At 65.1% G+C, this 54,902-nt stretch carries 53 protein-coding genes (2 of these 53 cut by a window edge); 10 read left to right on the top strand and 43 right to left on the bottom strand.

Features of this window, described 5'->3' with window-relative positions:
• From FAS41_RS30785 to FAS41_RS01585, 10 genes are all read right to left on the bottom strand, one after another.
• Nucleotides 1-39 carry the start of a hypothetical protein gene (locus FAS41_RS30785; RefSeq protein ID WP_171049418.1) on the bottom strand. It extends 255 nt beyond the left edge of the window, so the window shows 39 of its 294 coding nt (coding positions 1-39); its start codon is at nucleotides 37-39; the stop codon falls past the left edge of the window.
• Between the two features lie 32 nt (nucleotides 40-71).
• Entirely contained in the window at nucleotides 72-1,568 is a 1,497-nt protein-coding gene (scpC, locus tag FAS41_RS01625) for a succinyl-CoA:acetate CoA-transferase ScpC (protein ID WP_138519958.1), read from the bottom strand.
• A 186-nt stretch (nucleotides 1,569-1,754) separates the two neighbouring features.
• Entirely contained in the window at nucleotides 1,755-3,191 is a 1,437-nt protein-coding gene (locus FAS41_RS01620) for an NAD(P)(+) transhydrogenase (Re/Si-specific) subunit beta (RefSeq protein ID WP_088420512.1), read from the bottom strand.
• Nucleotide 3,192: 1 nt separating this feature from the next.
• Nucleotides 3,193-3,507, bottom strand: coding sequence for an NAD(P) transhydrogenase subunit alpha part 2 (locus FAS41_RS01615; RefSeq protein ID WP_015474896.1), 315 nt, complete (start codon nucleotides 3,505-3,507; stop codon nucleotides 3,193-3,195).
• A 61-nt stretch (nucleotides 3,508-3,568) separates the two neighbouring features.
• Complete coding sequence (locus FAS41_RS01610; protein ID WP_138519957.1) at nucleotides 3,569-4,687, bottom strand: Re/Si-specific NAD(P)(+) transhydrogenase subunit alpha; 1,119 nt, start codon at nucleotides 4,685-4,687, stop codon at nucleotides 3,569-3,571.
• A gap of 613 nt (nucleotides 4,688-5,300) precedes the next feature.
• Nucleotides 5,301-5,936: an SCO family protein gene (locus FAS41_RS01605; protein WP_138519956.1), complete on the bottom strand. Its 636-nt coding sequence runs from the start codon at nucleotides 5,934-5,936 to the stop codon at nucleotides 5,301-5,303.
• 133 nt (nucleotides 5,937-6,069) lie between these two features.
• Complete coding sequence (gene cyoE, locus FAS41_RS01600) at nucleotides 6,070-6,972, bottom strand: heme o synthase (protein WP_138519955.1); 903 nt, start codon at nucleotides 6,970-6,972, stop codon at nucleotides 6,070-6,072.
• 74 nt (nucleotides 6,973-7,046) lie between these two features.
• Nucleotides 7,047-8,120, bottom strand: coding sequence for a COX15/CtaA family protein (locus FAS41_RS01595; RefSeq protein ID WP_138519954.1), 1,074 nt, complete (start codon nucleotides 8,118-8,120; stop codon nucleotides 7,047-7,049).
• A 52-nt stretch (nucleotides 8,121-8,172) separates the two neighbouring features.
• The gene (locus tag FAS41_RS01590; protein ID WP_138519953.1) at nucleotides 8,173-8,736 is read right to left on the bottom strand and encodes a hypothetical protein; all 564 of its coding nucleotides are present in this window, start codon (nucleotides 8,734-8,736) and stop codon (nucleotides 8,173-8,175) included.
• Nucleotides 8,714-9,478, bottom strand: a complete 765-nt coding sequence (locus FAS41_RS01585; protein WP_138519952.1) for an SURF1 family protein — start codon at nucleotides 9,476-9,478, stop codon at nucleotides 8,714-8,716. Before FAS41_RS01585 ends, FAS41_RS01590 begins: the two co-directional genes overlap by 23 nt.
• 44 nt (nucleotides 9,479-9,522) lie before the next feature.
• Here FAS41_RS01585 and FAS41_RS01580 point away from each other — a divergent pair, with 44 nt between their 5' ends.
• Nucleotides 9,523-9,732 carry a twin transmembrane helix small protein gene (locus FAS41_RS01580; RefSeq protein ID WP_015474903.1) on the top strand — a complete coding sequence of 70 codons (210 nt, stop codon included), beginning with the start codon at nucleotides 9,523-9,525 and terminating at the stop codon, nucleotides 9,730-9,732.
• 39 nt (nucleotides 9,733-9,771) lie between these two features.
• Here FAS41_RS01580 and FAS41_RS01575 read toward each other — a convergent pair whose 3' ends face one another.
• The 4 genes from FAS41_RS01575 to coxB form a co-directional block, all read right to left on the bottom strand.
• Nucleotides 9,772-10,659, bottom strand: coding sequence for a cytochrome c oxidase subunit 3 (locus FAS41_RS01575; protein ID WP_138519951.1), 888 nt, complete (start codon nucleotides 10,657-10,659; stop codon nucleotides 9,772-9,774).
• Nucleotides 10,660-10,681: 22 nt separating this feature from the next.
• The gene (locus FAS41_RS01570; RefSeq protein ID WP_081518891.1) at nucleotides 10,682-11,239 is read right to left on the bottom strand and encodes a cytochrome c oxidase assembly protein; all 558 of its coding nucleotides are present in this window, start codon (nucleotides 11,237-11,239) and stop codon (nucleotides 10,682-10,684) included.
• Nucleotides 11,240-11,358: 119 nt separating this feature from the next.
• Nucleotides 11,359-12,954, bottom strand: coding sequence for a cytochrome c oxidase subunit I (ctaD, locus tag FAS41_RS01565; RefSeq protein WP_081518890.1), 1,596 nt, complete (start codon nucleotides 12,952-12,954; stop codon nucleotides 11,359-11,361).
• A 10-nt stretch (nucleotides 12,955-12,964) separates the two neighbouring features.
• Entirely contained in the window at nucleotides 12,965-14,089 is a 1,125-nt protein-coding gene (gene coxB, locus FAS41_RS01560; RefSeq protein ID WP_138519950.1) for a cytochrome c oxidase subunit II, read from the bottom strand.
• A gap of 417 nt (nucleotides 14,090-14,506) precedes the next feature.
• Here coxB and FAS41_RS01550 point away from each other — a divergent pair, with 417 nt between their 5' ends.
• The gene (locus tag FAS41_RS01550) at nucleotides 14,507-15,151 is read left to right on the top strand and encodes a hypothetical protein (RefSeq protein ID WP_138519949.1); all 645 of its coding nucleotides are present in this window, start codon (nucleotides 14,507-14,509) and stop codon (nucleotides 15,149-15,151) included.
• Nucleotides 15,152-15,154: 3 nt separating this feature from the next.
• On the opposite strand, the gene FAS41_RS01545 is transcribed toward FAS41_RS01550, so the two are convergent.
• Together FAS41_RS01545 and FAS41_RS01540 are read right to left on the bottom strand one after the other, a co-directional pair.
• Nucleotides 15,155-16,690 carry a SulP family inorganic anion transporter gene (locus FAS41_RS01545; RefSeq protein ID WP_138519948.1) on the bottom strand — a complete coding sequence of 512 codons (1,536 nt, stop codon included), beginning with the start codon at nucleotides 16,688-16,690 and terminating at the stop codon, nucleotides 15,155-15,157.
• 197 nt (nucleotides 16,691-16,887) lie between these two features.
• A complete protein-coding gene (locus tag FAS41_RS01540; protein WP_138519947.1) occupies nucleotides 16,888-17,604 on the bottom strand; it encodes a carbonic anhydrase in 717 nt (238 codons plus the stop codon).
• A 395-nt stretch (nucleotides 17,605-17,999) separates the two neighbouring features.
• On the opposite strand from FAS41_RS01540, the gene FAS41_RS01535 reads away from it, so the two are divergent.
• Entirely contained in the window at nucleotides 18,000-19,007 is a 1,008-nt protein-coding gene (locus FAS41_RS01535) for a hypothetical protein (protein WP_138519946.1), read from the top strand.
• Nucleotide 19,008: 1 nt separating this feature from the next.
• On the opposite strand, the gene FAS41_RS01530 is transcribed toward FAS41_RS01535, so the two are convergent.
• From FAS41_RS01530 to prlC, 4 genes are all read right to left on the bottom strand, one after another.
• A complete protein-coding gene (locus tag FAS41_RS01530) occupies nucleotides 19,009-20,067 on the bottom strand; it encodes a PA0069 family radical SAM protein (protein WP_138519945.1) in 1,059 nt (352 codons plus the stop codon).
• A 113-nt stretch (nucleotides 20,068-20,180) separates the two neighbouring features.
• A complete protein-coding gene (locus FAS41_RS01525; protein ID WP_138520035.1) occupies nucleotides 20,181-21,785 on the bottom strand; it encodes an inorganic phosphate transporter in 1,605 nt (534 codons plus the stop codon).
• A 247-nt stretch (nucleotides 21,786-22,032) separates the two neighbouring features.
• Nucleotides 22,033-22,302, bottom strand: coding sequence for a YheV family putative zinc ribbon protein (locus tag FAS41_RS01520; protein WP_024763727.1), 270 nt, complete (start codon nucleotides 22,300-22,302; stop codon nucleotides 22,033-22,035).
• Nucleotides 22,302-24,347 carry an oligopeptidase A gene (prlC, locus tag FAS41_RS01515; protein WP_138519944.1) on the bottom strand — a complete coding sequence of 682 codons (2,046 nt, stop codon included), beginning with the start codon at nucleotides 24,345-24,347 and terminating at the stop codon, nucleotides 22,302-22,304. Before prlC ends, FAS41_RS01520 begins: the two co-directional genes overlap by 1 nt.
• A 76-nt stretch (nucleotides 24,348-24,423) precedes the next feature.
• Between prlC and FAS41_RS01510 the strand changes: the two genes are divergently transcribed.
• From FAS41_RS01510 to FAS41_RS01500, 3 genes are all read left to right on the top strand, one after another.
• The gene (locus FAS41_RS01510; protein ID WP_138519943.1) at nucleotides 24,424-24,969 is read left to right on the top strand and encodes a gamma carbonic anhydrase family protein; all 546 of its coding nucleotides are present in this window, start codon (nucleotides 24,424-24,426) and stop codon (nucleotides 24,967-24,969) included.
• Between the two features lie 318 nt (nucleotides 24,970-25,287).
• Entirely contained in the window at nucleotides 25,288-26,427 is a 1,140-nt protein-coding gene (locus tag FAS41_RS01505; protein ID WP_138519942.1) for a hypothetical protein, read from the top strand.
• Between the two features lie 85 nt (nucleotides 26,428-26,512).
• Nucleotides 26,513-27,160 carry an HAD family hydrolase gene (locus FAS41_RS01500; protein WP_138519941.1) on the top strand — a complete coding sequence of 216 codons (648 nt, stop codon included), beginning with the start codon at nucleotides 26,513-26,515 and terminating at the stop codon, nucleotides 27,158-27,160.
• A gap of 144 nt (nucleotides 27,161-27,304) precedes the next feature.
• Here FAS41_RS01500 and argE read toward each other — a convergent pair whose 3' ends face one another.
• The 5 genes from argE to FAS41_RS01475 all read right to left on the bottom strand — a co-directional run bounded on the left by argE (nucleotide 27,305) and on the right by FAS41_RS01475 (nucleotide 32,547).
• A complete protein-coding gene (gene argE, locus FAS41_RS01495; protein ID WP_138519940.1) occupies nucleotides 27,305-28,456 on the bottom strand; it encodes an acetylornithine deacetylase in 1,152 nt (383 codons plus the stop codon).
• A 235-nt stretch (nucleotides 28,457-28,691) separates the two neighbouring features.
• Nucleotides 28,692-29,366, bottom strand: a complete 675-nt coding sequence (locus tag FAS41_RS01490) for a DUF1028 domain-containing protein (RefSeq protein WP_138519939.1) — start codon at nucleotides 29,364-29,366, stop codon at nucleotides 28,692-28,694.
• A 99-nt stretch (nucleotides 29,367-29,465) separates the two neighbouring features.
• Entirely contained in the window at nucleotides 29,466-29,876 is a 411-nt protein-coding gene (locus tag FAS41_RS01485) for a RidA family protein (RefSeq protein ID WP_015474916.1), read from the bottom strand.
• A gap of 3 nt (nucleotides 29,877-29,879) precedes the next feature.
• Nucleotides 29,880-31,208: a flavin-containing monooxygenase gene (locus FAS41_RS01480; protein WP_138519938.1), complete on the bottom strand. Its 1,329-nt coding sequence runs from the start codon at nucleotides 31,206-31,208 to the stop codon at nucleotides 29,880-29,882.
• A gap of 418 nt (nucleotides 31,209-31,626) precedes the next feature.
• Nucleotides 31,627-32,547: a LysR family transcriptional regulator gene (locus tag FAS41_RS01475; protein WP_138519937.1), complete on the bottom strand. Its 921-nt coding sequence runs from the start codon at nucleotides 32,545-32,547 to the stop codon at nucleotides 31,627-31,629.
• Between the two features lie 137 nt (nucleotides 32,548-32,684).
• On the opposite strand from FAS41_RS01475, the gene aptA reads away from it, so the two are divergent.
• The 3 genes from aptA (at nucleotide 32,685) to FAS41_RS01460 (ending at nucleotide 36,016) form a co-directional block, all read left to right on the top strand.
• Nucleotides 32,685-34,031 carry an omega-aminotransferase AptA gene (aptA, locus tag FAS41_RS01470; protein WP_138519936.1) on the top strand — a complete coding sequence of 449 codons (1,347 nt, stop codon included), beginning with the start codon at nucleotides 32,685-32,687 and terminating at the stop codon, nucleotides 34,029-34,031.
• Nucleotides 34,032-34,343: a cupin domain-containing protein gene (locus FAS41_RS01465; protein WP_138519935.1), complete on the top strand. Its 312-nt coding sequence runs from the start codon at nucleotides 34,032-34,034 to the stop codon at nucleotides 34,341-34,343.
• A gap of 176 nt (nucleotides 34,344-34,519) precedes the next feature.
• Nucleotides 34,520-36,016 carry a CoA-acylating methylmalonate-semialdehyde dehydrogenase gene (locus FAS41_RS01460; protein ID WP_024766243.1) on the top strand — a complete coding sequence of 499 codons (1,497 nt, stop codon included), beginning with the start codon at nucleotides 34,520-34,522 and terminating at the stop codon, nucleotides 36,014-36,016.
• A 129-nt stretch (nucleotides 36,017-36,145) separates the two neighbouring features.
• Here FAS41_RS01460 and FAS41_RS01455 read toward each other — a convergent pair whose 3' ends face one another.
• The 5 genes from FAS41_RS01455 to FAS41_RS01435 form a co-directional block, all read right to left on the bottom strand.
• Nucleotides 36,146-36,673, bottom strand: coding sequence for an REP-associated tyrosine transposase (locus FAS41_RS01455; RefSeq protein WP_138520034.1), 528 nt, complete (start codon nucleotides 36,671-36,673; stop codon nucleotides 36,146-36,148).
• Nucleotides 36,674-36,884: 211 nt separating this feature from the next.
• Entirely contained in the window at nucleotides 36,885-37,337 is a 453-nt protein-coding gene (locus tag FAS41_RS01450) for a BRO-N domain-containing protein (RefSeq protein ID WP_138519934.1), read from the bottom strand.
• A gap of 1,003 nt (nucleotides 37,338-38,340) precedes the next feature.
• On the bottom strand, nucleotides 38,341-38,766 hold the full coding sequence (locus FAS41_RS01445; RefSeq protein ID WP_138519933.1) for a GNAT family N-acetyltransferase: 426 nt from the start codon (nucleotides 38,764-38,766) through the stop codon (nucleotides 38,341-38,343).
• A 105-nt stretch (nucleotides 38,767-38,871) separates the two neighbouring features.
• Nucleotides 38,872-39,186, bottom strand: a complete 315-nt coding sequence (locus tag FAS41_RS01440; RefSeq protein ID WP_138519932.1) for a DUF2845 domain-containing protein — start codon at nucleotides 39,184-39,186, stop codon at nucleotides 38,872-38,874.
• Nucleotides 39,187-39,260: 74 nt separating this feature from the next.
• Nucleotides 39,261-40,067, bottom strand: coding sequence for an NYN domain-containing protein (locus tag FAS41_RS01435; protein WP_138519931.1), 807 nt, complete (start codon nucleotides 40,065-40,067; stop codon nucleotides 39,261-39,263).
• Between the two features lie 190 nt (nucleotides 40,068-40,257).
• Between FAS41_RS01435 and FAS41_RS01430 the strand changes: the two genes are divergently transcribed.
• Entirely contained in the window at nucleotides 40,258-40,815 is a 558-nt protein-coding gene (locus tag FAS41_RS01430; protein ID WP_138519930.1) for a hypothetical protein, read from the top strand.
• A 54-nt stretch (nucleotides 40,816-40,869) separates the two neighbouring features.
• Here FAS41_RS01430 and siaD read toward each other — a convergent pair whose 3' ends face one another.
• From siaD to FAS41_RS01365, 13 genes are all read right to left on the bottom strand, one after another.
• Nucleotides 40,870-41,658: a biofilm regulation diguanylate cyclase SiaD gene (gene siaD, locus FAS41_RS01425; protein ID WP_218939094.1), complete on the bottom strand. Its 789-nt coding sequence runs from the start codon at nucleotides 41,656-41,658 to the stop codon at nucleotides 40,870-40,872.
• Nucleotides 41,659-41,663: 5 nt separating this feature from the next.
• The gene (siaC, locus tag FAS41_RS01420; RefSeq protein WP_138519929.1) at nucleotides 41,664-42,044 is read right to left on the bottom strand and encodes a biofilm regulation phosphoprotein SiaC; all 381 of its coding nucleotides are present in this window, start codon (nucleotides 42,042-42,044) and stop codon (nucleotides 41,664-41,666) included.
• 25 nt (nucleotides 42,045-42,069) lie between these two features.
• Nucleotides 42,070-42,612 (bottom strand): biofilm regulation protein kinase SiaB, encoded by a 543-nt coding sequence (gene siaB / locus FAS41_RS01415; RefSeq protein ID WP_138519928.1) that lies wholly within the window; start codon nucleotides 42,610-42,612, stop codon nucleotides 42,070-42,072.
• Nucleotides 42,613-42,622: 10 nt separating this feature from the next.
• Nucleotides 42,623-44,611, bottom strand: a complete 1,989-nt coding sequence (siaA, locus tag FAS41_RS01410) for a biofilm regulation protein phosphatase SiaA (RefSeq protein WP_138519927.1) — start codon at nucleotides 44,609-44,611, stop codon at nucleotides 42,623-42,625.
• Nucleotides 44,612-44,801: 190 nt separating this feature from the next.
• Entirely contained in the window at nucleotides 44,802-45,857 is a 1,056-nt protein-coding gene (locus tag FAS41_RS01405; protein ID WP_138519926.1) for a protein-glutamate methylesterase/protein-glutamine glutaminase, read from the bottom strand.
• 15 nt (nucleotides 45,858-45,872) lie between these two features.
• The gene (gene cheD / locus FAS41_RS01400) at nucleotides 45,873-46,466 is read right to left on the bottom strand and encodes a chemoreceptor glutamine deamidase CheD (protein ID WP_138519925.1); all 594 of its coding nucleotides are present in this window, start codon (nucleotides 46,464-46,466) and stop codon (nucleotides 45,873-45,875) included.
• Nucleotides 46,466-47,308 carry a CheR family methyltransferase gene (locus FAS41_RS01395; RefSeq protein WP_138519924.1) on the bottom strand — a complete coding sequence of 281 codons (843 nt, stop codon included), beginning with the start codon at nucleotides 47,306-47,308 and terminating at the stop codon, nucleotides 46,466-46,468. Before FAS41_RS01395 ends, cheD begins: the two co-directional genes overlap by 1 nt.
• 326 nt (nucleotides 47,309-47,634) lie before the next feature.
• Nucleotides 47,635-49,659, bottom strand: coding sequence for a methyl-accepting chemotaxis protein (locus FAS41_RS01390; RefSeq protein WP_138519923.1), 2,025 nt, complete (start codon nucleotides 49,657-49,659; stop codon nucleotides 47,635-47,637).
• Between the two features lie 21 nt (nucleotides 49,660-49,680).
• Complete coding sequence (locus FAS41_RS01385; RefSeq protein ID WP_138519922.1) at nucleotides 49,681-50,166, bottom strand: chemotaxis protein CheW; 486 nt, start codon at nucleotides 50,164-50,166, stop codon at nucleotides 49,681-49,683.
• Nucleotides 50,153-52,057, bottom strand: a complete 1,905-nt coding sequence (locus FAS41_RS01380) for a chemotaxis protein CheA (RefSeq protein ID WP_138519921.1) — start codon at nucleotides 52,055-52,057, stop codon at nucleotides 50,153-50,155. Before FAS41_RS01380 ends, FAS41_RS01385 begins: the two co-directional genes overlap by 14 nt.
• A gap of 11 nt (nucleotides 52,058-52,068) precedes the next feature.
• Nucleotides 52,069-52,434, bottom strand: a complete 366-nt coding sequence (locus FAS41_RS01375) for a response regulator (RefSeq protein ID WP_138519920.1) — start codon at nucleotides 52,432-52,434, stop codon at nucleotides 52,069-52,071.
• Nucleotides 52,435-52,603: 169 nt separating this feature from the next.
• Nucleotides 52,604-53,659: a methyl-accepting chemotaxis protein gene (locus FAS41_RS01370; protein ID WP_246084803.1), complete on the bottom strand. Its 1,056-nt coding sequence runs from the start codon at nucleotides 53,657-53,659 to the stop codon at nucleotides 52,604-52,606.
• Nucleotides 53,660-54,304: 645 nt separating this feature from the next.
• Nucleotides 54,305-54,902, bottom strand: partial view of an 8-oxoguanine deaminase gene (locus tag FAS41_RS01365; RefSeq protein WP_138519918.1) — the final stretch only. Its footprint extends 761 nt past the window's final position; 598 of the gene's 1,359 nt are visible here — the last part of the coding sequence; its start codon lies off the right edge, out of view — the gene reads right to left on this strand; its stop codon occupies nucleotides 54,305-54,307.

Genomic DNA, 54,902 nt, shown 5'->3' with positions numbered 1-54,902 from the left:
TACGTGGTTTTTTTCCGGCTGTAAACCCTTGCGGGCCATTCATTGCTGAATGACCCGCAAAGCGTCTGGAATCAGCTCGCCGCCAGCATGTGGCCGCGTTCTTCCAGATTGATATGCCACTCCAGGGCCTCGCGCAGGATGTGCGGGGTATGGCCGCCGCGCTCGCAGGCGGCGTCAAAGTAACTGTTCAGGGCGTCGCGGTAGGACGGATGGACACAGTTGTCGATGATCACCCGGGCGCGCTCACGCGGCGCCAGGCCACGCAGGTCGGCCAGGCCGACTTCGGTGACGAGGATGTCCACGTCGTGCTCGGTGTGGTCGACGTGGCTGACCATCGGCACCACGCTGGAGATGTTGCCGCCCTTGGCGATGGACTTGGTGACAAAGATGGCCAGGTGAGCGTTGCGGGCGAAGTCGCCCGAGCCGCCGATGCCGTTCATCATCTTGGTGCCGCCCACGTGGGTGGAGTTCACGTTGCCGTAGATGTCGAACTCCAGCGCGGTGTTGATGCCGATGATGCCCAGGCGACGGACCACTTCGGGGTGGTTGGAGATCTCCTGCGGGCGCAGCACCAGCTTGTCCTTGTAGCGCTCCAGGTTGCCGAACACGTCGGCATTGCGGCGGCTCGACAGGGTGATGGAGCTGCCCGAGGCGAAGCGCAGCTTGCCGGCGTCGATCAGGTCGAAGGTCGAGTCCTGCAGTACTTCGGAGTACATGGTCAGGTTCTCGAAGGGCGACTCGATCAGGCCGCACATCACCGCGTTGGCGATGCTGCCGATACCGGCCTGCAGCGGGCCGAGGCTGTTGCTCATGCGGCCGGCGTCCACTTCACGCTTGAAGAAGTCGATCAGGTGGTTGGCGATGCCCTGGGTCTCGTCGTCCGGCGGCAGCACGGTGGACGGGGAGTCTGGCTGGTCGTTGACGACGATGGCGACGATCTTTTCCGGCGGGATCGGGATGGCGGTGCTGCCGATGCGGTCGTCGACCTTGGTCAGCGGGATCGGCGTACGAGTAGGACGGTAGGTCGGGATGTAGATGTCGTGCAGGCCTTCCAGGTTGGTGTTGTGCGCGACGTTGATCTCGACGATCACCTGCTTGGCGAAGATCGCGAAGCTGGCCGAGTTGCCCACCGAGGTGGTCGGCACGATGTGGCCTTCCTCGGTGATGGCGACGGCTTCGATGACGGCGATGTCCGGCAGCTTGAGCTGGTGGTTGCGCAGCTGCTCGACGGTTTCGGAGAGGTGCTGGTCGATGAACATCACCTCGCCGGCGTTGATCGCCTTGCGCAGAGTGCTGTCGACCTGGAAGGGCATGCGACGGGCCAGCACGCCGGCTTCGGTGAGCTGCTTGTCGAGGTCGTTGCCCAGGCTGGCGCCGGTCATCAGGCTGATGCGCAGCGGCTCCTGCTTGGCGCGCTCGGCGAGGGCCTTGGGTACGGCTTTGGCTTCGCCGGCGCGGGTGAAACCGCTCATGCCGACGGTCATGCCGTCCTTGATAAGGGCCGCGGCCTGGTCGGCAGTCATCACCTTGTCCAACAGGGAGGACATACGCACGCGATCACGGAACATGGGAAAACCTCGGGCAGTAGGAAGTGCGAGGCCGCCAGTCTAGGGACTCGGCGATTTTTGGCTCTTATACCAAGGTCGAAAAATCGCCCGGCCGGGGTCTTCTTACTACCAATGTCCAGCGATTTTCGTGTTGCCCGAAAGCAAGACACCGGCGCGAGGCCGGTGTCTTGTGGATCGACGGTCGTCTTATTCGACGGCCTTGACCATGTCTTCGATGACTTTCTTGGCGTCGCCGAAGACCATCATGGTCTTGTCCAGGTAGAACAGTTCGTTGTCCAGGCCGGCGTAGCCGCTTGCCATCGAGCGCTTGTTGACGATCACGGTCTTGGCTTTGTAGGCCTCGAGGATCGGCATGCCGGCGATCGGCGACTTCGGATCGTTCTTCGCAGCCGGGTTCACCACGTCGTTGGCGCCCAGTACCAGCACCACGTCGGTCTGGCCGAACTCGGAGTTGATGTCTTCCATCTCGAACACCTGCTCGTAGGGCACTTCGGCCTCGGCCAGCAGGACGTTCATGTGGCCCGGCATACGGCCGGCAACCGGGTGGATGGCGAACTTCACATTGACGCCGCGATGGGTCAGCTTCTCCGCCAGCTCCATCAGCGCGTGCTGGGCACGGGCCACCGCCAGGCCGTAGCCGGGAACGATGATCACGCTGTCGGCGTTGGTGAGCAGGAAGGAGGCGTCGTCGGCCGAACCGGATTTCACCGGGCGGGCTTCTTTCGCACCCGCCGGGCCGCCAGCGTCCGCTTCGGCGCCGAAACCACCAAGGATGACGTTGAAGAACGAGCGGTTCATCGCCTTGCACATGATGTAGGAGAGGATCGCGCCCGAGGAGCCCACCAGGGAGCCGGCGATGATCAGCATCGAGTTGTTCAGCGAGAAGCCGATACCTGCCGCGGCCCAGCCGGAGTAGGAGTTCAGCATCGACACGACCACGGGCATGTCGGCACCGCCGATCGGGATGATGATCAGCACGCCGAGGACGAACGCCAGGGCCAGCATCACCACGAAGGCGGTCAGGTTGCCGGTGAACATGAACAGCAGGCCCAGGCCCAGGGTGGTCAGGCCCAGCACCAGGTTGAGCATGTGCTGGCCGGCGAACTGCACCGGAGCGCCCTGGAACAGGCGGAACTTGTACTTGCCCGACAGCTTGCCGAAGGCGATCACCGAACCGGAGAAGGTGATGGCGCCGATGGCCGCGCCGAGGAACAGCTCCAGGCGGTTACCGGTCGGGATGGTGTCGCCCAGGTTCTGCACGATGCCCAGCGACTGCGGCTCGACCACGGCAGCGATGGCGATGAACACGGCAGCCAGGCCGATCATGCTGTGCATGAAGGCGACCAGTTCCGGCATCTTGGTCATCTCGACGCGCTTGGCCATGATCGAGCCGGCGGTGCCGCCGACCAGCAGGCCGATGATCACGTAGACGATGCCGGTGGTGGCGATCTCGCTGCTGATCTTGAACACCAGGGCGACGGTGGTCAGCGCGGCGATGGCCATGCCGATCATGCCGAACAGGTTGCCGCGGCGCGAGGTGGTTGGGTGCGACAGGCCTTTCAGCGCCTGGATGAAGCACACCGAGGCGATGAGGTAGAGGAGGGTGACGAGGTTCATGCTCATGTCAGTGCTTCTCCGCCTTCGGCGCTTTCTTCTTGAACATTTCCAGCATGCGGCGGGTGACCAGGAAGCCACCGAACACATTCACTGCAGCCAGGGCCACGGCCAGGGTGCCCATGGCCTTGCCCAGCGGAGTGACGGTCAGGGCGGCGGCCAGCATGGCGCCGACGATCACGATCGCCGAGATGGCGTTGGTCACCGCCATCAGCGGGGTGTGCAGGGCAGGGGTGACGTTCCAGACCACGTGGTAGCCGACGTAGATCGCCAGCACGAAGATGATCAGGTTGTAGATGCCGTGGGAGATCAGCATGTCTTCCATAGTTTCTCACCGGTCTTCAGGGCCGGACGCGGGGTCCGGCGCGTTCTTATATAAGAAGGGCTCAGCCGTTCTTGCGCACGATCTGGCCGTCACGGCACATCAGGCACGCGGCGACGATGTCGTCCTCCAGGTTCACCGTGAAGCCTTCGGCGTTCAGGGTGAGTTTGAGGAAGTCGAGCAGGTTGCGTGCGTAGAGTGCGGAGGCGTCCGCCGGCACCAGCGCGGCCAGGTTGCTCAGGCCGACGATGGTGACGCCGTGCTTGACCACGACCTGGTCTGCTTCGGTCAGCGGGCAGTTGCCGCCTTGCGAGGCGGCGAGGTCGATGACCACCGAGCCCGGCTTCATTTCGGCGACAGTCGCTTCATGCAGCAGGGTCGGCGCCTTGCGGCCCGGAATCAGTGCGGTGGTGATGACGATGTCCGACTGCTTGGCGCGCTCGTGCACGGCCTTGGCCTGGCGCTCCATCCACGAGGCCGGCATCGGGCGGGCGTAACCGCCAACACCTTCGGCGCACTCGCGCTCTTCATCGGTCTCGTAGGGTACGTCGACGAACTTGGCACCCAGGGATTCGATCTGCTCCTTCACCGCCGGGCGGACGTCCGAAGCCTCGATCACCGCACCCAGGCGCTTGGCCGTGGCGATGGCCTGCAGGCCGGCAACGCCAGCGCCGAGGATCAGCACGCGGGCGGCCTTAACGGTGCCGGCGGCGGTCATCAGCATGGGCATGAAGCGCGGGTAGTGGTGGGCAGCGAGCAACACGGCCTTGTAGCCGGCGATGTTGGCCTGGGAAGAGAGCACGTCCAGGCTCTGCGCGCGGGAAGTACGCGGCGCGGCCTCGAGGGCGAAGGCGGTGATGCCGCGTTCGGCCATGCGGGCGATGTTCTCGTTGTTGAACGGGTTGAGCATGCCAATCAGCACGGTGCCCGGCTTCATCTGCGCCAGCTCGCTTTCGCTGGGCGCGACAACCTTCAGCACAAGCTCCGAACCGTAGGCATCGGCGGCAGTGCCGATCTTCGCGCCAACGGCCTCAAAAGCGGCATCCGGCAGGCTGGCGCTGACGCCCGCACCGCTCTGGATGACGACCTGATGGCCCTGCCCGATCAGTTTCTTGACCGTCTCCGGCGTTGCTGCGACCCGCGTCTCACCGGCTTGGGTCTCGAGGGGTACACCGATCTGCACTCGCAAATCTCCTGCGTGATCCTGGGATTGTCCGGGCTACTACGTTGGCGACCCGGGTTATCGAACTGGCAACGGTCTAGTTCTTATTGTGGACCGGGCTGTGACCCGGTGGCCGCGGCATTGTGCAATCGAACCTGGAGGGCATCAAGAAGTTCTGGAGTGGTACGAAGCGATAACTACAAGTCACGTTTGGACCCGTGGTTTTCCGGTCGCCACCGAGGCCGCGTGGACCCTGGCGTTTAGCCTAATTGCCTATTGTGACCGGACGGAAATGTCATCCTCGCCGTGAATGACCACCCATCAGAGGCTCCCCATGCCCACCGAAAGGCCCGGTAATCCTGCAACAGGCTCAGGCATAGGTGTTAATTAATGTTTCTAATATGGAGTATGAGTCATTCCTGATGCCTGGCTTCCTGTAGCAGATTTTTTACATTGACTACGGGGTCAGGAATTTCACAGGAAAGCTTCAAGGCCGCGTGTTACACCGCGCCAGAGCCCTGAGAGGAGGTTTAGCAGAAACTTCGGATTTGTCCGGGTAAAGCGCGAATGACACGGAAAAAACAACGGCCACCGCTATCGGGTGGCCGTTAGGGGTGAGACACGGTGTCGCGGTTCAGTGGTTCGCGCTGACCACGCCGGGTAGCTGGGCGACCAGCTTGTCGTTATGCAGCGGGGCGCGGATGAAGCCGTGCTGGGTATTGTCCGGGCCGATGATGACCAGGTTGCCGCTGTGGTCGACGGTGTAGTTGGGCTTGCTGGTGTCCGCCGGGATGTAGGGGATGCTCATGGCGTTGGCCAGCTTCTGTACGTTTTCTTCCGAACCGGTGATGCCCTTGAAGCCGGCATTGAAGAAGCCGAGGTATTCCTTGATGCGCGGCGCGGTATCGCGGTGCGGGTCGACGCTGACGAACACCACCTGCAGGTTCTTCGCCACTTCCGGCGGCAGCTTGGTCTGCAGCTCGCGCAGTTGCGCCAGGGTGGTGGGGCAGACGTCCGGGCAGAAGGTGTAGCCGAAGAACAGCAGGGACCACTTGTCCTTCAGGCTGGCGGTCTGGAACGGCTGGCCGTCCTGGTCGGTGAAGGCGAGGTCGGGGACGCTGCGGGTCTGCGGCAGGATCACGATGCCGGCGTCGAGCAGTACGGTCGGGTCGAGTTGGTGGCGCTGGTTGAGCACCTTCTGGACGGTGAGGCCGAGGATCAGGGCGACGATGGCAACGAGGATGAAGACGGTCTTGTTGACTCGGGACATGGGGTTCTCGTGGGTCGGGACGTCTGGGCTTTGTGTTGCTGTTCGTGCCGTTGGCAGTGGGCGGTGATGTTCGCGAGCAAGCTCGCTCCTACAAACGGAGTTCCCCTGTAGGAGCGAGCTTGCTCGCGAACCCTCAATAGTTCAGGTGCAGCGGCAGGTAGTGGTCCACCAGCAGCGCGATGAACAGCAGGAACAGGTAGGCAATAGAGTACTTGAAGGTCTTGATCGCCGCATGGGGTCGGCTGCCGCAGTACAGCGCCCAGGCCCAGTCGAGGAAGCGCGCGCCCAGGGCCAGCGCGGCGAACAGGTAGACCAGCCCGGCCATGTGGATGGCGAAGGGCATCAGCGTCACGGCGAACAGCACCAGGGTGTAGAACAGGATGTGCAGCTTGGTGTAGTGCTCGCCGTGGGTCACCGGCAGCATCGGGATGTCGGCCTTGGCGTATTCGTCCTTGCGGTGCAGGCACAGGGCCCAGAAGTGCGGCGGGGTCCAGGCGAAGATGATCAGCACCAGCAGCAGCGGTTCGGCGGAAACCTGCCCGGTCACTGCGACCCAGCCCAGCAGCGGCGGGGCGGCGCCGGCGAGGCCGCCAATGACGATGTTCTGCGGCGTGGCACGCTTGAGGAAACCGGTGTAAAGCGCCGCATAGCCCAGCAGTGAAGCCAGCGTCAGCCAGGCCGTCAGCTCATTGGTGAACACCAGCAGCACCGCCATTCCAGCGACCGACAGCAGCATGGCGAAGCCCAGCGCGAGGGGCGGCGAGACGCGTCCTTCGGCCAGCGGGCGCTTGTGGGTGCGCGCCATGATCGAGTCGATGCGCCGGTCCACCACATGGTTCACCGCTGCCGCGCCGCCGGCGCACAGGCCGATGCCGAGGTTGCCGAAGACCAGTACCTGCCAGGGCACGCCGGCCTTGGTGGCGAGCAGCATGCCGATCAGCGAGGTGATCAGCATGAGCAGCACGACCTTGGGTTTGGTCAGTTCGAGCAGGTCGCGCCAGCTGGCTTGGCTGGAAGTGCTGATGACGCTGGCCATGGTCATTTCTCCATCGGGTGAATGGGGCCGGCGCGCCCTGGCGCCGGCTGTCCGTCTTGCTCAACGGTGCAAAGTCATCCCTGCGAGGGGTAGGCCACCGGGCGCTCCATCGCGTCCAGGCCGATCGGGCTACTGGCGGGCAGCTCGACGCGCTTAGCCGCAGGCGCGCGCACCCGGTAGTTCACCAGCGCCAGCATCAGCAGCAGGAAGGCGCCGCCGCCGTTATGCGCCACTGCCACCGGTAGCGGCAGGTGCAGCAGCACGTTGCTGATGCCCAGGCCGATCTGCAGGGAAAGCCCTAGCAGCATCAGCGCAGTAATGCCGATCAGGCCATGGCGCTGGAGGTTCCAGGCCAGCAGCAGGATCACGGCGGTCACGCACAGCGCGCCCATGCGGTGGGTCATATGGATGGCCGTACGGGCGTCGCTGTCGAGTTGGCCACCGAGGTAGTTCGGGCCGATGTGCTGGGTAAGGTGGAAGCCGTTGGCGAAGTCCATGTTCGGCCACCACTCGCCGTGGCACATCGGCAGGTCGATGCAGGCTACCGCCGCGTAGTTGCTGCTGACCCAGCCGCCCAGGGCGATCTGCCCGATCACCATCAGCAAGGCCAGCGCCGCGAGTGCCCGCAGCTTCGAAGGCAGTTGCAGTGGGGCGAAGGCGCCGGACAGGCGCAGGCTGAGCAGGAACAGCAGCGACAGCGTGGTGAAGCCACCAAGCAGATGCGCGGTGACCACCTGCGGCCATAGCTTGAGGGTGACGGTCCACATGCCGAACGCCGCCTGGGCGATCACCACCGCGAGTAGAACCAGCGGCAGGCGCATGGGCTGGCCGTCGCGGCCGCGACGCACCAGTGCGTGCACCGCCAGCCCGAGGATCAGCAGGCCGAGGCTGCCAGCGAAGTAGCGGTGGATCATCTCGTTCCAGCCCTTCTGCGCCTCCACCGGCGAGTCGGGGAAGTGCATCTCGGCGTGGGCCAGTTGTGCTTCGTTCAGCGGCACGTGGACGAAGCCGTAGCAGCCGGGCCAGTCCGGACAGCCGAGACCGGCGTGGGTCAGGCGGGTGTAGGCACCCAGCAGGATGACCACGAAGGCCAGCGCCGTGGCCAGCACGGCGAGGTAGAAGGCGGGTTTGCGTCTTGCCTGGATCATGCGTCGCTCCCGATCTTGTTGTTGTCGTGGGGCTGGCGATGTCTCAACCGGCTTAACCGATGTTCGAAAGCTTCAGCAGCAGCTGCAGGTCCTTGAGGATCGACTTGCCGTTGGCCTTGGCGTCGTAGCGCAGCACCAGGTTGCCGTGGGGGTCGACGATCCACAGTTGCGGCTGGGCGCCGGTGTGCTGGTTGGGTGTCAGGCCCAGGCGCTGCAGGCGCGGATAGTCCTTGTCGAGCAGGCCGGTGAACTGGGCCGGCAGCGGTTTGGCGAAGGCGAGGGCGTGTTCGGCGCGGCTGGCCTCGCGGCCCAGGCCGATGTTGATCTGGCGCGCCAGGTAGACCAGTTGCTGGCAGTCGCTGGTGCAGGTTTCCGGCGCGGTCACCAGCAGTTGCCACTGGTCGCTGGCCTTGTCGTCCTGCACGCCGAGGTCGGCCGGAGTCTGTCCGGTGGCGATCAGGTCGCCGTGGTAGCTGCGGCCATCCGGCACCCAGAACTGCAGCTTGTACATGGCGGTGGCAAGCAGCATCGGTCCCAGCACCATGCCGAGGATCAGCAGCAGTTGCACGCGCCCGCGGCGGCGGGCAGAGGAGTCAGGCAGAGTCATGGCGGTCATGGTCGAAGGTCTCCCGTGCGCGACGGATGCCGAGGTAGAGGTAGAGGGCGGAGAGTGCGATGGCCAGGGCGAACCACTGCACGGCGTAGCCGACGTGACGCTCCGGCGGCATGGCGACGATCGGCCAGTCGGTGTCGAAGGCGGCGTCGCCCGGCTCCAGGCGGATTTCCAGCGGGCTGCCTTCGCGGCCCAGCTGATCCCACAGGAACGGGGCGTCCACCTGGGTGATCAGGCGCGGCCAACCGGCGAGCGGAGCGCTCGGGCCGGCGGACAGCGGGACGTAGGTCCAGGCGTCCAGCAACAGGTCGTGACTGGGCGTATCGATCTTTGGCGGCACGCGCCGGTCGGGCCAGGGCACCCAGCCGCGGTTGACCAGCAGCCACTGGTGGCCGACGCGGTCGAAGAAGGGTTGCAGCACCTCGACGCCGGCCTGGCCGTTGCGGGTGCGGTTGTCGAGCAGGGCGGTATGCTCGGCATCAAGCTGGCCTTGCAGGCGTACACGAACGTAGCTGCGCGGCGGTTGGCGTTCGAGCTCGGCAATGCTGATCGGGTCCTGCTGGCGTTGCACTTCGGCGGCGGCGAGGAGGGTGCGTTTTTCGGCGGCGCGGGACAGTTGCCAGAAGCCCAGGCCGATCAGCACCGGCAGCAGTGCGAGGACCACCAGGGTCGGCGCGATGCCGGGCCGGAAGGCGCGCGTGGCGCGGCCTTGACGGTGCTCAGATGCGTGCTGGCTATACTGCAAGACATCCCCCTCAACCCCAGTCCCCTGCGGACAGGAGGCCGGTAGTGCTCAAAGCTGCGATCGTTCTGTTGTTGCTGGCGACCGTCGTCAGTCTGTTCAGTGGTCTGTTCTTTCTGGTCAAGGACGAGGGTCACGGTTCGCGGGTGGTCAACGCGCTGACCGTGCGTGTCACCCTGACTGCCCTGACCGTCGCTCTCATCGCCTGGGGGTTCTTCAGCGGCCAACTCGGCAGTTCCGCCCCCTGGCATTTCTGATCTGAAAAAGGCGCGGGCCGCAGCCCGCGCCACCGCGCCTCACAGCACGTAAACGAAGATGAACAGCCCGATCCACACCACGTCGACGAAGTGCCAGTACCAGCTGGCCGCCTCGAAGCCGAAGTGTTTGTCGGCGTCGAAGTGCCCCCGGATGATGCGGATCAGCATGATGCTCAGCATGATCGCGCCGATGGTCACGTGGGCGCCGTGGAAGCCGGTGAGCATGAAGAAGGTCGCGCCATAGATGCCCGAGCCCAGGGTCAGGCCCAGCTCGGTGTAGGCCTCGTGGTACTCGTAGGCCTGCAGCACGATGAAGCACGCGCCCAACGCCACCGTCGCGGCCAGCCACATCTTCAGCGGGCCGCGGTGGTTCTTCTTCAGCGCGTGGTGGGCGAAGGTCACGGTGAAGCTGGAGGTGACCAGCAGCAGGGTGTTGATCAGCGGCAGCTTCCACGGATCGATCACTTCCTTGGGCGGCGGGAAGAGCTTGTTGTCCGGGTTGCTGAGCTGCGGCCAGCCGGTTTCGAACTGCGGCCAGAGCATGTGCGAGATGCCGTGGTGACCTTCGCCACCCAGCCACGGGTTGACGAAGTGGCGCACGTAGAACAGCGCGCCGAAGAAGGCGGCGAAGAACATCACCTCGGAGAAGATGAACCAGCTCATGCCCCAGCGGAACGAGCGGTCCATCTGCGGGCTGTAGAGACCGCCGCGGCTTTCCTTGATGACGTTGCCGAACCAGCCGAACAGCATGTACGCCAGGATCAGCCCGCCGGCGAAGAAGATCCACGGGCCGTGGGAGTGTTCCTTGCCGGCGCTCATGTCGTTCATCCAGGTGCCGACGCCAAACATCGTCACCAGCATGCCGAGGGTGGCGATGATCGGCCACTTGCTCTGCGCGGGGACGTAATAGGGATCGTGGGTTGCCATCTCTCTTGTTCTCCTTTGCCCTTCAGCGCTCGTTACTGGCCACGGGTGGCTTGCGGGCAGTGATGTCGAACAGCGTGTAAGCAAGCGTCAGGTGACGCACATCCTTGGGCAGGTCGCGGTCGACGATGAAGCGCACCGGCATTTCGATGCGCTCGCCCGGCTGCAGCACCTGCTGGGTGAAGCAGAAGCATTCGGTCTTGTGGAAGTAGGTGGCCGCCACCGACGGCGCGATGCTCGGGATCGCCTGGGCGGTCATCGGCTTGTCGGTGGGGTTGTAGGCTACGAACAGCATCTGGTTCACCGCGCCCGGATGCACCACCAGTTGCTCGGCCTCGGGGTGGAACTCCCAGACCATGTCGATGTTGTTGTTGGCGACGAACTGGATCTTCACCTCGCGCGACTGATCGACTACCTGGCCGTCGCCCTGGTAGGCGCTGCCGGAGGTCTTGCCGTTGATGCCCAGTGCCTTGCACATCACGTCGTACAGCGGCACCAGGGCGAAGCCGAAGGCGAACATGGCGACCACGGCAATGACCAGCCGGGTCACCAGCTTGCGCGTTTCGATGTTGCCGTCGCTCATGGGTTAATCCTCTGTCTGTAGGAGCGTGGGGGGCGCCTAGCCCTTGCTCGCGAACCGCTTGATGCCTTGTCCTTTCGGGGACATTCGCGAGCAAGCTCGCTCCTACAAGAGCCAGAACGTCACTTCACTTCCGGGGGCGTGCTGAAGGTGTGGTAAGGCGCCGGCGACGGGATCGTCCACTCCAGGCCTTCCGCGCCATCCCACGGCTTGGCCGGTGCCGGCTTGCCGCCCTTGATGCACTTGATGACGATGAACAGGAACAGCAGCTGCGTGGTGCCGAACATGAAGGCGCCGATGGACGAGACCATGTTGAAGTCGGCGAACTGCAGGTTGTAGTCCGGAATCCGTCGCGGCATGCCGGCCAGGCCGACGAAGTGCATCGGGAAGAACGCCAGGTTCATGCCGATGAAGCTCATCCAGAAGTGCAGCTTGCCCAGGGTCTCGTCGTACATGTGGCCGGTCCACTTCGGCAGCCAGTAGTAGGCCGAGGCGAAGATGCCGAAGATCGCGCCGGGCACCAGCACGTAGTGGAAGTGCGCCACCACGAAGTAGGTGTCCTGGTACTGGAAGTCCGCCGGGGCGATGGCCAGCATCAGCCCGGAGAAGCCGCCGATGGTGAACAGGATGACGAAGGCCACGGCGAACAGCATCGGCGTCTCGAAGGTCAGCGAACCCTGCCACATGGTCGACGCCCAGTTGAACACCTTCACCCCAGTGGGCACGGCGATCAGCATGGTCGCGTACATGAAGAACAGCTCGCCCACCAGCGGAATGCCCACCACGAACATGTGGTGCGCCCACACGACGAAGGACAGGAAGGCGATCGAGGCGGTGGCGTAGACCATCGAGGTGTAGCCGAACAGCGGCTTGCGGCTGAAGGCCGGGATGATCGAGCTGACGGCGCCGAACGCCGGCAGGATCATGATGTACACCTCGGGGTGGCCGAAGAACCAGAACACGTGCTGGAACAGCACCGGGTCGCCGCCGCCGGCCGCGCTGAAGAAGCTGGTGCCGAAGTGGATGTCCATCAGCATCATCGTCACGCAACCGGCCAGCACCGGCATCACCGCGATCAGCAGGAAGGCGGTGATCAGCCAGGTCCAGACGAACAGCGGCATCTTCATCAGCGTCATGCCCGGGGCACGCAGGTTGAGGATGGTGGCGATCACGTTGATCGCGCCCATGATCGAACTCATGCCCATCAGGTGGATGGCGAAGATGAAGAAGGTCACGCTGTGCGGCGCGAAGGTCGTCGACAGCGGTGCGTAGAAGGTCCAGCCGAAGTTCGGTCCGCCGCCGGGCATGAACAGGGTGCTCACCAGCAGGCCGAAGGCCGCCGGTAGCAGCCAGAAGCTGAAGTTGTTCATGCGTGGCAGGGCCATGTCCGGCGCACCGATCATCAGCGGCACCATCCAGTTGGCCAGGCCGACGAAGGCCGGCATCACCGCACCGAAGACCATCACCAGGCCGTGCATGGTGGTCATCTGGTTGAAGAACGCCGGCTCGACGATCTGCAGGCCTGGCTGGAACAGCTCGGCGCGGATCACCATGGCGAAGGAGCCGCCGAGCAGGAAGGCGCAGAAGCTGAACCACAGGTACAGCGTGCCGATGTCCTTGTGGTTGGTGGTGAGAACCCAGCGCATCAGGCCCTTGGCGGGGCCGTGGTGGTGGTCGCCGGCGTGAGAATGGTCGGGGTGATCGATCACGGTACTCATCGCGGCCTCCTTATTGTTGTTTCTGCTTGTAGGCGACCACTTCCTGCGGGGTCACCATGTCGCCGTCGTTGTTGCCCCAGGCGTTGCGCTCGTAAGTGATCACCGAAGCGATATCCACTTCCGAGAGCTGCTTGCCGAAGGCCGCCATCGCGGTGCCGCTGACGCCGTTGAAGACGGTCTCCAGGTGGTGCTCCTTGGGTCCGGTGACGATCTTCGAACCCTTGAGCGCCGGGAACATCGGCGGCATGCCCTGGCCTTCGGGCTGGTGACAGGCGGCGCAGACGGTGTGGTAGATCTTGTCGCCACGGGCGACCAGCTCTTCCTTCGTCCACTCCTTGCTGGTCAGCTCCTTCATCTTGGCGGCCTCTTCCTTGCGTTCGGCCAGCCACTTGTCGAAGTCGGGCTTGGATTTGACGTCGACCACGATGGGCATGAAGCCGTGGTCCTTGCCGCACAGCTCGGCGCACTGGCCGCGGTAGACGCCGGGCTGGTCGACCTTGGTCCAGGCCTCGTTGACGAAGCCGGGAATGGCGTCGCGCTTGACCGCGAACGCCGGCACCCACCAGGAGTGGATCACATCGCTGGAGGTGACCAGGAAACGGACCTTGACCCCGGCCGGCAGCACCAGCGGGTTGTCCACCTCGAGCAGGTAGTGCTCGTCCTTGTCGGCCTTGTTGTGGATCTGGTCCTGGGGGGTGGCGAGGTTGGAGAAGAACTCCACGTCCTGGCCCAGGTACTTGTACTGCCACTTCCACTGGTAGCCGGTGACCTGCACGTCCAGCTCGGGCTCCGAGGTGTCGTACATGTGGATCAGCGTCTTGGTGGCCGGAACGGCCATCACTACGAGGATCAGGAAGGGAATGACGGTCCAGAGGATTTCCACCGTGGTGCTCTCGTGGAAATGCGCGGGCTGCTGCCCGGTGGACCGACGGTGGACGATCATCGACCAGAACATCGCGCCGAAGACGACGATGCCAATGACCACGCAGATCCAGAAGATCGTCATGTGAAGATCGAAAACGTTACGGCTGACTTCTGTCGCACCGGGGGTCATGTTGACCGTCCAGGCGGCGTTTGCCTGACTGAAAGCCAAGAGCAAAAGGAAGCCCATCCAGACTCGTGGATGTCGCAGCATTCGGGTTCCCCTTATCGTTGTTTTTATCCCGCCGGCATAGCGCCCTGGCTGCGATCCCCATTCCAGAGGGATCGAGCCTGAACAAGCCAACGGCCAAGGGAGTGACCGCCAAGACAACTTACTTTGACGTCGTACCTCGGCAGCACGCAGGGCAGGCCGGGTCCATCAGGTTTTCGGTGTGTCGAAGCGGAGTATAGCCACGGGTTGCGACATAACAACGCAGAGTAAAAACTGTATTTGAAAGACCGAAGTGCGATCTCAAAGCCACGGACGACGAGGGTTTGGAGTACCATGCTGGCCGTCTGATATGCCGTGCCGGCATAACCAGTTCATGAATATGACAATCGCGTCTTAGCTACGGCCGGGGTGCGGCTAAGGTCTTTCTTCACTTTCCAAACCCGTTGTCTTGGAGCTGTCATGAACACCGCTGCACTGCGTGAGCTGATCCGGAATGCCCACCTGCTCGAATCCCGCCATGGCCATCTCGCCCGCCTGATCCAGAGCCAACTGCAAAGCCTGCACAAGAGCATCGCCCTGACGGGAGAGGACCCCAACGGCACGCTGACACGTTTCGTCCACGCCTACATCGAGCAGGTGCCGGACTTTCTCGACGCCGCCAACTCGGTAGCCCGCGCGGCCGGCATCGAGGACCGCATCAAGCCGGTGCTCAAGCTCGCCGAACAGTTCTTCCTCACCCCGCCCGCGCTGCTCGATGGCCACGATGGCCTGGATGCGCTGCTGGACGAGGCTTACCTCGCCCACCGCCTGGTGGAAGAGGTGAACGACCGCTACATCGCCCACTTCAACCAGCCGCTGATCCCGCTGGACACCACGGTGGCCAACCTGGTGGCGCACCAGCTGATCGGCGAACCTTTCGCCAACCAGCTGGATGAAGCAGTGCACCACGCGGTCAACGGCATGCTCGACGACAGTACCTTCAGTGCCGAGTCCGCCGTCAGCTACCGTGCCCGCCTCAATGATCCGCAGGTGGTCATGGCGTGGCAGCAGTGGCCGTGCCTGTCGCGGCAATTCGGGGTCGAGCTGGAGTTGGGGCGCGACTGAGCCTCAGCCCGCACTCTGCAGCGCACGCACCCGGCCCTCCACGCGGCGACGCAGGCCGTTACCTTCGATGGACAGCCGGCAGCCGCTGGCCGCAGCGCTGCGGCCCCATTCTTCCAGCAGCTCCATGCACGCATGGTCGATGTAGCTCAGGTGCTGCAGCGGCACACGCAGGTGCGTGCCGGGTGACACTGATTGCAGGGCCTGGGACAGCGCCGGCACCTTGAGGAAGGTGGCCGCGCCGACCAGACGCAGCTCGGCACCGTTGCCCTCCTCGTCATAGCGCAGGTTGATCTTCAACCGCGCGGCCTTGAGCACCAGTTTCAACACAGTCAGCGCGAAGCCCAGCAGCACGCCGGTCAGAAGGTCGGTGGCGACGATGGCCAGCGCAGTCGCCGCGTGCACCAGTACCGGCATGCGCCCATAGCGACCCAGCGAACGCAGGGCCTTGATATCCACCAGCTTGATTCCGGTGTAGACCAGCACACCAGCCAGGCTGGCGATGGGGATCTGCCGCAGCAACCCGCCCAGCAGCACGACGAACGCCAGTAGCCACAACCCGTGGAAGATCGCCGAGGCGCGGCTGCGCGCCCCGGCCTGCACGTTGGCCGAACTGCGCACGATCACCCCGGTCATCGGCAGCGCGCCGACCAGCCCGCAGAACATGTTGCCCACACCCTGGGCGCTCAGCTCGCGGTCCATGTCCGAGCGCGGGCCGCTGTGCATACGATCCACAGCGGCGGCCGAGAGCAGCGTCTCGGCGCTGGCGATGAAGGCCACCACCCCGGCGGCCAGCAAGAGCGTCGGGTCGAGTAGCGCGGCGAGGTCGGTCGGACGGACCCAGTCGATGGCGTCGCCGAGGTTCTCCGGCACGCTCACTCGCAGCACATCGAGCTGCAGTGCGATGCATGCCAATGTCGCCAGGCTCACGCCAATCAGCGCGCCGGGAAGCATGCGCAGCCGGCCCGGCTTGAAGCGGTCCCATAGCGCCATGCAGGCCATGGTGCCCAGCCCGAGCAGCGCCGCATCGAACCCGCTGGCTTCGGACAGCAGCGCCGAGGGGAACGCCAGCAGGTTATCGAGCCCGGATGCCTGCGGCTTGAGGTCCAGCATGACGTGTACCTGCGACAGCACGATGAGGATGCCGATGCCCGCGAGCATGCCGTAGACCACCGCCGGCGAAGTCACGCGGAACCAGCAGCCCAGGCGCAGCCTTCCCGCCAGCAATTGCAGCGCACCGGCCAGCAGCAGGATCGGCCCGAGCATGGCGATGCCATGGGTGCGCACCAGTTCGAAGACCAGCACCGCAAGGCCCGCCGCCGGGCCGCTGACTTGCAGGGGCGAGCCGGCGAGGCCGCCGACCACCAGGCCGCCGATGATGCCGGTCACCAGGCCCTTGGCCGGCGGCATGCCCGAGGCGATGGCGATGCCCATGCACAGCGGCAGAGCAACGAGGAACACCACCACCGATGCGAGCAGGTCGCGTGGCAGCACTTGGCGCAGCTGGGAAAATCCGCATGGAGCAGAGTGGGAGGCCGACATGGCACTGTTCTCCTTCAAGCATTTTTCGGGCGCGCGAAAGCCCACGACGCCGGTCTCGACCGCATCGACACGCGCAATTCAGAGGGATGGCGAACGCGGTGGGGGCGTACGCCTCAGGCAGGGATCAAGTCAGAAGCGGGGCGCGGTGTTTGTTCTGCTGGGCCGCCGCGCCCCGGGAGCGTGCTGGTATCAGCCGCTTACTGGGGGGAGTAGCGCGGACGCGGGGTCGCACTCGGCGTCGGACCTTCGCCGTCGAGGGCTCGGAATCGGCCTTCCTGGGCGTCGTAAGCCTTGATGGCGCTGGTCTCGATGTCGTAGACCCAGCCGTGGATGAACAGCTGACCGGAAGCCAGGCGAGCGGCTACCGACGGGTGAGTCTTCAGGTGGTCCAGTTGGGCGACCACGTTCTCCTCGGTGAGGATGCCCAGGTGCTCCTGGGTGGCGCAGCCACAAGTCTGCGCGACCACGGTGCGGGCCACTTCGGCGTGGCGCAGCCAGGCTTTTACGGTCGGCATGCCTTCCAGTGTCTGGGGAGCCAGCACCGCCTTCATCGCGCCGCAGTCGGAGTGGCCGCAGACGATGATGTGCTGCACACCCAGTGCCATCACCGCGAACTCGATGGCGGTGGAAACGCCGCCGTTCATCTGGCCGTACGGCGGGACCACGTTGCCCACGTTACGGGTGACGAACAGGTCGCCCGGCGAGCTCTGGGTAATCAGCTCGGGGACGATGCGCGAGTCGGCACAGGTGATGAACATGGCGCGCGGGTTTTGTGCATGGGCCAGCTTCTTGAACAGTTCTTCCTGCTGCGGGAAGACCTCATGGCGGAACTGGCGGAAGCCCTCGACGATATGGCGAAGCGCCTCGTCAGCAGATTCGTGGGCGTGATCCTCACCGTGCGTTTTGTCGTTCATGTATCAGCCTCGAATAAAGACGAAGAATTTTCCCACGTCAGCCGACGCTCTCCCTGGGGAGAAAAGGCACAGCCGCGGGAAAAAATCTGTTGTGACCGATAAGTCACTTTATGCGCAAACCCTAGACAACGAAGATTAAACCAAAGTTAAAAAACCGCTCTGGAATGAGCTTTTTCATGATGTTTCGCCGACATTTCACGATGATATCGGCAAGCTATCATGGCGATGAAATGTCACAGTGCTACTGTGACGACGCCACACTTTTCGCTACAGGCAATGTGACATTATTCGTGGCGATTGCTGTAAGACCCGGACCACCGGGCCTAGCGCTTGGTCAGGATGACGAGCGTGGCGCACGACGCCGGACCCTCCCCCCAGTAAACAAGGATGTGACCATGCAAGACATCTACAGGATGGCCGGCAATGCGGCTGCGAGCGCGGTACAAACGGTCAGCGGCGGCGAGCTGCTGATGCCGATGTTCCACTGCCTGGAGCCGGATGGCCGGCTCAAGATGGTGGTGCTGATGGCGGATACCGGTGAAGAAGCCATGCAGGCAGGCCAACGGATGTACCAGGAGAACACCCAGCAGGCGATCGGCGCAGTGTGGATTGTCGACGGCTTCGTGACCCACAAGGAGGTCGGCAAGGTCGATGCGCTGATTCTGAACGTAGTTTCCTACGCCGAGCCGCGTCGAGAGATGCAACTGGCGGTTCCCTATCGGCATGCCCACAGCCATGAAGGCTTCGCCGTCTTCAAGCCCAAGCTGCTGGGCGTCACCGGCATTGCCCAGGACGAGCTGCAACCGCTGATCGACGCCTTCTACCAGGGCCGCGACGAGCATGCCGAGGGCCGTGCGATCTGGAAAGAGCACCAGCAGGACCAGATCACCGGCATGACCGGCTTCGCCGGTTTCTCCAGCGAAGACTGGAAGCACCTGCGCGAGGCGCCCGTGGCGATCTTCTGCATGGTTGCCAGCGCCGACGGCGAGATAGACGCCAAGGAGGCCGAAGCCTTCGGCAAGCTGTTCAAGGAGTCCGGCAAGTACCCCAGCGTGCTGATGCAACGCGTCATGACCGAGCTCAGCCCCGACACGCCCAACGGCCGTGCGGTGCTGATGGACTTCCTGCAGCGCTTCATCAGCCCCGACTTCAACCGCTTGCAGTACTTCGTCGACGTCAACCGTCTGCTGGAACAGCAGGCCAGCGATGATGACGCGGAGGCCTTCAAGAAGGACCTGCTGGCACTGGGCAAGGCCGTGGCCGAGTCCTCCGGTGGTTTCTTCGGCTTTGGCAGCAAGGTCAGCAAGGAAGAGAAGAACGTGCTGGTCGTCCTCGACAAGCTGCTCAACTCGCCGCTGCAACTCGCCCAGATGATGGCGGACCTGGTGGCCCCCGACCGCTGATTCAGAACAGACTCATCTGGCTGCGCGGCGGGGCGAACGCCGTGCAGTCCAGATTGAAGTTGCCGCGCCGACCCAGCCCGAGGCGGCGCATGGCGACCTCGAAACGCTTGGCCAGAAGGTCGGCGAACGGGCCTTCGCCGCGAAAGCGGTGGCCGAAGCGGCTGTCGTAGATTTCTCCGCCGCGCAGCTGGCGGATCAGGCTCATCACATGGTTGGCGCGCTGCGGGTAGTGCGCCGCCAGCCACTCCTCGAACAGCGGGCCGACTTCGCGCGGCAGGCGCAGCATCATGTAGCTGGCGCTCTGGGCACCGGCGTCGTGGGCAGCCTCGAGCAGCGCCTCCAGCTCGCGGTCGTTGATCATCGGGATCATCGGTGAACACAGCACGCCCACCGGAATGCCGTGCTCGCGCAGCACGCGGATCGCCCGCAAGCGTGCGGAGGGTGCGGCGGCGCGCGGTTCTAGGATGCGCTTGAGTTCGTCGTCCAGGCTGGTCAGGCTGATCATCACGCCCACCAGCCGGTGCTGCGCCAGTTCGGCCAGCAGGTCGAGGTCGCGCAGGATCAGCGAACCCTTGGTGACGATGGTCACCGGATGGCGGTAACGCAGCAGCACCTCAAGGATCTGCCGGGTCAGGCGCTGCTGGCGCTCGATGGGCTGGTAAGGATCAGTATTGGCGCCCAGGTTGATCGGTGCGCAGACATAGCCCTTGCGGCTCAGTTCCTCTTCCAGCACCTCGGCGGCGTTGGTCTTGGCGATCAGCTTCGTCTCGAAATCCAGCCCTGGCGACAGGTCCCAGTAAGCGTGGCTCGGCCGCGCGTAGCAATAGATGCAACCGTGCTCGCAGCCGCGATAGGGGTTGATCGAGCGGTCGAAGGGCAGGTCCGGCGACTGGTTGCGCGAGATCACCGACTTCGCCCGCTCGGTACGGATTTCGGTCACCTGGGGCTTGGGCACTTCGTCGTACCAGTCGTTATCCACAGGCACCGAGGTGGTCGGCGCGAAGCGGTTGTGTGGATTGCTAGCGGTACCCCGGCCGCGGGGCGGAAGGGAAGTGGTCATGTGGGAAGGCTCTGAAGGATTACTGTATATGAATACAGTAATCCACTGAGTTTTCCACAGCCAGCATTACTTGCTCGGTGGTCGACCGCGTCGCTTTTCGTAGGAGCGAGGGCCTACAGCAGCCGGGTAAACAGCCAGTACAACCCCGCCGCCAGGCCGATGGCCGCCGGCAGCGTCAGTACCCAGGCCAGCAGCATGTTGCGGATGGTCGGCCACTGCAGCCCGCTGCCGTTGGCGGCCATGGTGCCGGCCACGCCGGAGGAGAGCACCTGAGTCGTCGATACCGGCAGGCCGAATCCGTCCGCCGCACCGATGGTGAGCATGGCCACCAGTTGCGCCGAGGCGCCCTGTGCATAAGTCAGCGGTGTCTTGCCGATGCCCTCGCCGACCGTGGTGACGATGCGCCGCCAACCCACCAGCGTGCCCAGGCCCAGTGCCAGGGCCACTGCGACCTTCACCCACACCGGGATGAAGCGGATCGCCTGCTCGCCGCCCTGGCGCAGCGCCTGCAGGCTGCTCCAGGTTTCCAGTTCGAAGTGCTGGTCGCTGCGGTCCAGCAGGCGGACAGTCTCCAGGATCAGGTAGAGGTCGTTGCGCAGTTCCTGCACCTCTTCGGCCGGCACCTTGTCCAACTGCCCATAGCGCTCCAGGCGCGCGCTGGTGTCGCCGATCACGCTGCCCAACGAGGGCAGCAGTTCCGGCTTCACTACGGCATCTTCCTGGTAACTCAGCAGCACGTGGCGCGGGTCCGCTGCGGGGCTGCCGCCGGCGCGGTGCAACTGTTCCTGGCTGGCCTGGGTGAGGGCGAGCAACTGGCGGGTCTGCTCCGGCGAGTGCGCGCGATCCACGGCAAACGCCAAGGGAACAGTAGCGATCAGGATCAGCATGATCAGGCCGATGCCCTTTTGCCCGTCATTGGAGCCGTGGGCGAAGGACACGCCGGTGCAGGTCAGGATAAGAGTTGCGCGAATCCAGCGGGGTGGGGGTGTGCGTCCCTCCGGCGCGTGGAACAGGGCGCGATTGCGGATGGTCGCGCTCATCACCCGCAGCAGCACGAAGGCGGCGAAGAAGCCTACTACGGGCGAGAGGAACAGTGCATAGCCCACCGTCAGCAGCTGCGACCACGCATTGCCGGACAGGCCGATATGCCCGGCCATGGCGCCGTGGGCCAGGCCGATGCCAACGATGGAGCCGATCAGCGTGTGCGATGAAGACACTGGCAGCCCCAGCCACCAGGTGCCGAGGTTCCACAGGATCGAGGCGATCAGCAGGGCGAAGATCATCGCCAGGCCAGCACTGCTGTCCACTTTCAGCAGCAGGTCCAGCGGCAGCAGCGAGACAATGGCGAAGGCCACCGCGCCGCTGGAGAAGAGCACGCCGAGGAAATTCCACAGCCCGGACCAGGCCACGGCGAAACGGGGTGGCAGGGCGTTGGTGTAGATCACCGTGGCCACCGCATTGGCGGTGTCGTGGAAGCCGTTGATGAATTCGAAGCCCAGGGCGATCAGCAGCGCGACCACCAGCACCAGCACGGACCAGCCAGGCTCCAGATGCGTGCCGCTGGCATGGATGTCATGTCCGAGCGCGGCGAAGGTGAACACCAGCGCACCGGCCAACAGCAGGAAGAAGGTCAGGCGACCCTTGAACCCGTGGGTTTCGCGCAGCACCGGGCTGATCGGGAACTGCGTCAGGCGCGAGGCGCGCATCACCTCGAGCATGCCAAAGCGGTCAAGCACGGGGGCGCTTCCTTCGGGTCGGTGGTGGCATCTGGCGGATTCCTTGCGGCGATGCCCTACAGACTAGCCGGCCATGGCGATCCTGGGGTGGCCGGGCGAGCGGGGCGCAAGGCCATGCTAGGGCAAGGCCGCATCGACATTCCTTGATGTTGGTGGTGGTGCGCGGTCTTTCGGCGGCGCAAAAAAATGCCCCGGCAAGCCGGGGCATTCTCAGCACAACGTCAGAACGCTATTCCTGCGGCTTCTTCAGCTTTGGATTGGGGAAGAACTGCACCCCCTGCACTTTCGGGTCCTTGGGCTTTTCCAGCGCGCTGGTGTTGACGCGGGTGGAGAGCTCTTTCGGTACCGACTGGCCCTGGGCGTTGAGCGTGTCGGCATAGCCACAGGCCACGCATTCGCGGTGCGGCACGCCATCGACGTCCCACATGACGATCTTGTCCTGCTCGCTGCACGCCGGGCAGACGGCCCCGGCGATGAAGCGTTTCTTCACCTCGCTCATCACGCCGCCTCCTCGGAGAGGCCCGAGTGGCGCAGCAGGGCGTCGATGGACGGCTCGCGGCCACGGAAGGCCACGAACAGCGCCATCGGCTCCTGGGAGCCGCCCTTGGCCAGGATCGCGTCGCGGAAGGCCGCGCCGGTCGCCGGGTTGAGCACGCCTTCTTCCTCGAAGCGCGAGAACGCATCGGCGGACAGCACCTCGGCCCACTTGTAGCTGTAGTAACCGGCCGCGTAACCGCCGGCGAAGATGTGCGCGAAGCTGTTGGCGAAGCGGTTGTATGCCGGCGGGCGCATCACCGCGACTTCGTCGCGGATCGCTTCGATCACGTCGAGCACGCTGCGGCCGTCGCCGTGGGTGGCGTGCAGTTCGAAGTCGAACAGCGAGAACTCCAGCTGGCGGACCATCATCAGGCCGGACTGGAAGTTCTTCGCCGCGAGCATCTTCTCCAGCAGGTCCTGGGGCAGCGGCGCACCGGTTTCGTAGTGGCCGGAGATCAGCGCGAGGCCTTCGGGCTCCCAGCACCAGTTCTCCATGAACTGGCTCGGCAGCTCCACGGCGTCCCAGGCTACGCCGTTGATGCCCGAGGCACCGGCGTGTTCGACGCGGGTCAGCAGGTGGTGCAGGCCGTGGCCGAATTCGTGGAACAGGGTGGTGACTTCATCGTGGGTCAGCAGCGCCGGCTTGCCGCCGACCGCCGGGGTGAAGTTGCACACCAGGTAGGCCACCGGCGCCTGCAGGTCGCCGCCGGCGGTGCGGCGACGGTCGCGGGCGCCGTCCATCCAGGCGCCGCCGCGCTTGTTGGCGCGGGCGTAGAGGTCGAAGTAGAAGCGGCCGACATGCTGGCCGTTTTCCTCGATCTCGAACAGGCGCACGTCCGGGTGCCAGCGCTCGAAGTCGGAGAGCTCGCGGATCTGGATGCCGTAGAGCTTCTGCACGATGGCGAACAGGCCGGAGAGCACCTTGTCGATCGGGAAGTATTCGCGCAGGGCTTCCTGGGACACGCTGTAGCGCGCCTCGCGCAGCTTCTCGCCGAAGTAGCTGGCATCCCAGCTCGACAGGTTCGCGCAGCCCTGTTCGGCGGCGTACGCCTTGAGCTGCTCCAGGTCCTGGGCAGCAAAGGGCTTGCTGCGCACGGCCAGGTCGCGGAGGAAGTTCAGTACCTGTTCGGGCGTCTCGGCCATCTTGGTGGCCAGGGACAGCTCGGCGAAGTTCGCAAAGCCCAGCAGGCGCGACAGCTCCTGGCGCAGGTCGAGGATTTCCTGCATCACCGGGCCGTTGTCGTTCTGCCCGGCGTTCGGGCCTTGATCCGAGGCGCGGGTGCAGTAGGCGGCGTAGACCTCTTCGCGCAGCGCGCGGTCCTCGGCATAGGTCATCACGGCGTAGTAGCTGGGGAATTCCAGGCTGATCAGCCAGCCGTCCAGCTCCTTGGCCTGCGCGGCGGCCTGCATCTGTGCCTTGGCCGATTCGGTCAGGCCGGCCAGCGCGGCTTCGTCGGTGACGTGCTTGGTCCAGGCCTGGGTGGCATCCAGCAGCTGGTTGGAGAAGCGGCTGCCCAGCTCGGACAGGCGCGTCTGGATCTCGGCGTAGCGCTGCTGCTGTTCGGCCGGCAGGTCGATACCCGACAGACGGAAGTCGCGCAGGGCGTGTTCGAGGATGGTCTTCTGGGCGACGTCGTAGCCTTTCGACTCGGGGCTGCTGGCGAGCGCCTCGTAGGCCTTGAACAGCTCGCGATTCTGGCCCAGCTCGGTCCAGTAGGCGGACAGCAGTGGCAGGCAGCCTTCGTAGGCATCGCGCAGCTCGGCGCTGTTGCACACCGCGTTGAGGTGGCTGACCGGACTCCAGGCCTTGCCCAGGCGGTCATGCAGTTCGTCCATGCTCAGTACCAGGCCGGCCCAGGTCGGGGTGCCGTTCTGCTGGGCGAGGATGCGCGCGATGGCGGCGCGGTTGTCGGCGAGGATCTGCTCGATGGCCGGCTTCACGTGCTCGGGGCGAATGGAGGAGAAGGGCGGCAGGTCGTAGCTCTGCAGAAGAGGATTCGCGCTCACGGTGGCACCTTGGCTGAAGAAACACCCGGCCATCTTAAATACAATCGGCCGTAACCGCAGCCAGAGTAAGACTATCGTGACGATTCGAACCTATCAGGGCAAAACGCCATCCCTCGGCGAGCGCGTGTTCGTCGATGCCAGCGCCGTGGTCATCGGTGACGTGGAGATCGGAACGGACAGCTCGGTCTGGCCGCTCGTCGTGATCCGCGGCGACATGCACCGCATCCGCATTGGCGCGCGCACCAGCGTGCAGGATGGCAGCGTGTTGCATATCACCCACGCCGGCCCTTTCAACCCGGACGGCTTCCCGCTGACCATCGGCGACGAAGTGACCATCGGCCACAAGGTCCTGCTGCACGGCTGCACCCTCGGCAGCCGCATCCTGGTGGGCATGGGTTCCATCGTCATGGACGGTGCGGTGATCGAGGACGAGGTGATCCTCGGCGCCGGCAGCCTGGTGCCGCCGGGCAAGGTGCTAGAGAGCGGCTTCCTGTATGTCGGCAGCCCGGTAAAGAAGGCCCGGCCGCTGAGCGACAAGGAGCGTGCGTTCTTCAGCTATACCGCCGGGAACTACGTGAAGCTCAAGGACCAGCATATCGCCGAGGGGTTTGCGGGCGAGTAATCGTCCCGACGGGTGGATAAAGCGCAACGCTTTATCCACCGATTTCCGAACGGCGGATAACGCCTGTGGTGCTATCCGCCCTACGTTCCGATCGATTCATCTGGTTGGGCGGTTCGCGAGCAAGCTCGCTCCTACAGGGGACTCCGCGCTCGTCGTAGGAGCGAGCTTGCTCGCGAACCTGGTCGAACCGCCGGACGGCCCGCCGCGCCAGGCCCCGCGCCCTATACTGAACCAAGGCGACCGGACGCCAGCGCGTGCCCGGCCGGATTCAGCAGCGGGCGGCCAGCCATCACGGCGCCGCCGAGCCGGCGAGCGGCCATGAACAGTCTGTGCTCCTCCAGCGCCACCGTTTCGCCCTGGCGACGCGGCGGTGTCATCGCGCTGCTTCTGCTGGCGCTGGGTGGCTGCGCCCAACATCCCGCTCAACCGGCTGCCCCCATCACAGAAGCCACCTGGCACCAGGTCGACGCCGACATCGGCGCCGCGTCGCTCGCCGCGACGTCCCAGGCTCGTGCTTATGCTGAAGAAGCCATGCAGCAGTGGATGGACCTGGTCTACCAACGCACCGACGAAAAATTCATTCCCTGGTTCTCCAGCTACTGGACCCAGCAATGGCTGGGCATGAAGGTCGCCTGGTACAAGATGGGCTCCCACGGCGACCTCGACCCCACCGTCGATAAACTCGCCGTTTACCTGCAGGAGCAATATCGCAAGCAGGTACTGGTCCCCGTCGCGAAACAAATCGACCCCGACTCGGTGATGGAGAAGGCCACCCGGCATTACGTCGAACTGCTCAGCGTGGCGCTGAAGGAAATTCCCCAGCGTCGCGGTATCCCGCAGAAGGCGTTCGATGAGCACCTGATGGGTATCCCGGCGATCCGCCTTGGCCCACCCTCCAGCCGCGATGCCTCCCTTTACGATGTGGCCCGTGCCAAAGACATCGGCAAGCTGCCGGCCTTCGCCGCCCTGATGCAGGAAATCCGTACCGCCTCGGGCAAGGCTGGCGCCGGGACCAAAGTCAGCGGCGTCTCTCCGGTGGCGCAGCGCACCAGCGCCAAGCTGGTCGATGAACTGCGCAACCGCAGCATCGTCGGCGTGGTGGCCGGAGCGGCGGGCAAGGTCGCCGGCTCGGTCATCTCGGTGGCCTTCACTCTATTCAGCATGGCCGGCAACGACCACGCGCGGCCGGAGGTGGAAACCCAGTTGCGCAAGGAGATCAACGCCGCTTTCGACGAACAGTGGCTGGCACTGATGCGTGATCCGGACGGAGGCGTGATGTCCGGCGTCGATCACCTTGGCGCCCGCGTGCAGCAGAGTTTGACTGGCCGGCTGGCGCAGCCGGAGGACGAACCCGGTGGCGAGTCCACGGCCCGGAGCTACGGCGCTGGCGAGGTCGAGCCGGTTAGTGTCAGCGGTGGCTTCCGGGTGCTCAGGCAAGGGCAGGGCTCGGCGCCCTGACGTGTCGTTCGGCGATCCGCGCTTCGCGCGGGCGGCCTTGCACAGTATCCTTCCCGCCCGACTTTCGCGGCCGGACGCTGACCTCATGCATTACCAGAACATCCTCTTCGACCTCGACGGCACCCTCACCGATCCGCGCGAGGGCATTACCCGCTCGATCCAGTACGCGCTCGCCCAACTGGGCATCGACGAGCCCGACCTGCGCCAGCTCGAACACTTCATCGGCCCGCCGCTGCTGCAGTGCTTCATGAGCACCTACGACTTCGACGAGGCGCGTGCCTGGGAAGCGGTGAACCACTACCGAGTGCGCTTCAAGGACACCGGGCTTTACGAGAACAAGGTGTTCGACGGCGTCGCCGAGCTGCTGCAACTGCTCGGCGGCCAGGGCCGCACGCTGTACATCTGCACCAGCAAACCGACGGTGTTCGCCGCTGAAATTGCCCGCCACTTCGACTTCGCCCGGCACTTCAAGGTGATCTACGGCAGCGAGCTGGATGGTACGCGCACCAACAAGGTCGAGCTGATCGAACACCTGCTGGGCATCGAGCAGCTGGACCTCAAGCAGACGCTGATGATCGGCGACCGCAAGCACGACCTGATCGGTGCGCACCGCAATGGCCTTTCCGCGGCGGGCGTCGGCTATGGCTTTGGCAGCCGTGAAGAGCTGATGGCGGAGAGCCCGGCGCATTACTTCGCAAGCCTGGACGAGTTGCGCGCGGCGTTTGCCGGATAGTCCGTTGCCGGGGCTGTTCGCGAGCAAGCTCGCTCCTACAAATCCGCGCTAACGGCTCTTCGTAGGAGCGAGCTTGCTCGCGAACCCGGCTGGGCAGCCCGTGTCACGTCCTGCCCTTGTAGGAGCGGTACATCGCACCTGGGTTTAGCCGCGCAACCACTCCGCCAGCCGGCCCATCATGTCATCGCACTTCGCCAACTGCTCCAGGCTGACGAACTCGTCCGGCTTGTGGCCCTGGTCCATGCTGCCCGGGCCGCAGACCACGGTGGGGATGCCGGCCTGGTGGAACAGCCCGCCTTCGGTGCCGTAGGCGACGGTGGTGAAATCCCGCGAACCGCTGAGCAGCGCAATCAACTCGGCGGCCTGCGCCTGCTGGTCGGTCACCAGCGCCGGATAGGCGGAAATTTCGCTGAAGCGGATATCCGTCTCGGCCTTTACCGCGCGCATCTTCGGCAGCAGCTCGGCCTCGGCGAAGGCGCGCAGGTCATCGGCGACCTGTTGCGGGTCATCGCTGGGCAGCGCACGGACCTCGAAATCGAACTGGCACTCGGCGGGCACGATGTTCAGCGCGCGGCCGCCGCTGATCATGCCGGTCTGCACGGTGGAATAGGGCGGGTCGAAGCGTGGGTCGTGGCGCTCCGCCGCGGCCAGGCGGGTGCCGATCTCGCCGAGGCGGCCGATCAGCTTCGCCGCGTATTCGATGGCGTTCACGCCCTGCGGCGCATAGGCCGAGTGACACGGCGCGCCGTGCACCTGGCAGCGCATGGCGAGCTTGCCCTTGTGGCCGAGCACCGGCTTGAGTTCGGTGGGCTCGCCGATAATGCAGAGCATCGGCTTGTGCTCGCGGTGCTCCAGCGCGGCGAGCAGCGAGCGCACGCCGAGGCAGCCGACTTCCTCGTCGTAGGAGAAGGCCAGGTGCACCGGCAGGCGCAGCGGTTGGGCAAGGAACGCCGGCACCGCCGCCAGCACACAGGCGATATAGCCCTTCATGTCCGCCGTGCCGCGCCCGTAGAGACGACCGTCGCGCTCGGTCAGTTCGAACGGCGGCACCGTCCACGGCTGGCCATCGGTCGGCACCACGTCGGTGTGGCCGGACAGGCACACGCCGCCGCGGTCCTGCGGGCCCAGGGTGGCGTAGAGATTGGCCTTGCCGCCTTCGGCATCGTGGAACAGCTCGCAGGCGATGCCGAAGCCTGCGAGGTAGTCGCGGATGTAGTGGATCAGCGCCAGGTTGGAGTTTCGGCTGACGGTGTCGAAGGCGATCAGGTCGGCGAGGATTTCACGGCTGGAAGGCATGGTCGGGTCCTGCTTCAGAGCTTTGTACTAACCACTGTTGTTGCGTCGGGGCTGCCCTCTCCCTGACCCTCTCCCTGAAGGGAGAGGGAACCGCTCGGCGCAGGATGAAATCCATGGTCTCAGCCGGTACGGACTGCTCCCTCTCCCTTCAGGGAGAGGGCTGGGGAGAGGGGCTATGCCTGCACTCGGCGTATAAACGCTTCGCAGACAGTGCCCATTTTCACCGAGATGTTATTTACTCGTCGCCCGGCACACCGTAGCTCGGTGCCTTGGTCGGGTCGAGGGCGCGCACGAGGTAGTCTTCCAGCTGCGGCTTGTAGGCCACCCAGAGTTTCTCCAGCTCATCGATGGGCGCTTCGTCCGCCCAGTCCACGCGCAGGTCGACGATTGGCCAGACGAGGTCGCCGACCACCTTCAGCGCGGCCGAATGCACCGGGCCGGCTTCGCCACCGGCGGCCATCGCCGCCTGCATCGCGGCGAGCAGACGCTCGGCCAGGCAGCCGTTGGCGCTTTCGAAGGCCTGGGTCATGGCTTCGATCACGGCGGGGGAGGACAGCAGGTTGCCAGCCGCCACACAGTTTTCCCCGGCCACGGCGTTGTATACGCCCAGGGCTTCGCTGCCGGTGAACAGCGCGACCTTGCCGTGCTGGTCGATCACCGTCACCTGGCGGTACTGGCTGTAGCCGTTGCTGGAGAGTGCCTTGTCCAGCGCTGCGCCCGGCTCCAGGCCGGCTTCGAGCTGGTCGAGGATCTGCGGACCGAGGGCCGGCAGGGTGATGTTCTGCGTGGCCACCGCACCGACGCCGGCGCGTACCCAGGGGCAGCGGGCGCCCACGGCAATGCTCGACGAGCTGATGGCGATACCCAGTTGTCCGGTTTCGGCGCAGCGGCCGACGATGGAGAAGGTCATGGTGGCTCCTTTGCTTGTTCTAGTCGCGCAAACCTGCACAAACGACGAAGCGGCGAGGCAGGAAATCCCGCGTCGCCGCATCGTCTTTCAGGTCATCGATCAGTCCGGAATGACCGCGATGACGTCGATCTCCATCAACCACTGCGGCTGGCCGAGGGCCGACACCACCAGGCCGGTGGAGATCGGGAACACGCCCTTCAGCCACTTGCCGACTTCCTGGTACACCGGCTCGCGGTAGCGCGGGTCGATCAGGTAGGTGGTGGTCTTGACGATGTGCGACAGGTCGCTGCCGGCTTCTTCCAGCAGTTGCTTGACGTTCTTCATCGCCTGCTCGGCCTGGGCACGCGGGTCACCCAGCCCTACCAGGTTGCCCTCGAAGTCGGTACCGACCTGGCCGCGCACGTACACGGTGTTGCCGGCGCGTACGGCCTGGCAGAGGTCATTGTCCAGGGTCTGGTTCGGGTAGGTGTCCTTGGTGTTGAACATGCGAATGCGAGTATGGGTAGGCATCTCTTACTCCCAGGATGCGGCTTTCGGTACGGAGCCTTCGCGCTGCGAGGCGTCCTGATATTCGACGTAACGGCGCTGGGTGGCGATGTGGCCGGCCACGTGCTTGGCGTCGTGCCAGACGCCCCAGATGAAGGTGGAGCCGCGACGGGACAGCCACGGCAGGCCGACGAAGTACACGCCCGGCTCGCGGGACACGCCGCGCTGGTGCTTGGGCTTGCCCTTGTCGTCGAAGGCGTCGACCTGCAGCCAGTTGAAGTCCACGGCGTACCCGGTGGCCCAGATGATCGCGGTGATGCCGGCGTCGGCGAGGTTCAGTTCCTGGATCGGATGGCGAATGCACTCGGCATCGGCGAAGACCTTGCGGGCCTCCGGCTCCAGCGGCAGGTCCAGGCCGTTGCGCTCGATATAGGCGTCGGCGGCGTCGAGAAGGCCGAGGTAGTTGTCGTCGCCGGCTTTCAGGTTCGCCACCAGGTCGTCCTGGAAGGTCACTTTGCCGCCTTCAAAGGACTTGGTCAGGCCGGTCAGGGTGATGCCCTCGTTGGCCAGGCGACGGAAATCGATGGTCTCGCCACCACGGGCACCGCTCACGGCGATGGTCACGTGCTCGCGGCCCGGCTGCACTTCCTCGGCATCCCACAGGCCGAGCACGCCCAGCCACCAGACGAAGTCGCGGTTGCGGTAGGCGCGCGGCGGGCGATCATGGGCGCCCACGGACAGGTAGGTCTTCTTGCCGGCGCGGTTCAGCTCGTCGGCGATCTGCACGCCGGAAGAGCCGGCACCGATCACCAGCACGGCGCCTTCGGGCAGCTGCTGCGGGTTGTAGTACTTTGCCGAGTGGATCTGGTACAGGCCTTCGTCCTTCGGCGCGATGGCCGGGATCACCGGGCGCTGGAACGGGCCGGTGGCGGAGACGATGCGCAGGGCCTGGATCGTGCCCTCGGAGGTTTCCACGGTGAAGCCGGGGCGGCCTTCGTTACGGGTGACCTTCTTCACTTCCACGCCGGTGCGGATCGGCGCGTTGAACTGCTTGGCGTAGGCGACGAAGTAGTCCGCCACCTGCTCTTTATGCGGGAAATCGTCTGGGCCGACCGGGAACTCCATGTTCGGGAAGCGGTCGTGCCAGGCCGGGCCGTTGGCGACCAGGGAGTCCCAGCGGCCGGTGCGCCAGGCTTCGGCGATGCGGCTCTTTTCCAGCACGATGTGCGGCACGCCCTGTTGGGTCAGGTGCTCGCTCATGGCCACGCCGGCTTGTCCGGCGCCAACGACCAGCGTGTCGATTTCCAGGTTATCAAGCGACTTCTTGCCGAAGGCGCCTGGATTCAGGTCGGTCATGGCTTGCTTCCTCAGACTCTGATCACGTTTGTTCTTGTTGCGGCTAGCGATGAGGTGTTGGCCGCATTCTGTTCAGAGGCTGGGATTAGCGAAATTATGTTTTTTGTAGTCGCAGGCTAGGGAAAAGCTGCACCCACGCAAACCCCGCGGCCCGCGGGCTGCAGGGGCGGGGCTATAGGATTTTTGGTGGCTGGGGCGACAAATTGGATAGGCAGAATATGGCTTGCACAAGCCAGGCGCCCATCTGTAGGAGCGGGCCATGCCCGCGATCGCGCGCATGGCGCGCTCCTACAAGGATCAACGATCAGCTGTGTAGGATGGGTGGAGCGCAGCGATACCCATGCTGCTGGTGAGCCGGATTGATGGGTATCGCTGCGCTCCACGCCATCCTACGAGGCCGGCGGCCGGGGGGTTATTGTCAGCGACTCTGGGCCACTGCCTCGATGAACCGCTCCAGCACCAGGTTCGGCCGGCGGCCCTTGCGGGTCACCACGGTCAGCGGGATGTCGTAGTGGAAGCGCTCCGGCCGCAGCGCGCGCAGGCGGCCCTGGGCGACCCAGTCGGCGGCGTAGTGGTCGGGCAGGTAGCCGATGTAGCTGCCGGTGAGGATCAGGAAGGCCATGCCCTCGCGGTCCGAGGCGTTGGCGCTGCCGGACAGCTCCTGGTGGCGCTCCTGCGCCTCGGCCGGGATGCGGTAACTCGGCGCCACTGCGTCGCAGGCGTGGATTTCCGCCACCGTGATGCTCGCGTCGTCGCGCTCGAACAGCGGGTGTTCCTGGCTGCAGAACAGCAGCGAGCGTTCTTCATAGAGGGCGGAATACTCCAGCCCCGACAGCGGGCTGATGAGCGGCACCACCCCGACATGCAACCGTCCGTCGAGAACTCCCAACTCGATCTCGTTGGGCGTGGTCATGCCGATGTTGATCCGCACGCCCGGCCCGCTGGCTTTCAGCGCGCGCAGGGCGTGGGAGATGCGCATCTGCGGAAGGGTCACCAGGTTGTTGATGATGCCGATGTTCAGCTCGCCGCGCAGGTGCTGGTGCAACTCGTTCACTTCGGCGCGGAAGCCCTCCAGCGCCGCTAGCAGCGATTGGGTCGCGCGGTACACCTCGCGGCCCTCGTCGGTCAGCGCAAAGCCCGCCCGGCCGCGCTGGCACAGGCGCATCCCCAGGCGCTTTTCCAGGTCGCCCATGTGCAGGCTGATCGCCGAGCGGCTGATGCCCAGCGTGCTCTCGGCGGCCGAGAAGCTGCCGCACTCGACTATGGTTTTGAAGATGCGCAGCAGGCGGATCTCGAAGTCGCTGACCTGGCCCAGGGAAGGCGCTCGTTGTTTCGCCATTTTAGTTTTACCAATCAGAAACTGAACGTAAGAAGAATAAGCTTTAACTCACGTTAAGTCAGGCCCAATCTACGAGCATCGCACCAGGCCCGACGCGGCCTGCGCGCCCAACAAGACTGTCTTCGAGGACAAGCTGCATGAACCAGCAAGTGAACGTCACCCCATCGGTGGCCAGCGAACTGAACCTGAAGGCCCACTGGATGCCCTTCAGCGCCAACCGCAACTTCCATAAAGACCCGCGCATCATCGTCGCCGCCGAAGGCAGCTGGCTGGTGGACGACCAGGGCCGCAAGATCTACGACAGCCTGTCGGGCCTGTGGACCTGCGGCGCCGGTCACTCGCGCAAGGAAATCGCCGACGCGGTGGCCAAGCAGCTGACCACCCTCGACTACTCCCCGGCCTTCCAGTACGGCCACCCGCTGTCCTTCAAGCTGGCCGAGAAGATCACCCAGCTGACTCCGGCCGGCCTCGACCACGTGTTCTTCACCGGCTCGGGCTCCGAGTGCGCCGACACCTCGATCAAGATGGCTCGCGCCTACTGGCGCCTGAAAGGCCAGGCGCAGAAGACCAAGCTGATCGGCCGCGCCCGTGGCTACCACGGTGTGAACGTCGCCGGCACCGCCCTGGGCGGCATCGGTGGCAACCGCAAGATGTTCGGCCAGCTGATGGACGTCGACCACCTGCCGCACACCCTGCAGCCGGGCATGGCCTTCACCAAGGGCATGGCCGAGACTGGCGGCGTCGAGCTGGCCAACGAACTGCTGAAGCTGATCGAGCTGCATGACGCCTCCAACATCGCCGCCGTCATCGTCGAGCCGATGTCCGGTTCCGCTGGTGTGCTGGTACCGCCGAAGGGCTACCTGCAGCGCCTGCGCGAAATCTGCGACCAGCACAACATCCTGCTGATCTTCGACGAAGTGATCACCGCCTTCGGCCGCATGGGCAAGGCCACCGGCGCCGAGTTCTTCGGCGTGAAGCCGGACATCATGAACGTCGCCAAGCAGGTCACCAACGGCGCCATCCCCATGGGCGCGGTCATCGCCAGCAGCGAAATCTACGACACCTTCATGGGCCAGAACCTGCCGGAATACGCCGTCGAGTTCGGCCATGGCTACACCTACTCTGCGCACCCGGTCGCCTGCGCCGCCGGTATCGCCGCGCTGGACCTGCTGGAAAAAGAAAACCTGATTCAGCAGTCCCTGGAACTGGCTCCGCACTTCGAGAAGGCCCTGCACGGCCTGAAGGGCGCGAAGAACGTCGTCGACATCCGCAACTGCGGCCTGGCCGGCGCCATCCAGATCGGCGCCCGTGACGGCGACGCCATCGTGCGCCCGTTCGAAGCCAGCATGAAGCTGTGGAAAGAAGGCTTCTACGTGCGCTTCGGCGGCGACACCCTGCAGTTCGGCCCGACCTTCAACGCCAAGCCCGAAGACCTGGACCGCCTGTTCAGCGCCGTCGGCGATGCCCTCAACGGGGTGGCGTAAGTGAGCGAACGTCCGAAGGCCGTCCCGACGGTACAGATCGACAACGACAAGGTCCTGGTCACCGAGTGGCGCTTCGCCCCCGGTGCCGAGACCGGCTGGCATCGCCATGGCATGGAGTACGTCGTGGTCCCGGTGACCAACGGCGAGCTGCTGCTGGAAACCCCCGAGGGCGAGCGCCGTGCGCCGCTGGTCCTGGGCGCGAGCTACACCCGCCAGATCGGTACCGAGCACAACGTGATCAACCCTTGCGATCACGAAGTGGCCTTCATCGAGATCGAGCTCAAGAGCGACGAACACCCGCACAGCCACTGAGCGCGCGGGCACGCGAGAAGGCATGCCGGCGGATGTCACCGTAGAGTGACCTTCCCGGCGAGCCTCGACGCCCGACCCGTGCACCGTACAAATCCCCTCTCCCTTCAGGGAGAGGGCTAGGGAGAGGGGCTCTTGAGAGAGCCCGCCCCCACACTTTCAGCGAGAAGAGACTTCCCATGACCACCGTCAAGCACCTGATCGGCGGCGAGATGATCGCCGACACCGGCCGCACCGCCGACGTCTTCAACCCGTCCACCGGCGAAGCCATCCGCAAGGTCCCGCTGGCCAGCCGCGAAACCGTGCAGCAGGCCATCGACGCCGCCAAGGCCGCCTTCCCGGCCTGGCGCAACACTCCGCCGGCCAAGCGTGCCCAGGTGCTGTTTCGCTTCAAGCAACTGCTCGAAGCCAACGAAGCGCGCATCAGCCAGCTGATCAGCGAAGAACACGGCAAGACCCTGGAAGACGCCGCCGGTGAACTCAAGCGCGGCATCGAGAACGTCGAGTACGCCAGCGCCGCCCCGGAAATCCTCAAGGGCGAGTACAGCCGCAACGTCGGCCCGAATATCGACGCCTGGAGCGACTTCCAGCCGATCGGCGTGGTCGCCGGCATCACCCCGTTCAACTTCCCGGCCATGGTGCCCCTGTGGATGTACCCGCTGGCCATCGCCTGCGGCAACACCTTCATCCTCAAGCCGTCCGAGCGTGACCCGAGCTCCACCCTGCTGATCGCCGAACTGTTCGAAGAAGCCGGCCTGCCCAAGGGCGTGCTGAACGTGGTGCACGGCGACAAGACCGCTGTGGACGCGCTGATCGAGGCCCCGGAAGTCAAAGCCCTGAGCTTCGTCGGTTCGACCCCGATCGCCGAGTACATCTATTCCGAAGGCACCAAGCGCGGCAAGCGCGTGCAGGCCCTGGGCGGCGCCAAGAACCACGCCGTGCTGATGCCCGACTGCGACCTGGACAACGCCGTCAGCGCCCTGATGGGTGCGGCCTACGGTTCCTGCGGCGAGCGCTGCATGGCCATCTCCGTCGCCGTTTGCGTGGGCGACCAGATCGGCGACGCGCTGGTCGAGAAGATCGTTCCGCAGATCAAGGCCCTGAAGATCGGCGCCGGCACCTCCTGCGGCCTGGACATGGGCCCGCTGGTCACCGGCGCTGCCCAGCAGAAAGTCACCGGCTACATCGACGCCGGCGTCGAGCAGGGCGCGCAGCTGCTGGTCGACGGCCGCAACTACAAGGTGGCTGGTCACGAGAACGGCTTCTTCGTCGGCGGCACTCTGTTCGACAAGGTGACCCCGGACATGACCATCTACCAGGAAGAAATCTTCGGCCCGGTGCTGTGCATCGTGCGCGTGAACAGCCTGGAAGAAGCCATGCAGCTGATCAACGACCACGAATACGGCAACGGCACCTGCATCTTCACCCGCGACGGTGAGGCTGCCCGCCTGTTCTGCGACGAAATCGAAGTCGGCATGGTCGGCGTCAACGTACCGCTGCCGGTACCGGTGGCTTACCACAGCTTCGGCGGCTGGAAGCGTTCGCTGTTCGGCGACCTGCACGCCTACGGCCCGGATGGCGTGCGCTTCTACACCAAGCGCAAGGCCATCACCCAGCGCTGGCCGCAGCGCAAGTCGCACGAAGCGGCGCAGTTCGCCTTCCCCAGCAATGGCTGATGGTGAATAAGCGGTAAGAAAAAGGCCGGTCCAAGTGACCGGCCTTTTTTGTTTTCAGAGGCAATTGCCCAATACTCCAGCCCCCCCGGGAGCGTATTCGTAGGATGGCGTGGAGCGCAGCGATACCCATCATTCCCCTGCGTCGATCTCCCCTATCGAGCCGCCGCCCCAGTCCTTCGCCAGCAGCCCTTCGCGCACGTAGCGATGAAACGAAGACCATCTCCAATCCACTACGCGCAAAGCGTGGCTGTGCTTGCACAGATTGAAGTGGATGTAGTCCACGTGCCGTGCGAGATCGATGTCATCGCGAATCCGATGCTCCCAGTAACGGCGCTGCCAGATGCCGCGTTCGCCCTTTGTCTGACGGCTGTTGGAGACGACTTCCGTTCTGGGGAGCGCACGTGAGAATTCGGTCTTGATCAGCCGCCAGCGTAGAGCGTAATTGGCGTCGTCGGCCGGCAGGGTACAGATGGTGTGCAGGTGGTCGGGCAGGATGACGATGGCATCGATCTGCCAGGGGTGACGTTGTTGTGTGTAGCGAAAAGCTGCGCGGAGCAGATCGACGTTCTCCACCAGCAGGCGTGAGCGACGGTTGGCCAGCGCGAGTGTGAAGAACCAGGTCGCACCCGCTGTTCTGTCGCGGCGGTATGAGGTCATGGTGCGTCCTTGCCGCAATTGATGGGTATCGCTGCGCTCCACCCATCCTACGGTCGAGGTCACCTGTGGCTCTGCGGGGCCGGCTGACGCTTTGTTGATGGGTATCTCTGCGCTCCACGCCATCCTACGTTCGGGGGCAGCTCTGGTACTGCGGGAGCCGGCTGAAACCTTTGTAGGATGGTGTGGAGCGAAGCGATACCCATGCTGTGGCTTAGAAATTCCCCAGCACCCGGGGGACTTCTTCCCAGCGCATCCACAGGCCGCCTTGCCAGTTCAGCAGCATCAGGCGGCGGGCGTCCCAGGTGAGGAGGACGCGTTGCGGAGTGGTGGATTGCGGGGTGTGCTGGTCGCGCAGGGTGGGGAGGACGTCCTGGGTGAGCCAGCGGTCGAGGGATTCGAGTTCGGGGTGGCCGAAGCGGATGAGGGCTTTGAAGAGGGCGGCTTCGCTGAGCATCACGACTTCTTCTTCGCTGCCGGTGCTGTAGGCAAGGCAAACGGTGCGTACTTCGTGGGGATAGCAGCGGTGGTGGATGCTGTGGGGGAAGCGGTAGGCGACGAGGCGGGCGATGTCGCGGGCGGCGAACCAGGGTTGGTTGTCGATCATCACGCCGCGCAGGGGGCGGTTGTGGCGGGTGAAGAAGGTTGGGGTGTAGGTGCTGTGCATAAGTGGAACTCCTAACGATTAAAGGAGCCGCACCCATGTCGCCAAACATAGGAGGCGGACCGCGCGGGGTTGGCGAACCGGACGTCAGGTCCCGGCAGACCCGGAGGTCTCCCCGCGCGATCCGCCATAAGCGTTGCAGAAATTTCTGCAGGGTGCGCGGGGGCCTACAAAAACATTCGCTGTTTTCGTAAGCACTTGTGGGCGCTATCGCGCCTGACGTCTCTGGGTCGCCAAACCCAGGTCACGGAGGTGACGGGGCGAGGATAGGAAGGGCAGGAATGCCCAACAAGAAGCCGTTTCCGGCATGCGTGTAGGAGCGAGCTTGCTCGCGAACCTACTGTGGCACGGTGCCTGTTCGTAGGAGCGGACTCCGTCCGCGATGTGTTTGCCTCGCGCCTTTGTTTCACGCGTCGCGACGGCGTGCGCGTGGGCTTCTTGTTTCGCCCCCTCGGGCGAGTCACTTTCTCAAACGCCAGAAAGTAACCAAAGGGCTTGCCCCTCCATCCGGTTTTTCGCTTAGGCGAAAAATTCCCCCGTTGAATCGAAGTTTCAGGGGCACGCGCTGACGGGCCATCCCTGGCCCGACAGCGCTCTCGCGGCATCCATGCCGCTCAACCCCTGAAACTCCGATTCAACGGGGCCTCCTGAAAGGGGCGGTTCGGCGTGCGTGGGTGTTTTTCTGGAAGTCTTTAAGAGCCAGAGCCAGAGCCAGGACGTAGGGCGAATAACCCGGAACGGGTTATCCGCCGCTAAGGCTCTTCTACCGGTGGGACCGTGCCATGGCCGCCCCCTCACCCCAGCCCTCTTCCAAGGAGAGGGAGCCGTCTGTGCCGGCTGACGATGAGGTTTCATTCTGCTCCGAACGGTCCCCTCTCCCGCGTGCGGGAGAGGGTTAGGGTGAGGGGCTTTTGATCTTGTCGGCACGGACTCTGGTTGATCCGGCGAGGGCTGCGTTGGGCGGGTTCGCGAGCAAGCTCGCTCCTACAGGGGAAAGGCTCTGCGATCAGCCCAGGTGCTTCTTCAGGTAGATGCGCTGATGCCCCGGTGGGCAATCCTCCAGCACGCCCATGCGCTCGAAGCCCTGTTTCTCGTAGAAGCCGGGGGCCTGGAAGCTGTAGGTGTAGAGGAACAGGCCGACGCAGCCGCGACGGCGGGCTTCGTCTTCGGCCAGGGCGATGAGCTGGCTGCCCAGGCCGCTGCCGCGCTGGTCGTCCTGCAGCCAGAGGTAGTCGATGTAGAGCCAGCCCATGCCGGACTGGCCGAACATGCCGCCGACCACCTCGCCTTCTGCGTTGCGCGCGTAGAGCTCGAAGTCGTCATAGGTGTTGCTGCGGCCCATCTGCCCGAGGTTGTAGGCGAGCAGGCCCTTGACCACGACGTCGCGCGCCTGCGGGTCGATGCCGAGGGTGAAATCGAATGGGGTTTGCATGGTGCCCTCCGGATTGGCGAAGGCCACCAGTCTAGGGAGATGCCGCCGCGATGGGTAGGCGCCTTTGGTAGCGGCGGGCGTGCTGGGACGAACAGTGCGGGAAGCTCAGAGCAGTTCTTTGCGCGACATGTTGATCGACAGCAGCTTGGTATCGCGGAAGAACAAGTAACGATAGGCCCCGCCGCTGGGGCCGTACATCCAGGTTTCCAGTTGCGCTTCGCCAGCAATGAGCTTGCCGGTCGAGTCGCGCCGCGGTGGCCTGGGGGGGACGATCACGCGTTTGGCAGGCTCGCCACATTTGGCGAGCACCTCATCCATCGGGTCGCCTTCGTTGATCAGGCTGGTGCCGCATCGCAGGGTGCCGGCGTGGGCGGTTCCGGCGGCCAGGGTCAGGAGCAGTGCTATCAGCCAGGGGCGCATGGGTCGATTCCGGTGCGGGTTCGCTGCCCAGTCTAACGCCCGGCAATCGGTTGCTTCATTGAGCTGATGCAGGTTCAGCGCGTGCTGCCAACGTTGCGCACGTACAGGTCCTTGCCGCCCGTGCCACTGGTGCCCCGTGCCTGCAGTTCGAAACGCTTGGGGTGGCCCTTGATCAGGTCGCTGAGCTTCTTGAAGCCATACAGGCGCGGGTCGAACGCTGGCCGCAGCTTGCTGATGTTCTGTCCCAGAGCGCCGAGTTGCACCCAGTCGTCATCGTCGCCGTCGATGTCGTCGAGCACCTTGGCGATGAAGTCCAGCGGGACCTTCTGCGACTTGGGCTTGGCGGCGGGTTTGGGGCTGTCGTTGGCGCTGGGGGCGGCGGTCTTGTCGGTGACGGCAGGCTGCTCGGCTGGTGCTGCCGGCTCGGCGCGGAGGATCTCGGTGTAGATGAACTTGTCGCAGGCGGAGACGAAGGGTTTGGGCGTCTTCTCTTCGCCGAAGCCATAGACGGTCAGCCCTTCCTCACGCAGGCGCGCGGCCAGGCGGGTGAAGTCGCTGTCGCTGGAGACCAGGCAGAAGCCGTCGAAGCGCCGGGTGTAGAGCAGGTCCATGGCGTCGATGATCAGCGCGCTGTCGGTGGCGTTCTTGCCGCTGGTGTAGGCGAACTGCTGCATGGGCTGGATGGAGTGGTCGAGCAGCACCTGCTTCCACTTGCCCAGGTTAGGCTTGGTCCAGTCGCCGTAGATGCGTTTGACGCTGGCGACGCCGTACTTGGCGATCTCCTCGAACAGGCCCTCGACGATGGCGGCGGGGGCGTTGTCGGCATCGATCAGGACGGCGAGGTGGGTCTGCTGGCGAGTGGCGGGGGACTTGTTGGCCATGCTGCATCCTTTGCTGGGGATCAGACGACCATAGTGTGCGAGGGCGGGCGCGACAACCCGGATGCACCGATAGAATCATTGCGCCATCATCGGAGCAGGCATATCCTCCGCCACCGTTCAGGGAGGAACGTGGCGCCATCATTCGATCGCGAACTGCCTGGGCGTCCCATCTGCCATCGAAGGAATGACCATGCTTCGCTTTCTCTGCGTTTCCCTTTTCGCGATCCTGCTGACCGGCTGCGCCTCTTCGGCGAAGGTCGAGAACATGCAGGTCAACGACCAGCAGGCGCACACCCAGGGCTACGATGCCGCGCTGCGCGACAACCTCCAGGTCGCCGACGTCGAGGGCGGCAAGAAGACCAACCCGCTGTGGACCTCGCAGATCGATGGCGCCGACTTCCGTGCTGCACTGGAGCAATCCCTGGGCAAGGCCGGCCTGCTCGGCCAGGGCGACAAGGCGGCCTATTCGCTGCGCACCAAGCTGGTCAGCCTCGACCAGCCGGTGTTCGGCTTCAACTTCACCGTGACCTCGACCGTCGAGTACAGCCTGGTGGAAACCGCCAGCGACCGCGTGGTCTGGCAGGAAACCGTCAAGGAGCCCTTCACCGCCGGCGTGGGTGATGCGTTCTACGGCGTGACTCGCCTGCGCCTGGCCAACGAAGGCTCGGCCCGCGCCAACATCAACACCCTGCTGCAACGCCTGGGTGGCCTGAAGCTGGGTGCCGGTCAGGTGTCGCTGCAGAACTGATCTCGCACCGCGAAAAAAGCCCGGCCATGGCCGGGCTTTTTTCTGGAGCTGCCGTTACGCGGTGGCGAACTCGCACTTGTCCCGCCCGCTGCGCTTGGCGTCCAGCAGGGCGGCGTCGGCGCGGCTGAGGGTCTGCGAGTAGCTCTCGCCCGGATGGTGCTCGGCGACACCGAAGCTGGCGGTGACGGACAGGGCGTTGGTGCCCACGCGTACGGCCAGGCAGCGGATATCGTTGCGCACCCGTTCGATGATCGCGGTGGCATCGCTCAGACGGGTGTCGGGCAGGATCAGCAGGAACTCCTCGCCGCCCCAGCGGCCGCAAAGGTCGTACTGGCGCAGGGCGGATTCCATGGCGCGGCCGATTTCCACCAGCACGCGGTCGCCCACTTCGTGGCCCCAGGTGTCGTTGACCTGCTTGAAGCGGTCGACGTCGAGCATGGCCAGGACGTAGGACTCACCGTGGCGCTGGGCGCGCTCGCTTTCCTCGCGCAGGCGCTCCATCAGCAGGCGGCGGTTGGCGATACCGGTGAGGGTGTCGTGGGTCGAGGCTTCCTTCAGCGCGATGTTGAGGTCGCGCATCATGTCCTGGTAGCGATCGGAGATGCGCGCGACCTTTTCCAGCTGGCGCAGTTGCTTGTGGTAGCGCTCGGACAGTGTGCTGTTCTGCTGCCGGGCCATGGACTGGAAGCCGTCGGAAATCCGCGCGATGCGTTCCAGGCGCGCGAGCTGGTCGAGGGATTGCTGATGCTTCTGGTACAGGGCTTCGCGCAGGGGGTGCCCTTCGTACTGGGGGTCGGCCAGCAGGTCTTCGATCAGCAGGTCCAGCTCGCGCTCGCTAGTCATGGCACTTACTCGTCGTAGGCTTGGATGACGAACGGGAAGGTACAGTCCTCGCGGAATTCCTCGGCCAGTTCGGCGACGCGTTCGTTGCGTCGGTCGTAGTGCCACGCCACGCGGGTGCTGCGGCCCTGGCCGTGGGCTTCTTCGAGCAGGTCGAAGATGTCCATCATGGCCTTGATCGAGCTGGTGTTGAGGTACAGAAGGCGCAGGTCGAGTTCCAGCGGACGCTTTTCCTCGGTAAGGAAGCGTTCGACCCACTCGATGACCTGGCCAAAGAGTTCATAGGAGTTCTCCGGGTAGGAGTCGCCTTGCATTGCGAGGATGCCGGCTTGCCAGTCGCCGTGGATCTGTGGGGTGGATTGGGTTCCGGTGACGTTGAGATCGCTCATGTCGGGTCTTCCTGAATTTCGCGGTTCAGATCACGGCGCGCAGGCTGAAGAAGGCGCGGCCGTCGGGTTGTTCGGTGAGGGAGGTCTTGAGCGGCGCGCTGGACTTGCGGGCAATGTCCAGCAGGCCAAGGCCTGCGCCGGTGGAGGCTTCGGCGTCGCGCGGGCGGCGCAGCTGCTCCTTGTAGGCGGCCTTGAGCTGGGCCTTGTCGAGCCCTGCAATGGCTTCGATGCTGCGCACCAGGCCCTGGCCATCAGCCAGTTCCACCAGGTTGCCGGCGGAAACCACGTAGTGGCCTTCGTCATCGCGGGCAATCGCCACGGTGGCCGAGGCCTCCTGGTCGTTGTAGCCGCGCTGGGTGGCGTAGTGGCGGATGTTCTGGGTCATCTCGATGTAGACCGCGAAGACGTCCATCGCTTCGCTGGGGTGCGCCTGTTCGGCCTGCATGTAGTTGCGCAGCGCGTGGCCGATTTCCTCGATCAGGCTGCGCGAGATGGGCCCGTTGAAGCAGAGCAATATGCGTTGCCGGGTAAAGCTCTCGCGCATGGCCAACAGATCTAGCGATTCCATGGATTAACCCCTAGTCGAAGCGGAAAGAGAGAATGGTGATGTCGTCACGCTGCGGCTGCTCGCCCTGGTAGTGGGCGAGGGTAGCGGTGAACACATCGGCCTGCTCGGCCAACGGTCGGCGCGCGTGGTTGCGCAGCAGGTCGGCGAAGCGGCTGTTGCCGAAGCCGAAGCCGTGCTCGCCGCCGGCCTGGTCGAGGAAGCCGTCGGTGCACAGGTAGTAGGTCCAGCCGGCTTCCATCGGGATCGCCACGTCCTGATAGTCGCCCTGGCGCTTGTCGCCGATGGCGCGGCGCGCGCCCTTGTATTCGCGCACGTCATTGCCGTCGCTGGCGAACAGGGAAATCTTCGCCCCGGAGAAGTGCAGCAACTTGCGCTGGTGGTCGACGCGCACCAGGCCCGCATCCATGTTGGTGGCCAGCGAGTGGGTGAATTCTTCCTGGCCGAGCATGCCGCGCATGACGTGGTCGGTCTCGCGCAGGATGGCGGCCGGGTCGTGGCTCTTCACGCTGTCGATGGCGTGGTCGATGGCGGCCAGGGCGAGCATGGTCATCAGCGCGCCGGGCACGCCGTGGCCGGCGCAGTCGACCACGCCGATCAGGCTGTCGGCGGGGCCTTCTCGGTAGATGTAGAAGTCGCCGCCGACCACGTCGCGCGGTTTCCACAGGACGAAATGGTGCTCGCCCAGGGACGCCTGCAATTGGCGGTCAGGGAGGATGGCGCGCTGGATCAGGCTGGCGTAGTCGATGGAGTCGCCGATCTTCTTCTGTGCGGCGGCCATCTCGCGGTTGGCCGCTTCCAGGGCCTGGGTGCGTTGCTGGACCTTGTCCTCCAGTTCCTCGGTGTGCCGGCGGACCTGGTCGGCCATGCTGGCGAAGGCGCTGGAGAGTTCGCCGATCTCGTCCGGGCGGGTGCGCGGCAGCGGGCTGTCGTATTGCCCCGCGGCGATGGCCTTGGCCGATTGCTTGAGGCCGCGCAGCGGGCGCAGCACCAGCAGGTCGACGGTGTAGGCGAAGCCGATCAGCAGGATCGCCAGCAGCCCGGCGAGGGTACCCACCAGCGGCCAGATCCAGCGGCTGTCGAGCACTTGCGCGGCGTGCAGGTCGATGGCACTGAGCACATGCCAGCGCAGCTGCGGGATGTAGGCGGTGGCGATCAGCTGTTCCTTGCCGTCGATGGTGCCCCACATGGTTTCCACTTCGCCGGGGTTGGTCTCTGCCTGGCGCAGGGTCTGGCGCAACGCGGTGCGTTCCTGGTCATTGGCCAGCAGGTCGTAGACGTGGTGCTTGGCCTGGCCGCTGGAGCCGGAGTTATAGGCGATCAGACGAGTGTCCGGGTGCGCCTGAATGGCGCCCTCGGGGTCGACGATCATCGGCGTCACCCCGGCCTCGCGGCGCGAGATGAACTGGTCGAGGAACTCGGTGAGGTCGAGGCCGCCGCCGGCGAGGCCGACTTTTTCGTTGCCGGCGCGCACCACCATGTTGAACCAGACCTTGGTGACCTTGAGCTTCTCGTTGTAGTCGACGTTGATGTTGTACAGCTCGTCGCGCGCGAGGGTATCGAAGTACCAGGAGTCCTTCGGGTCGTCCTGGCTCAGGGTGTAGCGCGGGGAGTTGGAGAGCGGCGAGCTGGAGTCGTTGAAGTAGTAGTGGCGCGAGGAGTCCACCACGACGAAGTAGGAGTAGTTGTGCTGGTCAGCGCGGAAGCCTTCGGCTTCGCGGAAGAACAGCGCACGCCGCGCCGGGTCGTTCTCGGCGAGCAGCCAGTCCTGTGTCACCACGGACTCGGCCAGGCGTCGCGAGAGCGCCAGCTCGCGAATCACCGGCGCAATGATTTTCTGCTGGTTGAGCAGCGTGAAGTTTCTCGCGAAGGCGAGGCCGAAATGCGTGCGGATGTCCTCCATGGCTTTCCAGCCCAGCATGACTGCCGGTACCAGCGCCAGGAGACAGGCGATGAGCAATGCCACCACCGATTTGCCGCGCAACCCCCATCTTGCCGCCATGGCTATCTTGTTTCTCCGTGTCGCCCGCCGTGTGCCGGTCTTTTGGCGAAAGCTCAATTGTGCATTTTGTATACGGGCACAATCAAACCAAATTGATATCGAATCGCCATATTATTGGCGCCGGTCAATTGGCCTGAGTCTAGACCCTGTGTGAAAAGCCGCTCGGCAGTGCGGGATGATTCCCGCAGAACTAGACGCGGTTCCCACTTCCGCTCTGGCGCGCCTGCTGTAGGAGCGAGTCTGCTATGCGCTCCAGCGGCAGGACTTCCTTCGCCGCACCCAGCTCCACCGCCTCGCGGGGCATGCCGTAGACCACGCAGGTAGCTTCGTCCTGGGCGACGGTGTGGCCGCCGGCCTGGCGGATCGCTTGCAAGCCGCGGGCCCCATCCTTGCCCATGCCGGTGAGCAGCGCCGCGATGAGGTTGCGCCCGGCGCAACGGGCGAGGGAGTTGAACATCACGTCCACCGCCGGCCTGTGTCCATTCACCGCCGCCTCCCGGTGCAGGCGAACCACGTAGTTGGCGCCGCTGCGCTGCACTTCCATGTGGTAGTCGCCGGGAGCGAGCAGCACGTGACCGGGGAGGATGCGGTCGCCGTCGCGGGCTTCGCGTACTGACAGGCGCGTCTGACGGTCCAGTCGGTCGGCGTAGGATTTGGTGAAGCCCGGCGGCATGTGCAGCGTGACCACCGTACCGGGGCAGTCCGGCGGCAGTCCCAGCAGGACTTCCTTGATCGCCTCGGTGCCGCCGGTGGAGGCGCCGATGGCGAAGATCTTTTCGGTGCTCAGCAACGGCGCACTGCTCATCGCTGGTGCGCCGGTCGCTGCCGCAGGGCGCGCACGGGGCAGGCGCGCGCGGGCGGCGGCCTTGAGCTTGGCGCAGATTTCCTCGGCGTAGGCCTGCATGCCCTCGGCGATGCCCAGTCGGGGCTTGGCGATGAAGTCGATGGCGCCCAGCTCCAGCGCGCGCAGGGTGGCTTCGGAACCCTTCTCGGTGAGCGAGGAGATCATCAGCACCGGAGTCGGCCGGCCCTTCATCAGCTTGTCGAGGAAGGTCAGGCCGTCCATGCGCGGCATTTCCACGTCGAGGGTGATGACGTCCGGCGAGTGCTGCTTGATCAGGTCGCGGGCGACGAAGGCGTCGGGTGCCGCGCCCACCAGCTGCAGCTCCGGGTCGTGCTGGATGATGTCCTTGAGCAGGCTGCGAATCAGCGCCGAGTCGTCGACGATCAGGACCTTGACGGCCATCGGGCGTCCCTCCTTTCAGAACAGGTCGATGCTCCCGCCGCGCTCCCGACGGGACAGTTGCTGGCAGTACTGCCGCTCGCGCTGCAGTACCGTGTCGTTGGCCAGGGTGCGCAGCTTGCGCACCAGCACCCGGCCGCTGCCGGGGAAGAAATAGACCTTGCGCGGGTGCACGTCGAGCAGGTCCTGGGCGGCCAGTGGAATGCCCTCGTCCTCCAGATACTGCAGGACGAACTCGACGTTGCGCTGGCCGACGTCGGCGCTGAGGTTCTTCAGCACCGAGCCGCCGCCGAACACCTTGGCTTCGAAGTACCGGCGCTGGGCGCCGCGACGCATCAGGCCATTGATCAGCAGGTCCATGGCATGCACGCCGTAGCGCCCGGAGTTGGACAGCAGACCTTGCACACCCGTGTCGCCGGGCAGCATGAAGTGGTTCATGCCGCCCAGCCCGCTGCTGCGGTCGCGCAGGCAGACGGAGACGCAGGAGCCGAGCACCGTGACCAGCATCAGCGGCTCGGCGGTGACGTAGCACTCGCCGGGCAGCAGCTTCACCGCTTCCATGCCGAAGCGTGGGTCGTAGTAGCGATTGGGTTGGTCCAGGGCTGCGCCCATCAGTGGCTCTCCACCGCCTGGTAGGTCGTACGCCCCACCGAACGCACCAGGTGGCTGGCGTGGACGAAGTTTTCCGAGTGCCCGGCGAAGAACAGCCCACCGGGCCGCAGCAGGCGCACCATGCGTTCGAGCAGGCGGGTCTGGGTCGGCTTGTCGAAGTAGATCATCACGTTGCGGCAGAAGATCGCGTCCAGGCCGCCGGCAATGCCCCAGTCGCGGTCGAGCAGGTTGATCTGCCGGTAGTCGATCATCTGCCGCAGCTCGCGCACCACCCGTGCCTTGCCGGCGTTGCCGCCGGTGCCACGGAGGAAGAAGCGCTTCTTCTGCGCCGGGCTCAGTGCCTCGATGCGCTCCAGTGGATAGATGCCCTGGCGTGCCTGGCCGAGCACGCCGGTGTCGATATCCGAAGCGATCAGCTCGATGGGCGGGGCGAAGCTGCCCAGCGCGTCCACCAGCGTCATGGCCATGGAGTAGGGCTCCTCGCCGGTGCTCGAGGCGGTGGACCAGAACCGCAGCGGCTGATGGTCCTGCACCTGCTCGGCGGCGAAGCGGCCGAGGTGGTCGAAGTGGTGCTTCTCGCGGAAGAAGGCGGTGAGGTTGGTGGTCAGTGCGTTGACGAACTGCTGCCACTCTTCCTCGTGGTTTTCCAGGTAGACGAAGTACTCGGCGAAGCTGCCCAGGCGCAGGCTGCGCAGTCGCCGTGACAGGCGGCTGTAGACCAGCTGCTGCTTGTTCTCCGAGAGGCTGATGCCGGCATGCTGGTACAAGCGCTCGCGCACCTGCTGGAAGTCCCGGCGGGTGTAGTGGAATTCGTGCTCGGGGGCGGGCAGGTGGATCGACATCGGTTGGTCTCGGTGGTAGGCGGATTGCCTAGGGCTGATAACGCCTGTGGCGTTATGCGCCCAACTTCATGCGCTGGATCGGGACAGCTCCGTAGGATGGGTGGAGCGCAGCGATACCCATGCTGCTGCGGTGGGATGCATTGATGGGTATCGCTGCGCTCCACGCCATCCTACGCAGGCGTCAGATTTGCAGGTCGGTGCAGGAGCTCGCCTCGGGCAGATTGAAGCGAGCAGAATGGGGCGCACATCCGTGGCCATCCCTGGCCCGCCCGCGGCGGCCGACCCTCCCATTGCTCCGGCCACCGCCATCCTTCAGCCCCGCCCGATCAGAACTCTTCCCAGTCGTCTTCCTTGCCCTTGGCGCGCACCGCCTTGGCCACGCCACGGGCGGCGCGCGAGGTGTGCGCGGCCGGCTCGGCGCGGGCCGGGCGGGCGGAGGCCAGCGGCACCACGGTGGCCGCGATGGATTCGAGCTTGAACACCCCGACCTGCTGGTTGAGCATGCCGGCCTGCTCCTGCAGGGCCTCGGCCGAGGCGGCGGCTTCTTCCACCAGCGCGGCGTTCTGCTGGGTCATCTCGTCCATCTGCGACACGGCGCCGTTCACTTCCTCGATGCCGCTGCTCTGCTCGGCGGATGCAGCGGCGATCTCGGCCATGATGTCGGTGACGCGCTTGATCGCCACCACGATGTCGCTCATGGTCTGCCCGGCCTGGGCGACCAGGGTGTTGCCGCTCTCGACCTTGTCCACCGAGTCGTTGATCAGCGTCTTGATCTCCTTGGCGGCGGCGGCGGAGCGCTGCGCCAGGGTGCGCACCTCACCGGCCACCACCGCGAAGCCGCGGCCCTGCTCGCCGGCGCGCGCTGCTTCCACCGCGGCGTTGAGCGCGAGGATGTTGGTCTGGAAGGCGATGCCGTCGATCACCCCGATGATGTCGGCGATCTTGCGCGCCGAGTCGTTGATCGCCGACATGGTGCCCACCACCTTCTGCACCACGCTGCCGCCTTCGGTGGCGACTTCGGACGCATTCACTGCCAGCGAGTTGGCCTGGCGGGCGTTCTCGGCGTTGAGCTTCACGGTGCTGGTGAGCTCTTCCATGCTCGAAGCGGTTTCTTCCAGGCTGGAGGCCTGCTGCTCGGTACGGGTGGAAAGCTCGGCGTTGCCGCTGGCGATCTCGCTGGCGGCGGTGTGGATGGTGTCGGCCGCTTCGCGGATCTGCCCGAGCATGCGCGACAGGCTCTGCGCGGTCTCGTTGGCGTAGTCCTTGAGCTCGCCGAAGGTGCCCTGGTAGTCGGCGTCGATACGCTGGGTCAGGTCGCCCTGGGCCAGTGCGCCGAGCACGCGGGTGACGTCACGCAGGCCCTTGTCGGCGGTGTCCACCAGGTTGTTCAGGCCGGTGGCGATCTTCAGGAAGAAGCCCTCCTTGTTCGAGGCCTCGATGCGCTTGCTGAAGTCGCCGGCGACGGCGGCGTCCACCAGTTGCGAGACCTCCTGCTCGGCACGGAACTCCTCGGTGCGGTCGGTCCACTGCACGGCCGAACCCAGGCGCTCGCCGGCATCGTTGAACACCGGCACCACGTCCAGGGCGAAGCGGCGGCCGCCCAGGTTCAGTTCGGCCTTATGCCGCGCGGTCAGGTGCGCGAGCATGCCGCGCTGGTGCGCCGGGTTCTTGTGGAACATGTCGATGTTGGCGCCCATCAGGCGGCTGGCGTTGAAGTTCGGCAGCTGTTTGCGGATGTCGGCCTCGGCGTTGCCGAGCATCTCGGTCACCGTGCGGTTCATGTAGATGATCTCGAGGTCGTTGTTGGCGATCATCACGTTGGCCGACACGTTATCCAGCGCGCTCTTGATTCGCGCGTTGTACTCGGCGGCATCGGCGTTGGCCTTGAGGCTGTCGCGCACGCCGTCGATGGCCTCGGTGATGATGGCCTTCTTGCCCGGCAGACGATCCATGTCCACCGAGTAATCGCCCTTGCCGTAGGCGGTGACGGTGGCGACGACTCGCATCTTCACCGCGATGTGCGCGGCGACCAGGTCATTGATGCCCTTGGCAATGCGTGCCGGGCGGCCGGCGAACTTGTCCACCTGGATCACCTCGTCGATCCAGCCCAGCTCATGCTGGCGGGTCATCTCCACCAGGCCGGCTTCCAGGGCTTCCACCTGGGTCTGCTCGGCGCGCTGCTCGCGCAGGTTGCGCTGGATGCTGCGCAGGCCGTCGTAGAGACGCTCGTAGCCAGCGGCTGGCGCTTCGCCGATGGCGACGTCGAGGTTGCCGTCCACCAGGCTGTGGAGGAGGGCGGTGATGCGGTCGGCGCGTTGCTGCGCCACGGCGTGTGCGTTGAACAGACCCATGTTGTTTGTCCTCGGTCGCGATCAGGCGGCGGTTTCGTCGACCAGCGCCATTTCACGGCTGGTCATGAGTTTTTCGATGTCCACCAGGATGAGCATTCGCTCACCGGCGGTGGCCAGGCCCAGCAGGTACTCGGTGTCGAAGCTGGCGGCGAATTCGGGGCGCGGCTTGATCTCATCGCCGGCCAGGGCGATCACGTCGGAGACCGAATCCACCACCGCACCGACGATGCGCCGGCCGACGTTGAGGATGATCACCACGGTGAACTGGTCGTAGCTGATGTCGGCCAGGTTGAACTTGATGCGCAGGTCGACGATGGGAACGATGGCGCCGCGCAGGTTGATCACACCCTTGATGAAGGCGGGGGCGTTGGCGATCGCCGTGACCTGGTCGTAACCCCGGATCTCCTGCACGCGCAGGATGTCGATGGCGTATTCCTCGCGGCCCAGGGTGAAGGTCAGGTATTCCTGCACCGGGCTGCTTGCGGCGCTGGCTTCAGCTGCGCTCATGGGTGGATTCTCCTTGTGCTGCCAGACGCGGCAGGGCATCGACGTCGAGGATCAGGGCGACGCTGCCGTCGCCCATGATGGTGGCGCCGGCGATCCCGTCGATCCGGCGGAAGTTCTGTTCCAGGCTCTTGATCACTACCTGCTGCTGGCCGACCAGTTCGTCCACCTGCAGGGCGAAACTCTTGCCCTCGGATTCGAGGATCACCACGATCCCCTGTTCCGGCGGCACGGGTGCCGCGCCGATGCGCAGCAGCTGGTTGAGGGAGAACAGCGGCAGGTACTCGCCGCGTACGCGGATCACCGTCGATTCCTCGCCGGCCAGGCCGCGCACGTCGTCGGCGCGGGCCTGCAGCGATTCGACGATGTAGGTCAGCGGCACCACGTAGTTGACCTGCTCCACGGCGACGATCAGGCCGTCGAGGATGGCCAGGGTCAGCGGCAGGCGGATGCTCATGCGGGTGCCCATGCCAGGTGCCGAATCGATGTCGATGCGCCCGCCCATGGCCTGGATGTTGCGCCGCACCACGTCCATGCCCACGCCCCGGCCGGACAGCTCGGTGACCGCCTCGGCGGTGGAGAAACCCGGCATGAAGATCAGCTGCCAGACCTCTGCATCGGTCATCCCGTCGTGCACCGGCAGGCCCTTCTCGCGGGCCTTGGCGAGGATGCGTTCGCGGGACAGGCCACGGCCGTCATCGGAGATCTCCACCACCACACTGCCGCCTTGATGGCTGGCGGCGAGCTTCACCGAACCCTGGGCCGGCTTGCCGGCGGCCAGGCGTTCGGCGGGTGTCTCGATGCCGTGGTCGATGCTGTTGCGGACGATGTGGGTGAGCGGGTCGCTGAGCTTTTCAATGACGCTCTTGTCCAGCTCGGTGTGCTCGCCCTGGAGGATCAGTTCGACCTGCTTGCCCAGGCGTGCGGAGGTGTCGTGCACCAGGCGCGGGAAGCGGCTGAAGATGAAGCTGATCGGCAGCATGCGGATCGACATCACCGATTCCTGCAGGTCGCGGGTGTTGTGTTCCAGCTGCGCCAGGGCCTGCTGCAGGCGCTCGAAGTGGGTGGGGTCGAGGTCCTCGCTGAGCTGGCTGAGCATGGCCTGGGTGATCACCAGCTCGCCGACCAGGTTGATCAGGCTGTCGATCTTCTCGACGCTGACGCGGATCGAGCTGGATTCGCTGTCGGCGCGGACGGCCGGCTTGGCGGCGGCAGTGAGCGCGGCCTTGGGTTGTTCACTGGGAGCCGCGACGGCAGCGGCCGTGGGGGCGCCCGGTGCCTTGTCGAAGATGCCGTAGGGTTCGACGGTCGTAGCGTCCGGCGCGCCGGGGGCGTCGTCGAAGAAGCCGAAGTCGTCGTCGCTGCTGGCGCTGCTTTCGCTGGCGCCGGGAGTGCCGGGCGCTTCGTCGAAGAAGCCGAAGGCATCGTCGTCGCTGGCGCTGCTTTCAACCGCTGCGGGAACAGCGTCGAACAGGCCGAAGCCGTCATCGGCGGCAGCCGCGACGGGTTCTGCCAGCCAGGCGCGCAGGCGTTCCACGGTGGCGGCCACGGGTACGTCCGGATCGGGTACCTGGCTGCGGTGCGCATCGAGCAGGCGCTGCAGGACGTCGCGGGCTTCGAGGAACACGCCGATCATGTCCACGTGCAGGGAGGTCTGCCCGCAGCGGATGCGGTCGAGCAGCGTCTCCAGCTCGTGGGTCACGGCGGTCAGGTCATCGAAGCCGAACATGCCGCTGGAACCCTTGATCGAGTGCGCCGCGCGAAAAATGCCATTGAGCGTCTCGGCGTCAGGCTGATCGAGGTCGAGCCCGATCAGCAGGAGTTCGAGGGTCGCCAGGTGTTCGTCGGTTTCCTCGAAGAACACCTGGAGGAATTGCTCCATACCAGTCGCCATTCCGGGTTCCCCTAGGGCAGGACCTTGCGGGTCACTTCCAGCAGTTTCGGCGGGTCGAACGGCTTGACCAGCCAGCCGGTGGCGCCGGCGCTCTTGCCCTGCTGCTTCATGGCATCGCTGGATTCGGTGGTGAGCATCAGGATCGGCGTGCTGCGGTAGCCGGCCATGTCGCGCAGGCTGCGGATCAGCGACAGGCCGTCCATGTTCGGCATGTTCTGGTCGGTGAAGACCAGGTTGTAGGACTTGCGCTGGGCCTTGCCCAGGCCGTCCTTGCCGTCCACGGCCTCGTCCACCTCGTAGCCGGCGGACTTGAGCGTGAAGCTCAGCATCTGCCGGATCGAGGCCGAGTCATCGACGATCAGAATCTGCTTTCCCATTGCGTTGTTTCTCCTCGGATTGCAATGCGTTTGTTGTCGCCAGGCGCACAGAAACTCGCGCCATCCCGGCGCGCGGAAATGGTGTGGGGGGCTCAGCCGATGAGGGCGAGGTTGGCCAGGTATTCGAAGACGGACTGCAGCATGTCGGGACTCCTGCCTTGCCTTCAGTTCAGAACAGTTCGACCTCGCCAGCGCTGAGGCTGGTCTGGGCGACCGGGTTGCTCAGGGGGCGGCCGAGTTCGCTGATCTCGCCGCGCAGGCGCTCGCCCCACTCGCCGGGCTCGCGGCCATCCAGCGCGCCCAGGCCGACGGCGAGGGCGCCGAGGCGGGCGCTGTGCTTGCCGATCTGCCCGAGCAGCTGGCTGCTCATGTCCTGGAACTGCAGGGCGGTGACCGCGGCGTTGACGCCGTCGCCCACTTCCAGGGAGATACGGTCCAGCTCCTGCACCACCTTCACGGTGTGCTGGTTCATGGCGTCGAGGTCGTCGAGCATGGTCTGGATCTTCTTGCGCGAATCCAGGGCGAAGGTCATGTCCTTGTCGGCCAGCTGGCTGATGGCGCCCTCGGCGTCCTTGATCTCGTGGTAGACCACGTCGACGTGTTCACGGATGGCCTGCGAGAAGTGCGTGGAGCGGGTGGACAGCGCGCGCACTTCGTCGGCCACCACGGCGAATCCGCGGCCGCTCTCTCCGGCGCGGGCGGCCTCGATGGCGGCGTTGAGGGCCAGCAGGTTGGTCTGCTTGGCGATGGCGTCCATGTCCTGGGTGGACTGGAGGATCTCGGCGATCTTGTGGGTCACTCGGTCCATGCGCTCGACCAGTTGCTGCGAGGTGCGGCTGGTCTCCAGGGTGGCTTCGACGAACAGCCCGAGGGTTTCCTGGGTGGCGTGGATGAAGCGCTGGAAGTCGATATCGCCGTCCAGGTGGCCGCGGCCGTCGTAGCGCTCGATCAGCGAGTGGGACAGGCCGCGCTGGGTGTCGATGCGCTCGGCAAGGGCATGGAAGCTGTCGGTCAGCTGACGGATAGCCTGGTGCAGGAGGTTGTCGATCTGGTGGGTGTGGCCGTTGAGCGAGGCCAGGTGGCCTTCCACGCCTTCCTGCAGCGGACGCCAGCGCGGCAACTCGTCGGCCTGCAACGCGACCACCTGCGTATCGGCGCTGACCTTGTTGGCGCCGCACAGCAAGCTGCACAGCACCAGGCTGGAAACCCAACCGATCGGCAGCATCCACCAGAACGGCACGCCGACCGCGCAAAGCCCCGCGACGACCGCCCACGGCAGGGTCTGGATGATGAGGCGCCGCGGCCAATCCTGGCCGGCTTCTTGAACCGCCTGGGGGTTCAACTGTGAATCGCGCATTGAAGTGCACTCCATTGCCGGGCGCCGGTAACCGGGCCAAACGGCTGCTGACAACGTCTTGAGCAGGAATTCGGCCTGGCGATTTAAAACTAGAGTGCCAAAGCGTGATGTCAAACTGACGGCATATTCCCGTCACAGGGGATAGACCCTTGATCTAGAGGGGTTTTCAGTGAATGACCGTTCATCTTGGTTGCTTGGATGGCGACGGGCGGTAGTGCGCAGCCCTTGTGTGGCGCGGGTTGTGGCGATTTTTCGATGGCAAAACGTGCCCGCCGGAATGGCATCCGGAGCCACGCTTCGAGTGTGGAGGGAAGGTCTGTCGGCGGATAACGCTGGCGCGTTATGCGCCTTTCAGGAGTAGACGTTCCGGTTGCTCCGATGAGAGGTCGGGGTACAGGGGATCGTAGGATGGGTGGAGCTTGCGATACCCATCGGCCTTGCCAGCCACGCTTCGATGGGTATCGCTTCGCTCCACGCCATCCTACGAAGAGCAGGTTGCGGGGTTATGGGGGATTACAGCGTACCGAGCAGCTTGCGCGCCGCCTGGGTGTGGTCGGCGATCAGGCGCTTGAGGTCGAGGCCTTCGACTTCACCGTCGATGACTCGCCAGGTGCCGCCGATCATGATCCGGTCGGCCTTGTCGGCGCCGCACAGCAGCAGGGCCGACAGCGGGTCGTGGCTGCCGGAGAAGCGCAGTTCGTCGAGCTTGAACAGCGCCAGGTCGGCCTGCTTGCCCACGGCCAGCTCGCCGATGTCGCTGCGGCCGATGAGTTTCGCTGACCCTCGGGTGGCCCAGCCCAGCGCGCGTTCCGGGGTGATCTGCTCGGCGCCGTAGCGCAGGCGCTGGATGTACAGGGCCTGGCGGGCTTCGAGGATCATGTTGGAAGCATCGTTGGAGGCCGAGCCGTCTACGCCGATGCCCACCGGCGCGCCGGCTGCTTCCAGCGCTACGGTGGGGCAGATGCCCGACGCCAGGCGCATGTTCGAGCTGGGGCAGTGGCAGACGCCGGTGCCGGCTTCGCCCAGGCGACGGATTTCCTCGTCGTTGAAGTGGATGCCGTGAGCCAGCCAGGTGCGCGGGCCGAGCCAGCCGACGCTGTCCAGGTAGTCC

The organism is Pseudomonas nicosulfuronedens (assembly GCF_005877905.1).
Lineage (GTDB): Bacteria > Pseudomonadota > Gammaproteobacteria > Pseudomonadales > Pseudomonadaceae > Pseudomonas > Pseudomonas nicosulfuronedens.
Note: the sequence above shows the minus strand (reverse complement) of the source record. Positions and strands in the feature narration are given on the sequence as shown.

Coding starts and splice junctions, on each gene's coding strand:
- scpC (WP_138519958.1), bottom strand. CDS start 1,568: ATGTTCCGTGATCGCGTGCGTATGTCCTCCCTGTTGGACAAGGTGATG.
- FAS41_RS01620 (WP_088420512.1), bottom strand. CDS start 3,191: ATGAGCATGAACCTCGTCACCCTCCTCTACCTCATCGCCTCGGTGTGC.
- FAS41_RS01615 (WP_015474896.1), bottom strand. CDS start 3,507: ATGGAAGACATGCTGATCTCCCACGGCATCTACAACCTGATCATCTTC.
- FAS41_RS01605 (WP_138519956.1), bottom strand. CDS start 5,936: ATGTCCCGAGTCAACAAGACCGTCTTCATCCTCGTTGCCATCGTCGCC.
- cyoE (WP_138519955.1), bottom strand. CDS start 6,972: ATGGCCAGCGTCATCAGCACTTCCAGCCAAGCCAGCTGGCGCGACCTG.
- FAS41_RS01595 (WP_138519954.1), bottom strand. CDS start 8,120: ATGATCCAGGCAAGACGCAAACCCGCCTTCTACCTCGCCGTGCTGGCC.
- FAS41_RS01590 (WP_138519953.1), bottom strand. CDS start 8,736: ATGACCGCCATGACTCTGCCTGACTCCTCTGCCCGCCGCCGCGGGCGC.
- FAS41_RS01575 (WP_138519951.1), bottom strand. CDS start 10,659: ATGGCAACCCACGATCCCTATTACGTCCCCGCGCAGAGCAAGTGGCCG.
- FAS41_RS01570 (WP_081518891.1), bottom strand. CDS start 11,239: ATGAGCGACGGCAACATCGAAACGCGCAAGCTGGTGACCCGGCTGGTC.
- ctaD (WP_081518890.1), bottom strand. CDS start 12,954: ATGAGTACCGTGATCGATCACCCCGACCATTCTCACGCCGGCGACCAC.
- coxB (WP_138519950.1), bottom strand. CDS start 14,089: ATGCTGCGACATCCACGAGTCTGGATGGGCTTCCTTTTGCTCTTGGCT.
- FAS41_RS01550 (WP_138519949.1), top strand. CDS start 14,507: ATGAACACCGCTGCACTGCGTGAGCTGATCCGGAATGCCCACCTGCTC.
- FAS41_RS01545 (WP_138519948.1), bottom strand. CDS start 16,690: ATGTCGGCCTCCCACTCTGCTCCATGCGGATTTTCCCAGCTGCGCCAA.
- FAS41_RS01540 (WP_138519947.1), bottom strand. CDS start 17,604: ATGAACGACAAAACGCACGGTGAGGATCACGCCCACGAATCTGCTGAC.
- FAS41_RS01535 (WP_138519946.1), top strand. CDS start 18,000: ATGCAAGACATCTACAGGATGGCCGGCAATGCGGCTGCGAGCGCGGTA.
- FAS41_RS01530 (WP_138519945.1), bottom strand. CDS start 20,067: ATGACCACTTCCCTTCCGCCCCGCGGCCGGGGTACCGCTAGCAATCCA.
- FAS41_RS01525 (WP_138520035.1), bottom strand. CDS start 21,785: ATGCTCGAGGTGATGCGCGCCTCGCGCCTGACGCAGTTCCCGATCAGC.
- FAS41_RS01520 (WP_024763727.1), bottom strand. CDS start 22,302: ATGAGCGAGGTGAAGAAACGCTTCATCGCCGGGGCCGTCTGCCCGGCG.
- FAS41_RS01505 (WP_138519942.1), top strand. CDS start 25,288: ATGAACAGTCTGTGCTCCTCCAGCGCCACCGTTTCGCCCTGGCGACGC.
- FAS41_RS01500 (WP_138519941.1), top strand. CDS start 26,513: ATGCATTACCAGAACATCCTCTTCGACCTCGACGGCACCCTCACCGAT.
- argE (WP_138519940.1), bottom strand. CDS start 28,456: ATGCCTTCCAGCCGTGAAATCCTCGCCGACCTGATCGCCTTCGACACC.
- FAS41_RS01490 (WP_138519939.1), bottom strand. CDS start 29,366: ATGACCTTCTCCATCGTCGGCCGCTGCGCCGAAACCGGACAACTGGGT.
- FAS41_RS01485 (WP_015474916.1), bottom strand. CDS start 29,876: ATGCCTACCCATACTCGCATTCGCATGTTCAACACCAAGGACACCTAC.
- FAS41_RS01480 (WP_138519938.1), bottom strand. CDS start 31,208: ATGACCGACCTGAATCCAGGCGCCTTCGGCAAGAAGTCGCTTGATAAC.
- FAS41_RS01475 (WP_138519937.1), bottom strand. CDS start 32,547: ATGGCGAAACAACGAGCGCCTTCCCTGGGCCAGGTCAGCGACTTCGAG.
- aptA (WP_138519936.1), top strand. CDS start 32,685: ATGAACCAGCAAGTGAACGTCACCCCATCGGTGGCCAGCGAACTGAAC.
- FAS41_RS01460 (WP_024766243.1), top strand. CDS start 34,520: ATGACCACCGTCAAGCACCTGATCGGCGGCGAGATGATCGCCGACACC.
- FAS41_RS01455 (WP_138520034.1), bottom strand. CDS start 36,673: ATGACCTCATACCGCCGCGACAGAACAGCGGGTGCGACCTGGTTCTTC.
- FAS41_RS01450 (WP_138519934.1), bottom strand. CDS start 37,337: ATGCACAGCACCTACACCCCAACCTTCTTCACCCGCCACAACCGCCCC.
- FAS41_RS01445 (WP_138519933.1), bottom strand. CDS start 38,766: ATGCAAACCCCATTCGATTTCACCCTCGGCATCGACCCGCAGGCGCGC.
- FAS41_RS01440 (WP_138519932.1), bottom strand. CDS start 39,186: ATGCGCCCCTGGCTGATAGCACTGCTCCTGACCCTGGCCGCCGGAACC.
- FAS41_RS01435 (WP_138519931.1), bottom strand. CDS start 40,067: ATGGCCAACAAGTCCCCCGCCACTCGCCAGCAGACCCACCTCGCCGTC.
- FAS41_RS01430 (WP_138519930.1), top strand. CDS start 40,258: ATGCTTCGCTTTCTCTGCGTTTCCCTTTTCGCGATCCTGCTGACCGGC.
- siaD (WP_218939094.1), bottom strand. CDS start 41,658: ATGACTAGCGAGCGCGAGCTGGACCTGCTGATCGAAGACCTGCTGGCC.
- siaC (WP_138519929.1), bottom strand. CDS start 42,044: ATGAGCGATCTCAACGTCACCGGAACCCAATCCACCCCACAGATCCAC.
- siaB (WP_138519928.1), bottom strand. CDS start 42,612: ATGGAATCGCTAGATCTGTTGGCCATGCGCGAGAGCTTTACCCGGCAA.
- siaA (WP_138519927.1), bottom strand. CDS start 44,611: ATGGCGGCAAGATGGGGGTTGCGCGGCAAATCGGTGGTGGCATTGCTC.
- FAS41_RS01405 (WP_138519926.1), bottom strand. CDS start 45,857: ATGGCCGTCAAGGTCCTGATCGTCGACGACTCGGCGCTGATTCGCAGC.
- cheD (WP_138519925.1), bottom strand. CDS start 46,466: ATGGGCGCAGCCCTGGACCAACCCAATCGCTACTACGACCCACGCTTC.
- FAS41_RS01395 (WP_138519924.1), bottom strand. CDS start 47,308: ATGTCGATCCACCTGCCCGCCCCCGAGCACGAATTCCACTACACCCGC.
- FAS41_RS01390 (WP_138519923.1), bottom strand. CDS start 49,659: ATGGGTCTGTTCAACGCACACGCCGTGGCGCAGCAACGCGCCGACCGC.
- FAS41_RS01385 (WP_138519922.1), bottom strand. CDS start 50,166: ATGAGCGCAGCTGAAGCCAGCGCCGCAAGCAGCCCGGTGCAGGAATAC.
- FAS41_RS01380 (WP_138519921.1), bottom strand. CDS start 52,057: ATGGCGACTGGTATGGAGCAATTCCTCCAGGTGTTCTTCGAGGAAACC.
- FAS41_RS01375 (WP_138519920.1), bottom strand. CDS start 52,434: ATGGGAAAGCAGATTCTGATCGTCGATGACTCGGCCTCGATCCGGCAG.
- FAS41_RS01370 (WP_246084803.1), bottom strand. CDS start 53,659: ATGCTGCCGATCGGTTGGGTTTCCAGCCTGGTGCTGTGCAGCTTGCTG.